54 protein-coding genes and 3 tRNA genes (2 of these 57 cut by a window edge) are annotated in these 57,671 nt (G+C 48.8%); 24 read left to right on the top strand and 33 right to left on the bottom strand.

The window, feature by feature from the left end:
* A protein-coding gene (gene bioB / locus ACXAGC_RS13735) for a biotin synthase BioB (protein WP_119500846.1) crosses the window boundary here: on the bottom strand, positions 1-322 show its beginning. Its footprint begins 779 nt before the window's first position; 322 of the gene's 1,101 nt are visible here — the first part of the coding sequence; the start codon lies at positions 320-322; its stop codon lies beyond the left edge, outside the window.
* Between the two features lie 98 nt (positions 323-420).
* Here bioB and bioA point away from each other — a divergent pair, with 98 nt between their 5' ends.
* The 4 genes from bioA (at position 421) to ACXAGC_RS13715 (ending at position 4,172) form a co-directional block, all read left to right on the top strand.
* On the top strand, positions 421-1,692 hold the full coding sequence (gene bioA / locus ACXAGC_RS13730; RefSeq protein ID WP_474844851.1) for an adenosylmethionine--8-amino-7-oxononanoate transaminase: 1,272 nt from the start codon (positions 421-423) through the stop codon (positions 1,690-1,692).
* Positions 1,693-1,707: 15 nt separating this feature from the next.
* Complete coding sequence (locus ACXAGC_RS13725; RefSeq protein WP_474844823.1) at positions 1,708-2,238, top strand: DUF2937 family protein; 531 nt, start codon at positions 1,708-1,710, stop codon at positions 2,236-2,238.
* A gap of 152 nt (positions 2,239-2,390) precedes the next feature.
* A complete protein-coding gene (locus tag ACXAGC_RS13720; RefSeq protein ID WP_474844822.1) occupies positions 2,391-3,746 on the top strand; it encodes a hypothetical protein in 1,356 nt (451 codons plus the stop codon).
* Positions 3,747-3,905: 159 nt separating this feature from the next.
* Positions 3,906-4,172: a hypothetical protein gene (locus ACXAGC_RS13715; protein WP_119500843.1), complete on the top strand. Its 267-nt coding sequence runs from the start codon at positions 3,906-3,908 to the stop codon at positions 4,170-4,172.
* Between the two features lie 53 nt (positions 4,173-4,225).
* Here ACXAGC_RS13715 and ACXAGC_RS13710 read toward each other — a convergent pair whose 3' ends face one another.
* Both ACXAGC_RS13710 and ACXAGC_RS13705 read right to left on the bottom strand, forming a co-directional pair.
* Positions 4,226-5,377, bottom strand: coding sequence for a GNAT family N-acetyltransferase/peptidase C39 family protein (locus tag ACXAGC_RS13710; protein WP_474844821.1), 1,152 nt, complete (start codon positions 5,375-5,377; stop codon positions 4,226-4,228).
* On the bottom strand, positions 5,374-6,822 hold the full coding sequence (locus tag ACXAGC_RS13705) for a RimK family protein (protein WP_474844820.1): 1,449 nt from the start codon (positions 6,820-6,822) through the stop codon (positions 5,374-5,376). The genes ACXAGC_RS13710 and ACXAGC_RS13705 overlap by 4 nt, the downstream gene beginning before the upstream one ends.
* A 315-nt stretch (positions 6,823-7,137) precedes the next feature.
* Between ACXAGC_RS13705 and ACXAGC_RS13700 the strand changes: the two genes are divergently transcribed.
* Positions 7,138-8,106: a calcium/sodium antiporter gene (locus tag ACXAGC_RS13700; RefSeq protein WP_474844819.1), complete on the top strand. Its 969-nt coding sequence runs from the start codon at positions 7,138-7,140 to the stop codon at positions 8,104-8,106.
* A gap of 77 nt (positions 8,107-8,183) precedes the next feature.
* Here ACXAGC_RS13700 and ACXAGC_RS13695 read toward each other — a convergent pair whose 3' ends face one another.
* Entirely contained in the window at positions 8,184-8,555 is a 372-nt protein-coding gene (locus tag ACXAGC_RS13695; RefSeq protein ID WP_474844818.1) for a hypothetical protein, read from the bottom strand.
* A 275-nt stretch (positions 8,556-8,830) separates the two neighbouring features.
* Between ACXAGC_RS13695 and asnS the strand changes: the two genes are divergently transcribed.
* The 8 genes from asnS (at position 8,831) to ACXAGC_RS13655 (ending at position 19,770) form a co-directional block, all read left to right on the top strand.
* Positions 8,831-10,228 (top strand): asparagine--tRNA ligase, encoded by a 1,398-nt coding sequence (gene asnS / locus ACXAGC_RS13690; RefSeq protein ID WP_474844817.1) that lies wholly within the window; start codon positions 8,831-8,833, stop codon positions 10,226-10,228.
* Positions 10,229-10,378: 150 nt separating this feature from the next.
* Positions 10,379-11,509: a paraquat-inducible protein A gene (locus ACXAGC_RS13685; protein ID WP_474844816.1), complete on the top strand. Its 1,131-nt coding sequence runs from the start codon at positions 10,379-10,381 to the stop codon at positions 11,507-11,509.
* A gap of 2 nt (positions 11,510-11,511) precedes the next feature.
* Entirely contained in the window at positions 11,512-13,161 is a 1,650-nt protein-coding gene (pqiB, locus tag ACXAGC_RS13680) for an intermembrane transport protein PqiB (protein ID WP_474844815.1), read from the top strand.
* Positions 13,151-13,714 (top strand): PqiC family protein, encoded by a 564-nt coding sequence (locus ACXAGC_RS13675; protein ID WP_474844814.1) that lies wholly within the window; start codon positions 13,151-13,153, stop codon positions 13,712-13,714. The genes pqiB and ACXAGC_RS13675 overlap by 11 nt, the downstream gene beginning before the upstream one ends.
* A gap of 18 nt (positions 13,715-13,732) precedes the next feature.
* A complete protein-coding gene (locus tag ACXAGC_RS13670; RefSeq protein WP_474844813.1) occupies positions 13,733-14,830 on the top strand; it encodes a GGDEF domain-containing protein in 1,098 nt (365 codons plus the stop codon).
* A gap of 111 nt (positions 14,831-14,941) precedes the next feature.
* Positions 14,942-16,099 (top strand): efflux RND transporter periplasmic adaptor subunit, encoded by a 1,158-nt coding sequence (locus tag ACXAGC_RS13665; protein ID WP_474844812.1) that lies wholly within the window; start codon positions 14,942-14,944, stop codon positions 16,097-16,099.
* Positions 16,100-16,108: 9 nt separating this feature from the next.
* Positions 16,109-19,270 carry an efflux RND transporter permease subunit gene (locus tag ACXAGC_RS13660; RefSeq protein ID WP_474844811.1) on the top strand — a complete coding sequence of 1,054 codons (3,162 nt, stop codon included), beginning with the start codon at positions 16,109-16,111 and terminating at the stop codon, positions 19,268-19,270.
* Between the two features lie 17 nt (positions 19,271-19,287).
* Positions 19,288-19,770 (top strand): N-acetyltransferase family protein, encoded by a 483-nt coding sequence (locus tag ACXAGC_RS13655; protein WP_474844810.1) that lies wholly within the window; start codon positions 19,288-19,290, stop codon positions 19,768-19,770.
* Here the strand turns inward: ACXAGC_RS13655 and ACXAGC_RS13650 are convergent.
* Complete coding sequence (locus ACXAGC_RS13650) at positions 19,767-20,192, bottom strand: CBS domain-containing protein (protein WP_474844809.1); 426 nt, start codon at positions 20,190-20,192, stop codon at positions 19,767-19,769. The two genes, ACXAGC_RS13655 and ACXAGC_RS13650, sit on opposite strands and share 4 nt — an antisense overlap.
* Before the next feature lie 165 nt (positions 20,193-20,357).
* On the opposite strand from ACXAGC_RS13650, the gene tpx reads away from it, so the two are divergent.
* Together tpx and sodC are read left to right on the top strand one after the other, a co-directional pair.
* A complete protein-coding gene (gene tpx / locus ACXAGC_RS13645; RefSeq protein WP_474844808.1) occupies positions 20,358-20,852 on the top strand; it encodes a thiol peroxidase in 495 nt (164 codons plus the stop codon).
* A 166-nt stretch (positions 20,853-21,018) separates the two neighbouring features.
* A complete protein-coding gene (gene sodC, locus ACXAGC_RS13640; protein WP_474844807.1) occupies positions 21,019-21,549 on the top strand; it encodes a superoxide dismutase [Cu-Zn] SodC in 531 nt (176 codons plus the stop codon).
* A 57-nt stretch (positions 21,550-21,606) separates the two neighbouring features.
* On the opposite strand, the gene ACXAGC_RS13635 is transcribed toward sodC, so the two are convergent.
* The 16 genes from ACXAGC_RS13635 to aspS all read right to left on the bottom strand — a co-directional run bounded on the left by ACXAGC_RS13635 (position 21,607) and on the right by aspS (position 33,970).
* Positions 21,607-21,697, bottom strand: a tRNA-Ser gene (locus ACXAGC_RS13635).
* Positions 21,698-21,796: 99 nt separating this feature from the next.
* On the bottom strand, positions 21,797-22,858 hold the full coding sequence (nadA, locus tag ACXAGC_RS13630) for a quinolinate synthase NadA (protein ID WP_474844806.1): 1,062 nt from the start codon (positions 22,856-22,858) through the stop codon (positions 21,797-21,799).
* A gap of 229 nt (positions 22,859-23,087) precedes the next feature.
* Positions 23,088-23,163: transfer RNA gene (locus tag ACXAGC_RS13625), tRNA-Lys, on the bottom strand.
* Positions 23,164-23,208: 45 nt separating this feature from the next.
* Positions 23,209-23,284 (bottom strand) — tRNA-Lys (locus tag ACXAGC_RS13620).
* A 506-nt stretch (positions 23,285-23,790) separates the two neighbouring features.
* On the bottom strand, positions 23,791-24,606 hold the full coding sequence (ybgF, locus tag ACXAGC_RS13615) for a tol-pal system protein YbgF (protein ID WP_119500821.1): 816 nt from the start codon (positions 24,604-24,606) through the stop codon (positions 23,791-23,793).
* 22 nt (positions 24,607-24,628) lie between these two features.
* Positions 24,629-25,195, bottom strand: coding sequence for a peptidoglycan-associated lipoprotein Pal (gene pal / locus ACXAGC_RS13610; RefSeq protein ID WP_303574978.1), 567 nt, complete (start codon positions 25,193-25,195; stop codon positions 24,629-24,631).
* Between the two features lie 36 nt (positions 25,196-25,231).
* Complete coding sequence (gene tolB, locus ACXAGC_RS13605; protein WP_119503354.1) at positions 25,232-26,587, bottom strand: Tol-Pal system beta propeller repeat protein TolB; 1,356 nt, start codon at positions 26,585-26,587, stop codon at positions 25,232-25,234.
* A 5-nt stretch (positions 26,588-26,592) separates the two neighbouring features.
* Positions 26,593-27,405, bottom strand: a complete 813-nt coding sequence (gene tolA, locus ACXAGC_RS13600; protein WP_474844805.1) for a cell envelope integrity protein TolA — start codon at positions 27,403-27,405, stop codon at positions 26,593-26,595.
* 6 nt (positions 27,406-27,411) lie between these two features.
* Entirely contained in the window at positions 27,412-27,837 is a 426-nt protein-coding gene (gene tolR, locus ACXAGC_RS13595; protein ID WP_119500818.1) for a protein TolR, read from the bottom strand.
* Positions 27,838-27,856: 19 nt separating this feature from the next.
* Complete coding sequence (gene tolQ, locus ACXAGC_RS13590; RefSeq protein ID WP_119500817.1) at positions 27,857-28,537, bottom strand: protein TolQ; 681 nt, start codon at positions 28,535-28,537, stop codon at positions 27,857-27,859.
* Positions 28,527-28,934: a tol-pal system-associated acyl-CoA thioesterase gene (gene ybgC / locus ACXAGC_RS13585; protein ID WP_119500816.1), complete on the bottom strand. Its 408-nt coding sequence runs from the start codon at positions 28,932-28,934 to the stop codon at positions 28,527-28,529. Before ybgC ends, tolQ begins: the two co-directional genes overlap by 11 nt.
* Positions 28,935-29,368: 434 nt before the next feature.
* Positions 29,369-30,373 (bottom strand): Holliday junction branch migration DNA helicase RuvB, encoded by a 1,005-nt coding sequence (gene ruvB, locus ACXAGC_RS13580; protein WP_119500815.1) that lies wholly within the window; start codon positions 30,371-30,373, stop codon positions 29,369-29,371.
* A gap of 12 nt (positions 30,374-30,385) precedes the next feature.
* Entirely contained in the window at positions 30,386-31,003 is a 618-nt protein-coding gene (gene ruvA / locus ACXAGC_RS13575; RefSeq protein WP_474844804.1) for a Holliday junction branch migration protein RuvA, read from the bottom strand.
* 244 nt (positions 31,004-31,247) lie between these two features.
* Positions 31,248-31,766, bottom strand: coding sequence for a crossover junction endodeoxyribonuclease RuvC (ruvC, locus tag ACXAGC_RS13570; protein WP_119500813.1), 519 nt, complete (start codon positions 31,764-31,766; stop codon positions 31,248-31,250).
* Positions 31,763-32,200 (bottom strand): dihydroneopterin triphosphate diphosphatase, encoded by a 438-nt coding sequence (nudB, locus tag ACXAGC_RS13565; protein ID WP_474844803.1) that lies wholly within the window; start codon positions 32,198-32,200, stop codon positions 31,763-31,765. Before nudB ends, ruvC begins: the two co-directional genes overlap by 4 nt.
* Positions 32,201-32,206: 6 nt before the next feature.
* Positions 32,207-33,970 carry an aspartate--tRNA ligase gene (gene aspS / locus ACXAGC_RS13560; RefSeq protein ID WP_474844802.1) on the bottom strand — a complete coding sequence of 588 codons (1,764 nt, stop codon included), beginning with the start codon at positions 33,968-33,970 and terminating at the stop codon, positions 32,207-32,209.
* On the opposite strand from aspS, the gene ACXAGC_RS13555 reads away from it, so the two are divergent.
* Complete coding sequence (locus tag ACXAGC_RS13555; RefSeq protein WP_161599126.1) at positions 33,969-34,124, top strand: hypothetical protein; 156 nt, start codon at positions 33,969-33,971, stop codon at positions 34,122-34,124. The two genes, aspS and ACXAGC_RS13555, sit on opposite strands and share 2 nt — an antisense overlap.
* A gap of 26 nt (positions 34,125-34,150) precedes the next feature.
* Positions 34,151-35,053 carry a DUF72 domain-containing protein gene (locus ACXAGC_RS13550; protein ID WP_474844801.1) on the top strand — a complete coding sequence of 301 codons (903 nt, stop codon included), beginning with the start codon at positions 34,151-34,153 and terminating at the stop codon, positions 35,051-35,053.
* Between the two features lie 108 nt (positions 35,054-35,161).
* On the opposite strand, the gene ACXAGC_RS13545 is transcribed toward ACXAGC_RS13550, so the two are convergent.
* From ACXAGC_RS13545 to ACXAGC_RS13510, 8 genes are all read right to left on the bottom strand, one after another.
* Complete coding sequence (locus ACXAGC_RS13545) at positions 35,162-36,502, bottom strand: sigma 54-interacting transcriptional regulator (RefSeq protein ID WP_119500809.1); 1,341 nt, start codon at positions 36,500-36,502, stop codon at positions 35,162-35,164.
* Positions 36,499-37,092 (bottom strand): hypothetical protein, encoded by a 594-nt coding sequence (locus ACXAGC_RS13540; protein ID WP_119500808.1) that lies wholly within the window; start codon positions 37,090-37,092, stop codon positions 36,499-36,501. Before ACXAGC_RS13540 ends, ACXAGC_RS13545 begins: the two co-directional genes overlap by 4 nt.
* On the bottom strand, positions 37,092-38,492 hold the full coding sequence (locus ACXAGC_RS13535) for a sensor histidine kinase (protein ID WP_349586212.1): 1,401 nt from the start codon (positions 38,490-38,492) through the stop codon (positions 37,092-37,094). The genes ACXAGC_RS13540 and ACXAGC_RS13535 overlap by 1 nt, the downstream gene beginning before the upstream one ends.
* A 98-nt stretch (positions 38,493-38,590) precedes the next feature.
* Positions 38,591-38,863: an EF-hand domain-containing protein gene (locus ACXAGC_RS13530; protein ID WP_474844800.1), complete on the bottom strand. Its 273-nt coding sequence runs from the start codon at positions 38,861-38,863 to the stop codon at positions 38,591-38,593.
* A gap of 200 nt (positions 38,864-39,063) precedes the next feature.
* Positions 39,064-41,136 carry a putative bifunctional diguanylate cyclase/phosphodiesterase gene (locus ACXAGC_RS13525; protein ID WP_474844799.1) on the bottom strand — a complete coding sequence of 691 codons (2,073 nt, stop codon included), beginning with the start codon at positions 41,134-41,136 and terminating at the stop codon, positions 39,064-39,066.
* Positions 41,137-41,189: 53 nt separating this feature from the next.
* Positions 41,190-41,636, bottom strand: coding sequence for a tellurite resistance TerB family protein (locus tag ACXAGC_RS13520; protein WP_474844798.1), 447 nt, complete (start codon positions 41,634-41,636; stop codon positions 41,190-41,192).
* Positions 41,637-41,729: 93 nt separating this feature from the next.
* On the bottom strand, positions 41,730-43,379 hold the full coding sequence (locus ACXAGC_RS13515; RefSeq protein ID WP_474844797.1) for an ATP-binding SpoIIE family protein phosphatase: 1,650 nt from the start codon (positions 43,377-43,379) through the stop codon (positions 41,730-41,732).
* A 21-nt stretch (positions 43,380-43,400) separates the two neighbouring features.
* On the bottom strand, positions 43,401-43,706 hold the full coding sequence (locus ACXAGC_RS13510; RefSeq protein ID WP_119500802.1) for an STAS domain-containing protein: 306 nt from the start codon (positions 43,704-43,706) through the stop codon (positions 43,401-43,403).
* A 238-nt stretch (positions 43,707-43,944) separates the two neighbouring features.
* Here ACXAGC_RS13510 and yciH point away from each other — a divergent pair, with 238 nt between their 5' ends.
* The 7 genes from yciH to ACXAGC_RS13475 all read left to right on the top strand — a co-directional run bounded on the left by yciH (position 43,945) and on the right by ACXAGC_RS13475 (position 51,998).
* Entirely contained in the window at positions 43,945-44,268 is a 324-nt protein-coding gene (yciH, locus tag ACXAGC_RS13505; RefSeq protein ID WP_474844796.1) for a stress response translation initiation inhibitor YciH, read from the top strand.
* Positions 44,269-44,322: 54 nt separating this feature from the next.
* Positions 44,323-45,123: a response regulator gene (locus ACXAGC_RS13500; protein WP_474844795.1), complete on the top strand. Its 801-nt coding sequence runs from the start codon at positions 44,323-44,325 to the stop codon at positions 45,121-45,123.
* A gap of 255 nt (positions 45,124-45,378) precedes the next feature.
* Positions 45,379-46,566: a prephenate dehydratase gene (pheA, locus tag ACXAGC_RS13495; protein WP_119500799.1), complete on the top strand. Its 1,188-nt coding sequence runs from the start codon at positions 45,379-45,381 to the stop codon at positions 46,564-46,566.
* Positions 46,567-46,889: 323 nt separating this feature from the next.
* On the top strand, positions 46,890-48,353 hold the full coding sequence (gene betB / locus ACXAGC_RS13490; protein ID WP_474844794.1) for a betaine-aldehyde dehydrogenase: 1,464 nt from the start codon (positions 46,890-46,892) through the stop codon (positions 48,351-48,353).
* Between the two features lie 9 nt (positions 48,354-48,362).
* A complete protein-coding gene (gene betA, locus ACXAGC_RS13485) occupies positions 48,363-50,066 on the top strand; it encodes a choline dehydrogenase (RefSeq protein ID WP_474844793.1) in 1,704 nt (567 codons plus the stop codon).
* Between the two features lie 3 nt (positions 50,067-50,069).
* A complete protein-coding gene (locus ACXAGC_RS13480) occupies positions 50,070-51,287 on the top strand; it encodes a BCCT family transporter (RefSeq protein WP_119500797.1) in 1,218 nt (405 codons plus the stop codon).
* A gap of 9 nt (positions 51,288-51,296) precedes the next feature.
* On the top strand, positions 51,297-51,998 hold the full coding sequence (locus ACXAGC_RS13475) for a TorF family putative porin (RefSeq protein WP_474844792.1): 702 nt from the start codon (positions 51,297-51,299) through the stop codon (positions 51,996-51,998).
* A gap of 105 nt (positions 51,999-52,103) precedes the next feature.
* On the opposite strand, the gene ACXAGC_RS13470 is transcribed toward ACXAGC_RS13475, so the two are convergent.
* From ACXAGC_RS13470 to ACXAGC_RS13455, 4 genes are all read right to left on the bottom strand, one after another.
* On the bottom strand, positions 52,104-54,758 hold the full coding sequence (locus ACXAGC_RS13470; RefSeq protein ID WP_232373511.1) for a TonB-dependent receptor plug domain-containing protein: 2,655 nt from the start codon (positions 54,756-54,758) through the stop codon (positions 52,104-52,106).
* A gap of 394 nt (positions 54,759-55,152) precedes the next feature.
* Positions 55,153-56,298: a bifunctional chorismate mutase/prephenate dehydrogenase gene (tyrA, locus tag ACXAGC_RS13465; protein WP_474844791.1), complete on the bottom strand. Its 1,146-nt coding sequence runs from the start codon at positions 56,296-56,298 to the stop codon at positions 55,153-55,155.
* Positions 56,299-56,328: 30 nt separating this feature from the next.
* Positions 56,329-57,420, bottom strand: coding sequence for a 3-deoxy-7-phosphoheptulonate synthase (locus tag ACXAGC_RS13460; RefSeq protein ID WP_474844790.1), 1,092 nt, complete (start codon positions 57,418-57,420; stop codon positions 56,329-56,331).
* A 236-nt stretch (positions 57,421-57,656) separates the two neighbouring features.
* Positions 57,657-57,671: the 3' end of a maltose acetyltransferase domain-containing protein gene (locus ACXAGC_RS13455; protein ID WP_474844789.1), read on the bottom strand. 501 nt of this gene lie beyond the right edge of the window; only the last 15 of its 516 coding nucleotides appear in the window; its start codon lies beyond the right edge, outside the window; its stop codon occupies positions 57,657-57,659.

Below are 57,671 nucleotides of genomic sequence, written 5' to 3'. Positions count from 1 at the left end.
AGAAACGGGTGGATCCGGTGGCTTTCGCTTCTTTAGCGCGCTGAATCACTTTTTCAATTTCCAGTAAGCGCTCTTTTTCTAATCCGGTATCATAGCGTGCGCTTTGCGGGCAGTATTTGCAGTCTTCCGGGCACGCGCCGGTTTTAATTGATAATAACGTGCTCACCTGCACTTCGTTCGGATCGAAATACTGACGGTGAACAGTTTGGGCTTTGAACAGTAAGTCATTAAATGGCAATGCGAAAAGTGCCTTAACTTCGGCTTTGGTCCAGTCATGGCGAATGTCTGCCTGATGTTGTGGTGCGTTGGACGCGATGGTCATGCCCTATCCTTTACTAATGAGAAATGCTGGCTTAGTCTATGCCTGGTTACAGAGTTGTCAACTCTGACCATTTCCAAACCTTTACCAATGGTTACATTTTGAGCAATATTGAGTTTGATCGCCAGCATATCTGGCACCCTTATACGTCTGCCGTCTCCCCCCTGCCCTGTTTTGAGGTGACCGGAGCTGACGGCGTAGAAATTACTCTGGCCACCGGTGAGAACCTGGTCGACGGTATGTCGAGCTGGTGGGCAGCCATCCATGGCTACAATCATCCGGTATTGAACAACGCAGCCAAACAGCAAATCGACAAGTTTTCCCATGTCATGTTTGGCGGTCTGACCCATGACCCGGCGGTATCACTTTGCCGCACGCTGCTTGATATGGCACCCGACGGCATGAACCGGGTCTTTCTGGCCGACTCCGGCTCAGTTTCCGTTGAAGTGGCACTGAAAATGGCCTTGCAGTACTGGGCCTGTCAGGGGCGTCAGGAAAAGCACCGGATTATCGCGCCCCGCAATGGTTATCACGGCGATACCTTCGCCGCCATGTCGGTATGCGATCCGGTAAACGGGATGCACAGCTTATTCTCCGGTGTACTCAGCAAACAGGTGTTTGCGCCGGCCCCGCAAACCCGGTTTGATCAGACCTTCAGTGAAGATGATATTTTGCCGCTGCAGGAATTATTTGAACGCCATCATCATGAATTAGCCGCTCTCATCATTGAGCCGGTGGTTCAGGGTGCCGGTGGCATGCGGATTTATCATCCGGAGTACCTGAAACGCTGCCGTCAATTGTGTGATGCCTACGATGTGCTGCTTATCTGTGATGAGATAGCCACGGGATTTGGCCGTACCGGAAAACTGTTCGGCTGTGACCATGCACATATCAGCCCGGATATCATGTGCGTAGGCAAAGCGCTCACCGGGGGTTATCTGACACTCGCTGCAACATTATGCTCAGAAGATGTGGCACAAGGTGTGTGCCAGGGAGAACCCGGCGTATTCATGCACGGCCCGACATACATGGGTAACCCGCTGGCCTGTGCTGTAGCGAATGCCAGTCTGTCACTGATTAATGAAGGGCACTGGCAAAAACAGGTAGCCGGCATTGAATCACAACTGAAAGCCAGCCTGCCAAATTGCAAAGCGCTTCCCGGTGTGGCTGACGTGCGGGTGCTGGGTGCAATCGGTGTGGTTGAAATGAAACAACCGGTCAATGTGGCCATACTGCAGAAGCATTTCGTCGAAAAAGGGATCTGGATCCGGCCTTTCGGTAAACTGGTTTATATCATGCCACCGTACATAATCACTGAAAGTCAACTTGAAAGACTGACAACGGGCATTTATGACACCTTAGCCAGTCTGTAAAACAAAGGATGAACAATGCAGTTGATGGCCCGGGTAATTGATAAAATTCTGTTCGCAGGACTCTTCATCGCTGCATTGCAGGTTCCCATTCTGGCGGATCATTACCGCCAGTATCTCTCAGGCTACTACGATGCCACCAGAGAACAGGTCATAGAGCTGGAAAATCTGGCCAGACAATTCAATTTCAGTTCTGTAGATGCGTTAATAGAAAGCCTGCGGAATAACGCCGATGGCGTGGTGCAGCAGGACGCTGAAAATAAAGCCGCGCTGCAAGCGAAACTGGAAGAAGCAGACAATGGCATAAAAACCCTCTCCACCGGCAACTACTTTGAGCAGGCCCGCTATATGTTTGCCCCCGCAAGGAAAGATACTTTATTCAGAGTGCTGGATAATTTTGCGCCGTCCATCCCCCTGACACCGGCGGCCATTGTATTCAGTCTGATTGTTGCCATTGCATTGAACATTCTTGTGGTCTCGCCTCTTTGGGCCGGTCGCCGGGTGTATCACTGGCGTCAGGCGAGAAAGGCGCGGGTCCGGTTCAGTTAAGATAAGCATCAGGGACCCCGTGAAAAGTTAAGCAGTTAGCACCGCTTCTGGCTGCTGTGTTTCATATTTGACAAAAAAATCAGGTATCCGTCGCGCAAAAGTAAGCACTGTGGTTTGCTTTCAGTTCAGCTAACCACAAAAAGAAAATTGCCATGACTGTTACCCCCTTTTGCCTGAACCCGCTTTACATTTTCGCATTATTGTTTGCCTGTCTGTTACAAAATCCGGCCAGCGCGGCCACCGGTGACACTTTTCCTTCGGAACGAAAAGTTATCCGCGATCCGGTTACCGGTGTAAAAATCGCCTTTCTAACTACGCAGTCAAAGGGTGACGCCAAAATTTACCCTACTCATCCTCAATGGACGGCTGACGGTGAGTGGCTGGTATTCAGGTCTGCACGGGTGCCGGGAGAGGCCATGGCCGTCAACGAAGAAACCGGCCTGTTAGTGCAGGTCAGTGAAGGTGGTTATTTTGGCATGCTGGTGAATGCACAGCGAAGCGGCAAGCTCTATTTGATGCGGGATCCTGCTGTTGCAGCAGATGCCCAACCCCGTTACGGCGATAACCCGAACGATAAAGCCATCATCGAAGTGAACATTGAAGCATTGCTCGAGGACGTAAAGAATAATGAAGTGAAGCAGTCAGGACACTATGAACGAACAGTGGGAGTTGTACCCGCCTCCATGGGGGCCGGTGGAGATATGGCGCTGGATGCCGCCGAAGATATCATTTATTTCCGTATTGGCCGGGAAGAAGCAGCCAGACACTTGAGTGATAAGGTTGCGCTCAAGGAAAATTTCGGTCCCCGGAATATGGGCGCGGGCCCGACAGGCATCGCCAGTATGAATATTCAAACCGGAAAGATAGACATGGTGGTGGCACTGCCCTTCCAGCTTGGTCACATACAGACTAACCCCTGGGTAAGCAGGGAACTGGTATTTTGTTGGGAAACCGGCGGCAAATCGCCACAACGAATGTGGACAATGAAAGTCGGTGGAGAAGTCAAAGCCCTATACCCTGAAGCAGATTATGAGTGGGTCACCCATGAAGCAGTGATCACCAGGGACGAAGTAGCCTTTGCTATCATGGGGCATCGCGACGTCGGTACTGATGATGAATGGGGCCCGTCAGCCAGCCGCCAGAAACCCACAGGACTGGGTATTGTGAACTTGCGTACAAATGAAATGCGAATTGCCGGGCAAACCCGCAGCGGCAGCGGACTTTGGCATGTACACGGTTCTCCGGACGGGCGCTGGGCTGTGGGTGATGACTTCGAACGTAATCTGTATCTGATTGACAGAACCACAGATGAAATGCAATTGCTCAGCGGTGGCCACAAAACTTCGGCCAGAGATCATACTCACCCGACGTTCAGCCGCGACGGTACAAAGATTCAAATACAGTCGGCAATGCTGGCAGAGGATGACCGGTCCCTGAACATTGCTATTATTTACCTGCCTGAATCCTTACTCAAACGTCAATACGATGAGGTAAAGCGCCGGGACTGACCGGCCTTTTTATTATACTAAAGGATAAACAGGCATCGATGTTGCAACAGTCTTAAGTGAATGCGCTCCTTTATTCAGGGTCAAACGGCAATAAGTTGGTGTCAGGACCCCATAAATAAAGGCTTTAGACTACTAACAACATTGAAATAGGTTTTAACCATGTTGAATGAAAATACGTTACTGATTGGGCAAGTGTTGCAAATTCGAGACAACATTCTGGCAAAACGCCACGCTATTCCGGGTTCTCTGCAAAGCGAATGGAAGCGTCTCACAGACCGCACTGCCGCCTTCGATATTAAACGTACGTTTAACACTGCCCGTAAAGGCACGACTTTCACTAAGCCTTCTCTTTTTCAGGGCTCAGCGGCAGAATTGTCTAATCTGGTAAAGGCACTGCGTAACTTCAACGCGCGTATCAGCCGTTGAAGACTGAAAACGAATAAGCGCGGAGTGATTTATTCTCACACCGCGCTTTAAATTCAGCGTTTTCTGATAATGACTATCGCCCGGACTTTTCGCCGGCCATAGCTGACCAGACGCACAAAATCTTCCCGCGCGACCGGAATGTGCTGATACTCGACGACCTGATCTTCAAAGATTTCAGGATCCGGATCGTGAATATAGAAACAACGCTGGTCTGAGGCTGTCACCGTGACCCAGTGCGGCGCTTTTTTCTTATCAAACGCATAGGTGCTGATCAAGCACAGTACCGCAGCGCCTTCTTCCAGCAAGGCATCCAAAGATTCCATTTTCCATTCGTGAATATCAACGGTAATGCCCTTTTGTCCGGCTTCATGCAGGAAACCCTGTTCCACCACCTCTACAATGTCTTTCTTATGAGCTGTTCTTACGCCGTCAGTGAAAAGCGGTAATGTACGGTTCAACCATACTTCACTCTTAAAGCCTTCGTCAGCCGCTGCCAGAGCCAGTCCTACCGGATGACAACCACCATGACCTGACGTCATAAAAATCGTAGTTGCACGTCGCCAGAGAGATAGCTCTTTTTCCTGCGACACCACGTACTCATTATTCAACTGTGCCATCGCCATCATCAGCGATGCAGGACCACAGGTAAATTCGGTGGTTTGCTGATACCACGGATACACATCAACTTCTGCAGTACTGGAAGGATAGTTCAGTACTTTCTGCATACGAATGGCGTCAGATTTATCTTCGTAGTATTCGTTATACATACCAAACTGACTAAAACCTAAACGTTGATACAGTGTTATTGCGCCCTTGTTGTCCTCAGACACTTCCAGGCGCATAAAGCGCTTTCCCCGCGACAATGCCCTGATTTCCAGTTCACCAATCAGCGATTGGGCAACCTGTTGTCCCCTCGCCTCCGGCAGCACTGCAATAGAGTACAGGCGCGTAAGCATGGTTCCGCGTCGTAATAACAACAATGCGTAACCGAGTATAATGCCGTCCCGTTCAGCCACCAGCAATTCAGCATGGGGCGCCGTCAAATAAAAGCGCATACGACGACGGCTTAATTTGTCATGAGAAAAGCAACGTTGCTCAACATCACACAAAGACGATAAATCCTCAGCCGCCGCAGACCGTACCGTCACCGGTGAAAGTGATAATACGGGCTCTGCGACTTCACGAGCTGCAAGTTTGGCGCTCATCGACCGCGTAACTCCAACCTGTTTGCAAATTCCTGCATAATTAACTGGTACAATTCTTTGCCCAGATATTTGTCTTCGACGCCCGAATCAATACTCGGGTTATCGTTAACTTCAATCACGTACACTTTGTTGCCTGAGTGTTTAATATCCACACCGTACAAGCCGTCACCCACCACTTTGGCCGCCTTGATCGCCGCCTGTAAGACTGCTTTTGGCACCTCAAAAGTCGGCATGGTTTTAAAGCCACCGGAACTGAAACGGTCACCTTCGTGATGGTAAATCTGCCAGTGGTTGCGTGCCATGAAGTACTGACAGGCATAGATAGGTTTGCCACCAAGCACACCAATCCGCCAGTCAAACTCGGTAAACACGTACTCCTGCACCAAAACCAGTGCTGACGCTTCAAGCATTTCTACCAGACGAGTTTTCAACGCTTCTGCACTTTCCACTTTATACACACCACGACTGAACGAACTCTCAGGCAACTTAAGCACCAGAGGTAACCCCAGGGTTGAAATCAACTCCTGACAGGTGTCATCAGTGCTGTCTGAAACCATCTCACTTCGCGGTGCAGGCACTTGCTGATAAGCAAACGCATCCTGCAGATACACCTTATTACAGCAACGCAATATCGACTGGGTGTCATCGATAACAATCAGGCCTTCACGCTCTGCCGCCCGGGCCAGACGATAGGTATGATGGTCTATCGCGGTAGTTTCGCGGATAAACAGGGCATCATAATGGCCCACGGCTTCCGGTGTTAAACTGGTTACCACTTCAGCATTGAAGCCCGCTTTTTCAGCCGCTTTTACAAAGTTCTTAATCGCTTTGTCGTCAGACGGAGGTGTCGGCTCATCAGGATTAACCAGAATTGCCATATCCCAACGCATCTTCTTGCCTTTGCGGTCACTGCGCCACTGTTGTTGTGTGAACTGCTGTAAACCATCAATACAGTCTTGTTTCAGTGAATCCGGCAAATCAGCAAAGCCACGAGCCTGCACTTCCATAAAGCCGATGTTGTCAGCAGCTATATGTAAAGTGACCTGTAAAATCGGACACGGAAATGCTTCAAACGCTGTGGCCGCAACCGGCAACAGAGCCTGATCTTTTGTTTTACCGAACAGTACAAAGAAAGATTCGATGCCTTCTGTCACCGGCCATTTAAATTTGTCCGGCAACGGTAAACGGGCACTGCCCTCATCGGCAATGCGCAAATCATTGATCGTTTTTACAGACGGTAACACACGGTGTTGACGCGCTTGCGCCAGCAACGAACAGTAATATCCCTGACTTAAATAGCGGGATGTGTCACACAAGTTGATAACACGGGTTTTGGGTTCATTCCGTTTCGGGAATTCATCCAGATAATCCTGAAAAGTCAGAATGGTCTGGTCCGGCAGAGTGAAACCGCTAATGTCGTCAACAACGATAAGAGTTTTATGCATGAAATGCTTCTTGATACCTGAATAAGTAAGAACTATTTGTTACCACAATGTTGATTTCATTGAAGGTAACCTTTTCTGTCCGGGCAGTGTAATTCAACTGCTGGCATTCACCAGTGTTTTCAGAACGGCTTTTTTTTGTCGTTACCATGAGTTTTTGTGATAGCGTTCCGCCTGTTATTTTTATGCACTAAATCGTTTTAATTTTTTTATCAGAGAACGTTTAAATAACGCAGCAGAAACGCTATATAGTGGTCACATGATCTGTCTATGTCCCGCCCGTATTCTTATCGCCGTTACGGGTACCAAGGAGTTGATATGCTTTTACCCAGTTTAGCGATAATTGCAGGCCTGCTGGTTCTGCTGTGGAGTGCAGAAAAATTTGTCGGTGGTGCCGCCGGTGTGGCACGGCATTTTGGTTTATCTCCGTTGCTCATTGGTATGCTAATCATCGGATTCGGTACCTCTGCACCGGAAATTATCGTGTCGGTATTTGCTGCGATGCAGGGCAATTCAGGCATTGCGTTAGGTAACGCATACGGCTCTAATATCGCTAACATCGCACTCATTCTTGGATTGACCGCGGTTATCAGCCCTATTGCCGTCCGCTCAGATATCATCCGCCGCGAACTGCCTATTCTGCTTGGCCTTACCTTTTTCGCCTGCTGGCAATTAATTGATTTTCATGTATCCAAAGATGATGCATTCTCCCTGCTTGGTTTATTCATACTGCTGATGGGCTGGAGTATCTGGACTGGCATGAAAGGCAGCAGTGATACCCTTGCCGCTGAATATGAAGGTGAAATTAATCCGGACGATGCCAGCGTTAAAACCAATGTGATCTGGCTGCTGGCCGGGTTAGCTTTGCTGGTCGCCAGCTCCCGTATTCTGGTATGGGGAGCAGTGGAAATTGCCACCCAGTTTGGTGTCAGCGATACCATTATCGGATTAACCATCATTGCGGTGGGCACGTCTCTACCTGAGCTGGCCTCATCACTGATGGCTATCCGTAAGGGTGAACATGACCTGGCACTGGGTAATGTTATCGGTTCGAACATGTTTAATACGCTGGCAGTGGTAGGACTCGCAGGAACGATTCAGCCTATGCAGGTTGAGCCAAGCTTTTTCTACCGCGACGTCATGATCATGTTAGGGCTGTCGGTGGCACTCTTTATCTTCTGTATCGGCATTAAAGGTCAGGGTCGTCTGAACAGACTGGAAGGTGGTGTATTTGTACTGGGATATGTGGCTTACACCTGGTATCTGGTGCAGTCAGCCTTCGTCTGATAACCCGTTGCAGGTAACATATGGTTTAAAAAGCGGCTCTACAGGCCGCTTTTTTGGTTGAGCTTGTTGCCGTTGTATCAGGCTACACTGACATTCAGGGTGAACAGGCTTAACATTGAAATACCCGCGAGAATAAATAAATTCACTCCGTAGTTGTCTTCCCGGCGACGGTTACGACGGGAACGCAGCAGCATGGTCAGCAACGTCATACCCAGACACAATTGCAAGAACATGATCAGCGCGTCCACATGCTCTTCAGACCAGGTAGTGCGCCCTTCAATGCCCCAATATGTTTGTAAGCCCGTGACCATTTCCGGACGGGCAAAATGAAATACCACCAGTGCTCCAATCAGCACCAGCCAGCAAACTGAGTTGACTGTCAGAACAAATTGGTAAAAACCGTCTTTATCTCTCGGCTTACGTCGTCTGTCCGGTTGTTGCGAATTCATGATATTTTAGTTCTCCGTGCAGAAAGTTCGCTGGTATCCCGTTTCTGAATGAGTATACTAGCGATTCGTTTATACGTACGAACCGACACTTTAGATACCCGCCATGCCTGACCGGTTGGCATGCCATAACAAGATTAATAGTTTTTTTCGTTGTTTATCAGCGTTTAGCTTTGTCATTTACTATCGGCAATTCTTCTGTGTCTTTTAGTTATTTACGGCATTTTTACGCCTGATAACACATAATTTTTTCAAACAGGTAAGATGGAGACATTCAAATGACGCATGCGCCCGTTGTCGACGTGCTTGATAGTAAGTACGCAGTTGGCGAAACGGTGACGGTAAAAGGTTGGGTGCGTACTCGCCGCGACTCAAAAGCCGGACTTTCTTTTATCGCTCTGCACGATGGCAGTTGCTTTAATCCCGTACAGGTAATCGCGTTAAATTCTCTGTCAAATTATGCTGATATTCAGCGCCTGACGGCAGGTTGCTCTTTATCTGTTGAAGGTGAAGTCAAACCATCTCAGGGCCAGGGCCAGGCGGTAGAACTGGAAGCCAAAAGTATCGAAATCTTAGGTTGGGTAGAAAACCCGGATACTTACCCGATGGCAGCCAAACGTCACTCAATCGAATATCTGCGTGAGTATGCGCATCTGCGTCCGCGCACAAACGTTATCGGTGCTGTTACCCGTATCCGCAACTGTCTGTCGCAGGCTATTCACCGCTTCTTCCACGAGCGCGGATACTTCTGGATCAGCACACCCATTTTGACCGCCAGTGATACAGAAGGTGCCGGTGAAATGTTCCGCGTGTCCACATTGGATATGATGAACCTGCCCCGCACTGATAAAGGTGAGATTGACTATAAGGAAGATTTCTTCGGTAAAGAAACTTACCTTACCGTATCCGGTCAGCTGAACGTGGAAACATACTGTGCAGCAATGTCAAAGGTATACACCTTTGGTCCCACATTCCGTGCAGAGAACAGCAACACCTCCCGTCACCTGGCGGAATTCTGGATGATTGAACCGGAAGTGGCATTCGCTGACTTAAGCGATGTGGCACAACTGGCGGAAGACATGCTGAAATATGTGTGTAAAGCCGTGCTTGAAGAACGTGCCGATGACATGGCCTTCTTTGCAGAGCGTATCAGCAAGGATGCCATTACACGTCTGGAAAAGCTGATCAGTTCTGATTTCGTACGTATGGATTACACCGATGCTATCGAAATCCTGAAAGCCAGTGGTAAAGAGTTCGAGTTCCCGGTTGAATGGGGTGTGGACTTGTCATCGGAGCATGAACGCTATCTGGCAGAAGAGCATGTTGGTGCGCCGATTATCATGCAGAACTACCCGAAAGATATTAAAGCGTTTTACATGCGTATTAACGATGACAACAAAACCGTTGCTGCAATGGATATCCTTGCGCCGGGTATTGGTGAAATCATTGGTGGTTCACAGCGTGAAGAGCGCCTGGATGTGTTCGACCGCCGCCTGGAAGAAATGGGCCTGAGCAAAGAAGATTACAGCTGGTATCGTGATCTGCGTCGCTACGGCACCGTCCCTCACTCCGGTTTCGGTCTGGGCTTCGAGCGCCTGGTTGCTTATGTAACAGGCATGCAGAACGTCCGGGACGTCATTCCGTTCCCCCGTACGCCGGGTAACGCTAACTACTGATATTTTTCAGTCAGAAAAAGGTGGCCTTTTGTGCCACCTTTTTTGCTTTTTACGGCGGGTGACATTCCGTTACAGATAAAGGCGCTGATGTTGAACAAATTCATGCTATTGTATAAGTTGGTTGTTTCTACAGGATAAATCTGGCCGGGCATGCAGGAAAACGCGCTGTCTACAATTCAATGTGACCAATGTCTGACGGTAGTGCATTTACCTTCGCTGGATCACCGGCAACGGGCTGTATGCCCCAAATGTGGCCATACCCTGCTGACTTATCGTTATCATCAAAATGATAAAGTACTGGCGTTTGCCATCAGTGCACTCATTTTTCTGGGCCTTTCCCTGCCCTTTAACTTCTTATCCTTCCGTGCCAGTGGCATTCAGCACCAGATTGCGCTGCCAGACAGTTTCAATGCGCTGCTAAACCAGGATTACCTGTCGCTGGCCATAATCACCGGCCTGGCCACCGTGGTTTTCCCCGGACTCGTGCTCACCGGGATGATGATTTTAAGCCACTGCCGTAAACACAATAAAAAACCTGTGTTTGTGAAGCATGTGTTTTTCTGGGTGAAAGCGCTGATGCCCTGGAGCATGGCGGAAATATTTCTGGTAGGCACACTGGTCAGCCTGATCAAAATATCTTCTATGGCAGACATTGCTATCGGCCTGTCATTTTATGCTTTCATTGCCTTTTCTGTCTGTATGACCGCCTGTATTATTCAGTTCGATATCAACCGCTATGCGTTCTGGATTTTCGGAGAAGTGCCGCCACCGAAACCACTGACACCGGCAGTCGCCTCAGTGAGTATTCAGCGCACCTGGGCATTACTGGTTACCGCTGCACTGCTTTATATCCCGGCGAATATGCTTCCCATTATGCATACCGAAATGTTCGGACGTGATGAGCCCAGTACCATCGTGGGCGGCGCTATCACACTGTGGCAATCCGGCGACTATCCGGTGGCCATTATTATTCTTATTGCCAGCGTTATTATTCCGGTGGCGAAAATCATCATACTCGCGTGGCTGAATTTAACCGTGCAGCGCGGTCTTGAGAAACGTACCCGCATCCGGACCCGGTTTTACCGCGTGACGGAAGGCATAGGGCGCTGGTCCATGATCGATGTCTTCGTTGTGGCAGTATTGGTAGCACTGGTGCAGTTGGGTAACACGCTTTCTATTTATCCCGGCCCGGCCGCCCTCGCATTTTGTGGCGTGGTTTTTGTTACTATGGTGGCAGCAATGACTTTTGATACCCGCCTGATTTGGCAAAACAGGAAGTAAGCATGACAGACGAAGCTAAAATAAAATCAACAACCCACGTTTCAAAGGTCTGGCTAATCCCGATTATTGCCATTATTACCGGCGGATGGATGGTGTGGTACCAGTGGAAAAACCAGGGGCCGTTAATCACCATAGAATTGAAATCAGCCAGTGGCATTGAAATTAACAAAACGCCGGTAAAGGTTCGGGATCTTGAAGTTGGTCAGGTGAAGAAAATTGAGCTGAAGCCGGACCTTGACGGTGTACTTGTCACCGCACGCATTGATGCCAGTGCTGAGCGGCTGCTGACAGAAAATACCGATTTCTGGGTGGTGGCACCACGGATCAGTTTTTCTGAAGTCTCCGGTTTAAATACCCTTCTGTCAGGTTCTTACATCGCCATGTCTGCCGATGACAGCGGTCGCAGTAAATTTGATTTTGTTGCTCTTGAACGCCCGCCGGCTACACCGCCCGGCACACCGGGCTTGCATCTGACTTTAAAAAGTAATGATAAGTTTGCCTATAAACCCGGCGACCCGATCATTTACAAGGGGTTTAAAGTCGGCGAATTTGAAGAAGCAGAATTTAATATTGAAGAACGTGTGGTGTATTACAGCGCCTTCATTCAGGCTCCCTATCATAAGCTGATCACCCAGAATACACGCTTCTGGAATGTCAGTGGCGTAAAGCTGCACCTTAAATCCAGTGGTGTAAAAGTTGAAACCGGTTCGCTGGAAACGTTGCTGGCTAACGGCGTCACTTTCGGTATTCCTAAAGGCGCGAGTTCAGGTGGACAGGTAGATGAAAATGCCAGTTTTATTATTTTCTCTGATGATGCAGCCGCCTCTAACGCCCGCTATAAACTGTACGCCAGTTACGTGCTGCTGATAGATGAAACCGTAAGGGGCCTTACCGAAGGTGCGCCGGTGGAATATCGTGGTATTGAAGTGGGTGAAGTGGCGCAAATTAATCCGGCCAATCTGATAGACGGTAATATTCTTGATCAGAATTACCCTATTCCTGTGCTTATCCGCATCTATCCGGGCAAAGTGCGCCAGCAGGATACACAGGAAAGTCTGCAAGCTGTTAAAGACACCATGCACGAGTGGATAGGCAAGGATTTACGCGCCACGCTGCGCATGGGAAATGTGCTTACCGGCGGACTTTATGTCGATTTACAACATGACATCAATGCCAGCCCTCTGACGGTAAAAACCATCAGCGATATTGAAGTCATTCCCACCGTGTCGAACGAGTTCACTCAGCTCACACAAAAAGCTGATGCAATTTTGGATAAGCTCAATAATTTACCTCTGGAAACCATGATTGTAGAGGTCACCAATGTGATCGACGACATTAAAGCCGCATCTAACCGGGTTGAACAGGCAAGCAGTGATTTTGATACTCTGATGGGCGATATTGACGCGAAAGCCCTGAATAAGAACCTGAATGAAATGCTGATCAACGTGTCTGCACTACTGGAAAACTATACCGAAGGCGGTTTGAGTAAAGGTGAAATTCAGGAAACCGTTGATACGATGCAGGAAACCCTGCGGAATATTCAGCCTCTGCTGCTGCAACTTAATCAGAAACCTAACGGGTTAATCTTCTCGGACAATAGCGAAGAAGATATTCAGCCGAAAGCCGGAAAAGGAATGTTTAATGAGAACTAAGTTATTCGCCGCTGCCTGTTTTACTGCGTTATTGAGCGGTTGCAGCAGTGCACCGGCATCCTTAACCTATTACGTTTTGCACTCTCCTCAGGCGACAACTGAAGAACAATCTGAGCCGGCAGCACGGGTTTATATTGAACAACTTAGTTTACCTGAGTATTTGAAGCAGCGTTCTCTGGCTATGCAAACCGGACCTGCTACGGTGTATTTTTCCCCCCGCCATGTATGGGCTGAGCCACTGGATAAAAGTCTCCATCAGGCTTTAACCGCCTCTCTGCAACATCACGGAGTGGCAGTTTTACCTGCTGCCGTGTATTCACCACAATACCCTGTGTCAGGATTACATATTAAAATCGACGATTTTATTCCCGCATTTGATGGCAACGTGCTGATTAAAGGTCAATACTGGAAAGAGGACGAAAACACACAGCCTCAAATACATCAGTTTGATTTCCGCCGCCCCATGCAGGGCGATGGCTTTGAAGAGGCTGTGGCAACTATGCGCCTGCTTGTCGATGACCTGGCTTCAGCGATAAGTGATAAGGCGCCGTAACGATTCAAAAGCAGGACAATGTTTAAGCCGGCCACATCGCTTTTTTTAAAACGCGGTTGTCACCCCGAATTTGACGAAGAAACTAATCGCCGGATACTGGTTGTCAATCTGTTCTCTCTGGTAGGGATCAGCATCACACTGGTATTGGGGATAAGCTCTCTGATGAACGGTGGATGGCCGCTCGGATTCAGCTTACTGTCCGCGTCGCTGTTGTTTTTTCTGGCCAGTCAGATTCAGGCTACCTACCCCAATAAAATCGGCCGGATGGTATCCGTTTATTTACTGACAGGTTGCCTGATGGGGCTGGAAACTTACCTGTTAGTTACCGGCGGGCATAACAATACCGGTCCGCTCTGGATTTACATATTACCCCCCGTTGCAATGTTTTTCGGCGGTTTCAAACGGGGTCTGATGGTGATGGCAGTATTTACGCTGCTCATTGTCATTATTCTGTTCACACCACATGATGCCCTGCTGTTAACCAGTTACTCCACGGATTTTAAAAGCCGGCTGATACTGTCGTTTGCCACTGTCACATTCTTATCTGCATTTTACGAATACAGTCGTGAGCGGACCTTTGAGCTGATGCAGAAACTCAGTGACAGATACGAACAACAGGCACTACACGATACCCTGACCTCACTGCCAAACCGCAGAGGCATGCAGCAACTGCTGGGGCAGGAAATAAAACGGCATCAGCGCACCCGTTCTGCATTCACACTCATATTGGTTGATGTAGATAAATTTAAGGAAATCAACGATACTTACGGGCACGGAAACGGTGATATTGTGTTGCAACGTACTGCAACCCTTCTCCGGCAAAATGTGCGCAGGCAAGATATTGTCTGCCGCTGGGGCGGAGAAGAGTTTTTAATGGTATTACCTGAAACCGGAGAACAAAGTGCTTCTGTTCTGGCAGAAAAAATTCGTAATACGCTGGCAAAAACCAGCATCTGGCTGGAACAAAAAGAAATAAAGGTCACCGCCTGTTTCGGTTTATGTGAAATAAATGAGGAAATTTCACTTAACCGTGGGTTATCTCTGGCCGATAAAGCACTATACAAAGCAAAACAAACTGGTCGTAATAAAGTTGTATGCGCCAGTGTTATGCAATAATAAAAAAAGCAGTCGCTGAAACAAAATAAATACGCTGTTACAAACAGACAATACAATCAGCAGATTCAACAAGTATCATAATAACAGAGATGGAAACTGGGGAAGCGTCACATGCAATGGAAAAAAATTGCCCTGCCAATCGTCATTCTTGCTGCAGGATTTGCAGGTATGACACTTATCGCCTCGGCGGGTGATAAAGAAGAAGAACCCGAAGTAGTAGATACCCGTCCGACAGTGACAATCAGCGAGCTTCAGGCCGAAGATTACGCGGTTACCCTTAATTCCTATGGCGAAATCACGCCGCTTGAAAGCACCATGCTGGCTGCTCAGGTATCGGGGGAGGTAACGTCCTGGAACCCGGATTTTGTGCCCGGCGGGCTTGTCCGTCGTGGTGAAATCCTGTTTTCCATCGAGAAAGATGCCTACGAAGCCGCATTGCTGCAGGCCGAAGCTAACCTGTCATCAGCACAGGCACAATTAATACAGGAGCAGGCTCAGGCGAACGTGGCGGAGCGGGAAGCGGCCGGCATGTCAAAGAGTCGTGTGACCGACCTGTATTTAAGAAAGCCTCAGTTACTCAGCGCACAGGCTGCCGTAAAATCTGCTGAAGCCATGTTACGCATTGCTAAGCGGGATCTGGACAATTGTGAAGTACGCGCCCCTTATGATGCTCTGATCATCAGTCGTGAAATCGGTACCGGTGACTACGTAACTCCCGGTACAGTGGCTGCCACTCTGAATAATGTGGAAACCGCTGAAATTACCTTCCCGGTTGCCGGCTTCGACCAGTCATTTTTGCCTGTCAGCGTCACCGGCCTCGACGCAACAGTAACCGTAGACAGGCGTACTATCCCGGCCAAACTCCACCGCGATCTGGGTATCGTGGATCAGTCCACCAGAATGAGTCATCTGGTTGCACGTATTGACGACCCTTACGGTGTACGCTCCGGCAAAGCCCTGATTAAATTCGGCAGTTTCGCCAACATCAGCTTTAACGGTAAAACACTGGAAAATGTGTTCCGTATTCCACAGGAACTGGTGAATAATAAACGGATCTGGCTGGTGAGTGAAGATGCCACATTGCAGTCGGAGATTGTTGAAATTGTCCGTGAGCAGGACGATTTCTATTTCGTTCGCGGGAATTTTGATGGTCTGCAACTTGTCACCTCCCCGCCGGAATATCCGCTTAACGGAATGGCAGTGAAAGTGATTGAGCAGAGCAACAAACTGGTTGCGGCTCATGCGAATAGCACTTCCGCCGGTATTTAAGGGGAAGTTATGCATCAGGAACACGATACGAACCGCGGCGTGATTGCCTGGTTCGCCAGAAACTCTGTTGCTGCAAACCTGTTGATGGGTTTTATTATCATCATGGGTTTGTCTGCCTATTCCTCTATCCAGAAACAAATGTTCCCCAACGTCGAGGTTAACTACATCCGTGTTGATGTGAGTTACCCGGGCGCGTCTCCGCAGGAAATTGAAGAAGGGATCCTGATAAAGATTGAAGAGGCGGTAAAAGACGTTTCTGAAATCAACAGTACGATCTCAAGAGCTTACCGCAACGGTGGCGAAGTCAATATGGAGATTGACGATAAGGAAGAACTGAGCGACGTTCTGGATAAAATTAAACTGAAAGTCGACAGCATTGCCACCTTCCCTGCAGACATGGAACCGGTGAATATCCGGCAACTGGCGTTCAGGCAACAAGTTATCGACATGCCCATTGTGGGCGATCTTCCTCTTAAAGATTTGAAAGTCCTTGCGAAAGAAGTCGAGGATGAATTATTACTGCTGGATAATGTTTCGCTGGTCGACGTGGGTTATCCCGAAGACGAAATTGCCATTGAAGTGAATCCTGATCAGTTACGTAAATACAATCTTTCGATCAGTGATATCAGCACCGCAATCAGGGCGTATTCCACCAACCTCTCTGCCGGACAACTGAAAACCCGCTCTGGCATTATCTCTGTGCGTGTTGAGAACCAGTACTACCGTGGCGAAGAATTTGCTGCCATTCCGGTTAAAGTCGGGCCCGGCGGTGCCAGAGTATTGCTCGGCGATGTGGCAGAGATCCGCGATGCCTTCACCGAGGGCGAATACTACTTCAAGTATTCCGGTAAAAACGCCATCTATATTGCGGTCAAAGCAACACCTTCTCAGAATATTGTGCCAGTGGCAGAAACAGTAAAAGCTTACATTGCACACAAAAATGAACAATTTCCTGAAGGTGTGTCGCTGGAAACCATGGTCGACATGACGTACTACCTCGACGGCCGTCTGGACATGATGCTGAAAAACCTGCTGCAGGGTGCCATTCTGGTTGCATTGTTGCTGACCATTTTCTTACGCTTCAGACTCGCCTTCTGGGTCATGCTCGGGCTGCCGGTCTGTTTTCTCGGCGCAGTGATGATGATGCCGCTTCTCGGTATCAGTCTGAACATTATTTCTCTGTTTGCCTTCATCATGGTGCTGGGTATTGTGGTGGATGACGCCATCGTCATCGGAGAAAGTGCCTACACAGAAATTGAAAGCAAAGGCAGCGGTATTGATAACGTGATCCGCGGTGCCAAGCGTGTCGCAACACCGGCAACCTTCGGGGTGCTGACCACCATCGCCGTGTTTGCTCCCTTCACATTAAGTGACGGTATGGACGGACCTTTCATGGTGAACATCGCCGTGGTGGTGATTTGTTGTCTGGTTTTCAGTCTCATTGAATCCAAACTTATTCTGCCGGCGCACATCGCTCACATCACATTTAAGCCGGTGAAGCCGGATAGCTGGCGCGCCAGTTTTAACAGCCGCTTTAATGGCTTTGTCAACGGTCCGTACAAGCGTACCGTCATTAAAGCCATTGAATGGCGATGGGCTGTGCTGATGGTGTTTGTGGCACTGCTGATGCTGGCACTGGGTTTAATTCAGGGCAATTTCATTCGCATGGTCCCTCAAGGCAAAGTGCCCCACGACTTCCCTTCAGTCCGCGTTGAAATGAACGAAAACGTACCGGACAGCGCCGTACTCGATGCGTTAAAAATCATTGAAAAAACCATCCTCGATGAAGATGAAAAAATCAAACAGGAGTTTGGTGGCGACGGCATGGTCCGGGATATTCTGGTGTTCAACGACGACCGTACTAACGGCGAAGTGTTTGCACCACTGGTAGATGAAAGTAAACGGGTAATTAATACCTTCGAACTTGCCAGACGCTGGCGTGAAGCCATGCCGGACATTCCGGCAATGAAATCACTGGTTGTCATAGATGATATCAACGGCGGCAGCGATGACGGCGAATTTGGTTTCCTGCTGTTCGGACCGGAGCTGGAAACCCTGAACGCGGCCGGACTGGCTTTCATTGAGATGCTACAGCGGGAAGAAGGCTTGTTTGACGTCAGCTCAACTATCGATCCCGCCAGCAAAGAAGTGCAGATGACACTGAAGCCGGTGGCCTACGATCTTGGTCTGACGCTGCAAAACATCGCCGGGCAGATTGGCAGCAGCTTTTATGGTGGCGAAGCCCAGCGGGTGATCCGTGACGGCGAGGAAGTTAAGGTCATGGTGCGGTACCCTGCCCTCCAGCGGGAACGGCTTGCCGATCTTAAATACAGTGTGATTACCACTCCTGCCGGTCAGGAAGTCATGCTGGGTGACATCGCGGAGCTGACCGAAGCCCCCGGCATCAGCTATATCCGCCGTGAAAGTGGCTATCGCAGTGTGTATATCTGGGGCAGCATCGACGAACAGAAAGTAGAACCGGGTGAGGCTATAAAAGCCATCTATGAAAACTTGCTACCAGAACTGCAAAAAACCTACCCCGGTGTCATGACAGAACTGGGCGGTGATATTGAAGAGCAACAGGCACAGCAGGATCAGCAAATGCTGTTTTTCACTGCCGCTATGATTATGGTGTACATACTGCTGGCCGTACCGTTAAAGAGCTACAGCCAGCCTCTCATCATTATGTCGGTTATCCCTTTCAGCTTCACCGGCGCAGCATTCGGACATTTCCTGCTCGGCTATGATCTCAGTACCATGTCGTTTTTCGGTCTGATTGCCGCCGCCGGGGTTGTGATTAATGACTCACTGGTGATGACAGATTTTGTTAACCAGCGCCGCCGTCAGGGGTACAGTACCCGGGATGCTGTGGAAGAAGCGGGCTCTGCCCGCTTCAGAGCCATTACGCTCACATCCATTACGACTTTTGCGGGCGTACTGCCTATTCTCTTTGAAACAAGCCTGCAGGCTGTTCTGGTGATTCCTATGGCTATCGCGCTGGGATTTGCTGTAATGTACGCCACACTGGTGACGCTTATTCTGGTGCCCTGTCTGTATCTCATTCTTATTGATTCAGGCAATGCCTTTAAATGGCTGTTTCATCACATTGTCCGGATTGCGAAGCATGTAACGCCCGGACGAAAATCCACCGGCCAGCCACGCACGGAATAATTTACGGAGTTTCTTTGATGAGCCAACTTACCATCCGTCCTGCAGTAGTGCAGGACAGCCAGCAAATACTCGATTTCATTACCGAACTGGCGGTATATGAAAAAGCAGAGCATGAAGTAAAAGCAACCATAGCGCATATTGAGGATACCCTGTTTTCAGATCAACCAAAGGCACACTGTGTGCTGTGTGAAAATGAAAACGGCCCGGTTGGCTTTGCCATCTATTTTTTCAGTTATTCCACCTGGCAGGGACAATACGGCATTTATCTGGAAGATTTGTATGTATCACCGGCATCCAGAGGCTGCGGTGCAGGCAAAGCTCTGCTGAAACATCTGGCAAAGATCGCAACAGAACAAAACTGCGGCCGTTTTGAATGGAGCGTACTGGACTGGAATCAACCCGCTATTGATTTTTACGAGTCTATTGGCGCCAAACCACAAGGTGAGTGGATAAGATACCGACTGGACGGCGACGCCCTCAAACAGTTCGCCGCAGATTAATTTTGTTGCCTGGCGGTTACCTTGTCTTCCATGTAGCGAAGAATATCCCGCCAGGATAATACCCCGACAGGTTCGTCTTTTGCATTGATGACCGGCAGGCATGACAAGCGGTGACGGTTAAAGGTGCTGATGGCGTTAAGAACGGAACTGTGTTCTTTAACGGTAATCACGTCACGGGTCATGATTTGATGTGCCCGCCGTTCCAGCGTCGCCCTGTCTTTCGCCCTTTCTGAAATCGTATCGATAAACGGGCTCAGAGCTTTCAGTAAGTCTCTGTCAGAAATAATCCCGGTGAGTTTGCGGCCCTCGACAACCAGTAAATGATGAAACCCGGTGGCTTCAAACAGCTCCTTAATGGTGTGCAGGCTGTCGTCCATTTTCACGCTCACCACCCGCTGACTCATAATACTATTAACGCTCACAACGCTCCCCCGCTTATCTCTTTACGTTCTGAGTATACGGCATATAACCGCTTTACAAAGCAGACAGAAAAATAATTAGATAAATTGCGGATTAAGCGGTTGAAATCCCGCCTGACTCCATCAATATAGATCATGAACATTCACTCCAATTATGAAGGAACTTCCATGGCAACAGTTACATTACAGGGCAATCCGTTAGAAACTCTGGGTGATTTACCCGCCGTTGGCACACCTGCACCGGCGTTTGAGCTGGTAAAATCCGATTTATCTACCGTAAGCTCTGCAGATTTGTCAGGTAAGAAAGTGGTACTGAACATCTTTCCGTCTGTAGATACCGGTACGTGTGCCATGTCTGTACGTAAATTCAATGAAAAAGCCGCTTCACTGGACAACACTGTGGTCATTTGTGTATCTGCGGACCTGCCATTCGCTGCCGGCCGTTTCTGTGGCGCAGAAGGGATTGAAAACGTTCTGACCGGTTCAACGTTCCGCTCAGATTTTGGTACAGACTACAAGGTGACTTTCACTACCGGTCCTCTGACAGGCCTGTTGTCACGCAGCGTTGTGGTAATTGATGAAGAAGGCAAAGTGGCCTACACCCAGCAAGTTGCTGAAACGGCTGATGAGCCGGATTACGAAGCAGCTATTGCCGCTCTGTAAGCATCATTTTTCTTAAGCGAAGCAGCCTCTGATGGCTGCTTTTTTGTATTTGTCACCGTTAAAATCTGATCTCCCTTCCGTGCTGACCGGGTAGAAACCTGACAGCCACTGCAAGAACCGCTTCTCCACTGCAACGGCCCTCAGATTTCATTTACACGGAGACTTCATGAAAAAATCAGCCCTCGTTTTATCTATGTCATTATTTTTCGCAGCCGGTAGCATTGCTGCAGAAGACGAAGAATTTTTCACTGTTACCTTGAAAGACCCTGCCACCGGTGAATCAGCCGGCACCGTAAAAATTGAAGAGAGCGAATACGGACTCGTGTTTACACCGGCATTATCCGGTCTTGAGGCAGGCGGACACGGCTTCCACGTGCATGAAAATCCGTCATGCGATTCTGCCATGAAAGACGGAAAGAATGTTCCCGCCGGTGCAGCAGGCAGTCATATGGACCCGGAAAAAACCGGTCAGCACGGTTATCCCTGGGCTGATAACAGCCACATGGGTGATTTACCCATACTGCTGGTTGATGATGAGGGCAATGCCAGCCATCCGTTACTGGCACCACGGTTATCACTGGAAGACGTAAAAGACAAAGCACTGATGGTTCACCAGGGCGGTGATAACTACTCGGACGCGCCGGAGAAACTTGGCGGCGGTGGCGCAAGAGCATTGTGCGGTGTGATTGGTGCCTGATATTCAGTTTTAAGCCTGAAAAGCAAAAACCCGCAGTGAATGCGGGTTTTTAGTATCTGGCGGAGAGAGAGGGATTCGAACCCTCGATACGCTATTAACGTATACACACTTTCCAGGCGTGCGCCTTCAGCCACTCAGCCATCTCTCCGGAATTGTCTGACGAAATTCGTCAAAGCGCGCGTATAGTAGGGAAAGTCTCCCGCTGAATCAAGTACTCACCGGGAAAAAATCCTCAACTGCGCTTTTATTAAGCAATTGCCAGCTTTTTCTGCTTCAGTTGTGCTGAAAAGTTGAGCATTCTGTCCAGCGGAATGAGGGCTTTGTGACGCAAAGCTTCATCCACATGGATTTCGTGATCATTCACACCCTCTGTCAGGCTGTTGTAGATGGCCTGTAAGCCGTTCATTGCCATCCACGGGCAGTGAGCACAACTTTTACAGGTTGCGCCGTTACCGGCCGTTGGAGCTTCAATAAACGTCTTCTCTGGCATCAGTTGTTGCATCTTATAGAAAATGCCTTTGTCTGTTGCCACAATAAACGTGTTGTTAGGCATATCCTGAGCGGCCTGAATCAGCTGACTTGTCGAACCGGCAGCATCCGCAAGATCAACAACACTGGCAGGTGATTCCGGATGCACAAGAATGGCTGCATCAGGGTACACTGCTTTCATATCACTCAGTTTCTGCGCTGAAAACTCGTCATGAACAATACACTCGCCCTGCCACATCAGCATATCAGCACCGGTTTTCTTCGCAATGTATGCACCCAGATGGCGATCAGGGCCCCAGATGATAGGTTTACCCTGCTCGTCCAGATGCTCAACAATTTCCAGTGCAATACTGGATGTCACCACCCAGTCGGCTCTTGCTTTTACAGCAGCAGACGTATTGGCGTAAACAACCACGGTGTGATCAGGGTGCGCGTCACAGAAAGCACTGAATTCTTCCACCGGGCAACCGATATCCAGCGAACAGGTTGCTTCCAGGTTTGGCATCAGTACGGTTTTTTCAGGACTGAGAATTTTTGCTGTTTCACCCATGAAGCGGACACCGGCAACGATTAACGTTTGCTCAGTGGCATCACGGCCAAAGCGTGCCATCTCCAGAGAGTCCGCAACGCAACCACCGGTTTCCTCGGCCAGCGCCTGAATCTCGGGGTCAGTGTAATAGTGAGCTACCAGAACAGCATTACGATCACGCAGCAGTTGCTTGATCTGTTCCTTCAGTTCGGCCTTGCGCACATCAGTAAGCGGCGCAGGCTTGGCCGGGAACGGATAATCAACTTGATCGACTCTGAAAGCAATAGTCATAACAAATAGCCTGAATAATCGACAATAGGGCGACGGATTATACCCGACTGTCATAAAAATTACATAGGGATACGCTATGAATAAAAGTGTTTGCCCGGATTAAAGCGCTATGACTTATAACAGTGCAATGCTTTTGCGGTTGATAAAGCTGATAACGGATCGGGATAATATCTAACAGGAAGTATTTAAGAATTTTAAGAGGTTCCGGATAACCGGAGCAAAGATAAGATGGTGGGTCGTGCTGGATTCGAACCAGCGACCAATTGATTAAAAGTCAACTGCTCTACCAACTGAGCTAACGACCCATCTTATGGTTGCGGTAAAAAGCGACATTCTCACAGAGGAGAAAGTGGTGGGTCGTGCTGGATTCGAACCAGCGACCAATTGATTAAAAGTCAACTGCTCTACCAACTGAGCTAACGACCCTTTCGCCTTTCTGCGTCACCACTCTGTGGCAACGGCGGCATATAATACTCAGATTCTGAGGCAGTGCAACCTTAAATCCGGATTTATTTTCACTTTTCTCGTTTTTCTTGTTCAAACGGTCAAAATGAAATCAAATCGTACAGTATTCCCCCGCTTTTCGGAGAGTTATTTTGAATTTAACCCTGCCCGACAGATAAAAATGTAGCATCCGGACGCGAAATTGCAGTGGGATTTGCCTGAATTTTTTCTCATCTTTAAAAAAAATTTTGTGCAACTGCCGGATTATTCACCAACTTTCTCAAAATAATTTTAATTATTTTTGAGACGCCGGCAACAGATGGTTATTTTACGTTCTCAACGTCACACTTCGCAGACAAATTTGTAGTGAGGAAATTGAGTACATCACCGCTAACTTTTGATTTTCCGTATAAAAAACAGGCAGGCGTATTTTACGCAGAATTTCGCGGGCAATAAAAAACCTCCCGGAGGAGGTTTTTTTAATCAGCTTATAATCCGGATAAACGGGACTGGGCAAGTTTGGTGGCTGATGAATCAGGATATTCATTGACCACTTGCTGAAACAGGCTTCTGGCCTGCCCTTTGTTGCCCTGTCTTTCTGCTATCACTCCAAGCTTAAGTAATGCGTCAGGTCGTTTGGGAGAGTCTGAGAAGCGATCAATAACAATATTGAACTGTTCAGATGCATCAGACCACTTTTGCTGATTAAACAGCAACTGCCCTAACCAATAATGCGCGTTGGGCGCGTATTCACTGTTTGGATAAGATGACAGGAAAGACTGAAAAGCCGGAATGGCTTTGTCGTATTCTCTGGATTTCAGGATCAGATTGACTGCAGCGTCATAGGCATCACTCTCGCTTTCTGCGCTGGCCGGTGCCGGTGACTGAGGTTTCGACGGTGCTGGCTGAGACGGCGCAGGTGATGAATAATCAGAAGCTGAACCGGATGCACTGCCCACACCAGCCTGCTTTAACGCTTCAACACGCTTGTCAATTTCCAGATACAACTCGCGTTGGCGCTCAAGCACTTTCTCAAGTTGATTGGTGTGCACTTCTACAGCCCCGCGCAACTCGTCAATTTCACCCTGCATGGTGTCGAGTTGTTGCTGTAAACGGTGCTGCATTTGCGTGCGACTGTCTACCATTCGCTCCAGTACAGTGATGCGTTGCTCTAAAGTGCTGGAGGAATTGCCTGAATTAGCCGTTTGCTGCGAGCTGCTGTTACCGACATCATAAACAGGTGCCTGAGCTTGCGCTGCGGCTGAAATACAAAGGGCGGCACACATGGTGACGCCCTGAATCATTGGTTTAACCAAAGCTTAACCCTTATTGGTAAACTACGATACCACGACGGTTTTGTGCCATCGCGTATTCAGTTGACCCCATAACTGCTGGCTTCTCTTCACCGTAAGAAACAGTAGAGATTTGGCTGCTGCTTACACCTGCGTTCATCAGGTAAGTTTCAACAGCTTGTGCACGACGTTCACCAAGAGCAATGTTGTACTCTGGTGTACCGCGCTGGTCAGTGTGGCCTTCGATAACCACGTTTTGATCCGGGTTGTTTACCAGGAACTCAGCGTGTTTATCCAGTAAAGCCTGGAATTCTGCTTTAATCGTTGCACGGTCGAAATCAAAGTAAACGGTTTGCTCTTTTTTCAGCGCCGCTTTCTGCTCTTCAACCATTTCCTGCTGACGTTGCATGCGGGTAGCAGCTTCTGCCTGTACACGCGCCTGTTCAGCTTCACGAGCCTGACGTTCCGCTTCTGCCTGCTCCTGGGCAACACGGTTACGTTCAGCGGCCAGTTCTTCTTCAGACGGGCCGGAAGAACAAGCCATCATAGTCACCACTGGCAAGGCAATAATGAAGCTTTTCATCACTTTATTCATTTGCATCCTCTTAATCCTTATATTTATTTGTGTATATCTGTTTTAAAACAAAAATGGTGACCAACTCGGCGACTTCACTTGTCCATTTGTGGCTGGTAACCTGGCCTTAAAGCGCCCGTCTAAAGACACCAGAGATAAAACCTGTGTGCCATTGTGAAGGGTACTGTAAATAATCATGCTTCCATTCGGCGCAATACTCGGAGACTCGTCCAGAAAGGTCTTCGTCAGTACTTGTATTCCGCCATTTTCCAATCCAAGTTTAGCGATACGGTAATCACCCCGTGTGCGATTTACCAATACCATTTGTTTACCGTCAGGTGTAATGGTACCGCCAAGATTCTGTTCGCCTTCAAATGTAAGGCGTCTAACCTTACGAGAAGATAAATTTACGCTATAAATCTGAGGTTTACCACCCCGTTCCGAGCTAAATGTTAAGCTCTTGCCATCCGGTGTCCAGGCCGGCTCCGTATCGATGGCACGATTTCGCGTAATGCGCTGTAAATTTTTCGTCGCAATATCCATCACATAGATTTCCGGATTGCCATCTTTTGACAACACCATTGCCAGACTTTTACCATCCGGCGAGAAAACCGGGCTGCTGTTGATGCCGGGGAAATCCGTCATCTTTGTGCGCGCCATGGTGTAAATATCCTGGATAAAAATCTGCGGACGTTTGTTCTCGAAACTGACATAAGCCAGTTTCTCACCGTCAGGAGACCATGATGGTGACATTAACGGCTCAGGTGAAGACAATAATCTCGTCTCATTTTCACCATCATAATCTGAAATAACCAGCTGGTACGGCAGCTTTTCTTTATTTCTGTCACGCACCACAACATACGCTAAACGGGTGAGGAACGCACCGCGTTCACCTGTCAATTTTTCGTAAACCACATCACTGATGCGGTGAGCGTACTGACGAAAATCCGCAGAGCCGATTACCGACTGGCGGGCATCAATCACATGATCAGCACTGTCAACCAGTTTGCCATTGCTCATACCCTGACTTTTGCCGCCGGTAACCTGACCACGCAACACATCAATCAGCTCAAACGATACTCTGTATCTGTCAGCCCCTTCCGGCGCCACGCTGCCCACGACAATGGTGTCCACACCGGTAGCCGCCCAGGCACTGTAATTAACCTGCTTATCGGTTGCCGGCTGCTGTGGCATTTTTGCAACGGCAATCGGGTTAAACTTACCACTGCGCATTAAATCTGCCATCACCACTTCGGAGATGTTCTCCGGCATCTGGCCGGCTCCTTCCCATTTAAACGGGACAACACCTATCGGGCGCGCACTGTCTACCCCTTCAGTGATCACTATTTCCAATGCTGCCTTTGCCATACCACTAGCGCTTAGTATGACAAGACCTAATAACATCCTGATTTTTTTCATCGTCACTACAGTCTCACCGTTATGTTTATATCTCTTATTTGTTCGTACACGGCCGGATCATCCGACATAGGCAACTTATCCGGCCGGCGCACGGCTGCTTCTGCTGCACGGCATAACGCATCATCACCACCCAGGCGTTTAACCTGAGTCACGTAACCTGACGTTGCAAGGCGAATGTTCAGACGACATTCTTTACCCTTAAAGCTGTCATCTGCATACAGGAAGCTTTGCACCTTAGAGGTTATCAACGCCCGGTAGCGATCAACTTCAGACATCACCTGTTTCCGGCGACGCTGAGCCTGAGCTGCGCGTTCAGCTTCGGCTTTCTCCTGCAAAATCCTTTCCTGTTCTGCTTTTTCACGGGCTTCTTTTGCTTTTCTTTCCGCGTCGGCTTTTTCTTGTGCCTCCCGCTGCTTACGTTCTTTCTCCTTTTGCGCAGCAATACGCTTAAGTTCCTGCTGCTTTTGACGCTCAGCTTCTTCGCGGCGCTTCTTATCTGCCGCTTTCTTTTCAGCTGCCTGTCTGGCCGCCTGCTCTTCTTTCCGCTTGCGCTCCTGAGCGGCTGCTTCTCTGGCTTTGCGCTGACGGGCATCGGCTTCCGCCTGAGCCTTCTCAGCTGCAGCCTCTTCAGCACGCTTCTTATCGGCAATGGCCTGCGCGTCGATGAATGTTGCCTGAATGACAGGCGCATCACTGTTGCTTACAGGCTCGAAAGGATCGGGCGAAAAACTGACGCTAATTAGCAACACTACAGCAATCGCCACGTGAACGCCAATGGCTTTAGCTAATGCCTGCTGATTAGAATTTAATTTACGCATACTTTTTTATGATTCGTCCACCGGGTCTGTCATTAATCCCACTGACGGCACCCCTGCTTTTTGCAGCAAGACCATCAACTGAATCACTTCGTTATATGCAACCTGTCCGTCCCCTTTCACCACCACCGGCGTTTGCGGTTCAGACTTTAATTTTTCGGCCACCAGTGCAGTAAGTTCCTGCGTACCCAGCGGGGTTTCCTGGTCGTTGCCAACGTTCAGGTAATAGTTACCCTGTACGTCCACCGAAGCGATGAGCGGCGGCGTATCTTCCTGCTCAATCGGCTGGGCGCTGGCTTTCGGCAATTCCACTTTCACGCCCTGGGAAATAAGCGGCGCGGTAACCATAAAAATGATCAGCAGTACCAGCATCACGTCGATATAAGGCACCACGTTAATTTCGGATACCGGACGACGCCGTTTACGAATGTACATAATCAGTCTCCGGACATCGTTACTGTGGCTGTGCCGTCATCGCCTGACGGTGCAATATGGCAGAAAACTCTTCCATGAAATTCCCGTAGCTGTTCTCCAGTTTCTCAACTTTATGGCTGAAGCGGTTGTAAGCGATAACTGCCGGAATAGCAGCAAAAAGACCGATAGCTGTTGCAATAAGGGCTTCTGCAATACCCGGCGCCACCATAGCCAGTGTGGCCTGCTGCACTTCACCCAGAGCAATAAATGCATTCATGATGCCCCATACCGTACCGAACAGACCGATGTAAGGACTGATAGAGCCGGCAGTAGCCAGAAAGGGCAAACGGCTTTCCAGCTCTTCCACCTGACGGGACATAGATACACGCATTGCACGGTAGGTACCGTCAACAATGCCGTTTACTGCGGTGTTACCTTTGCGCAGACGCACAAACTCTTTAAAACCGGCGCAGAAAATGTTGGCCATCCCTGTTACATCAGAACGGGCGGATAATTCCTGATAAAGACGGTTGAGATCTGCGCCTGACCAGAATTTGTCTTCAAACTGGCGCATTTCTTTATCTGCTGCATTCAATGCTTTGGTACGCTGAAAAATGAACGTCCATGAAGCCACTGACACACTGAGCAGCAACAACATAATAAGCTGAACAACAAAACTGGCCTGAAGGAACAGACCGATAAAGGTTAAATCAGATTCCACTAGCTAAATCCCCTGATAAAGTGGCTGGTAATTTCCGTGGCTTCATTGCCACAGGGTCTACACATGCAATTTTTATGTCCGCCGACACTAAACAGTTGTCTTGCGGATCTTTTATTTCTTGTCTGAAAGTCAAACTTGCGCCCTTCAATTCTACAATTTGCGATTCAATACTCAACAATTGATTAAATCTGGCCGGCGCATGGTTATGCATTTCAACCCGTTTGACGACAAAGGCTATGGATTGTTCCATCAACTTGTCCTGTTCGTAGCCCAGCGATCTCAACCACTCGGTTCTGGCCCGCTCCATGAACTTCAGATAATTCGCATAATACACAATACCGCCGGCATCTGTGTCTTCGTAATAAACCCGCACCGGCATGGTATGTTTTGCAGACATGCAATACTCCACTTTTAAAAATGTAATGAAAACGTCATAAAGAAAAACTTACCGAGGAACTCACCAAATGGTCCATTTATGCCGTTGAAACGCTTTATTCCTGCGGTAAAAACAAATTCCACGGCCAGTCATTAACAGCAACTTAACACATTAATTTTTCTAATGGTAAAAAATAATTTTCCTCAATTGTCAGGTTCATAAACTACTCTATAATGCGCCCATCTGTCGAACAGAGTGAAGCGGTTCTGGAACGGTTTCACACGAGTTTTCTCCTGATTGACATGAGTTCCCTGGATTTATTTCCTTCAACACTTGTTGTTTTAGCCCGTTCAATTTGAGCGGGCTTTTTTTATGCCCGAAAGAAAATATCATAAATAGCAGCAGAAAGAAGAAATGGCCGGCCAATGAATCACTGACCGGCAAGAAAGGATATTTTAGCTTTTTGGTTCAAATCCGAAATGCAGGTAAGCCCGCTGAGACACAATACGGCCTCTCGGGGTGCGCTGAAGGAACCCCTGCTGAATAAGAAACGGCTCAATGACGTCTTCGATGGTTTCCTTTTCTTCCCCGATTGCGGCTGCCAGATTATCGAGCCCCACCGGACCTCCGTCGAATTTATCGATAATAGCCGTCAGCAGTTTTCTGTCCATGTAATCAAAGCCTTCTTTATCCACATCCAGCATATCCAGCGCTTTCGCTGCAATGTCTGCATGTACTTTTCCGTCGGCTTTAATTTCTGCATAGTCTCTGACACGGCGAAGCAAACGGTTTGCGATCCGCGGCGTACCACGGGAGCGCCGCGCCACTTCCTCAGCACCGGCGGCATCCATATCCAGATTCAGATAACTGGCGCTGCGCTGAATAATGGTGGTGAGATCTTTGATATTGTAAAACTCAAGACGTTGCACAATACCGAAACGGTCACGCAGAGGCGAAGTCAGAGAGCCGGCACGGGTGGTCGCCCCCACCAGCGTGAACGGTGGTAAATCCAGTTTAATAGAGCGGGCAGCCGGGCCTTCACCTATCATGATATCAAGCTGATAGTCTTCCATAGCCGGATACAGGATTTCTTCCACCACAGGGCTCAGTCGATGGATTTCATCAATGAACAACACATCATTTTTTTCAAGATTGGTAAGCAGTGCTGCCAGATCACCGGCCTTTTCCAGCACCGGACCGGATGTGGTTTTAATATTCACGCCCATTTCATTAGCAACAATATTTGCCAGCGTGGTTTTTCCTAATCCCGGAGGACCGAAAATGAGCAGGTGATCAAGGGCATCATCACGATTGCGCGCCGCCTGAATAAAAATTTCCATCTGTTCACACACATGGGGCTGACCCGTATAGTCAGCCAGCATTTTCGGCCTTATGGCACGGTCGATAACTTCATCTTCGGTGGTGGCAGCCGGCGCTATAAGTCTGTCTGCTTCAATCATCACTTATTCCCGTTAAATCGCAGCTTTCAAAGCTTCGCGGATAAGACTTTCGCTACCCATACCGTCCTGATAAACAGATTCAACCAGCTTACTTGCCTGAGCAGGTTTATACCCTAAGGCAATCAGTGCACTTTGTGCTTCTTCTCTGGCATCGTTTACCGGCACAATAGTGTTCATGAATTTGGCGTCTACGTCTACGGGCATGGGAACAGCTTGTTGTTTACCGAATTTGGCCAGCCGGTCTTTCAGTTCAACCACCAGCCGTTCGGCAGTTTTCTTACCGATGCCCGGTAGGCTGACCAGTGCACTCACATCTTCATTCTGCACGCTAATCAGGAATTGTCCTGCAGACATGCCAGACAGAATGGTAAGGCCCAACTTCGGCCCCACACCATTGGCCTTAATCAGTTCGCGGAACAGCTCACGTTCCATTTTATCGGCAAAACCAAACAGCAATTGTGCGTCTTCGCGCACCACAAAGTGGGTATAAACCGCCACACTCTCACCTACTGCTGGTAGTTGATAAAAACTGGTCATCGGCATCTGAATTTCATAGCCAATACCGTTCACATCGATTAATACTTCCGGGGGCTGTTTTTCTAGTAATCGCCCTTCAATTCTTCCAATCATTTTTTTGATAACCAAATTAGGTGCCGGACTATAATGACCGCCTTCATTTCGCAGCCAATTCGTGCTCAATTGCAAAAATAGCCAAGCATCATTTTTTAGGTGCAAAAGGCTCGCAGAGACACTAGTCGGGGACGTTTAAAACCTTCTGCAGCATGGATGCTGCAGCAGAGCCCCCAGGGATGGGTTCACGGCGTGTTTTAAACGGCACCGGCATGTGTCTCCAGAAGAGCCTGCTAGCACCGATTCAGCGTAGGCGGCGACGGACGGTTTTACTGGCCTGTCCCGCCATGTTAATCAGACTTTGTTCCGTGTGTGCATGGCACAGCGCTACAGCAAGGGCATCGGCAGCATCGGCCTGAGGCGTTCCCGGCAAATTAAGCAAATGTTTAACCATATGCTGTACCTGGGTTTTCTCCGCACTACCCTTTCCGACAACAGCCTGTTTGATTTGTCTCGCCGAATATTCAGCCACCGGCAATTCAGACTGCGTTGCCGCCACAATGGCAGCCCCTCTTGCCTGCCCGAGCTTCAATGCAGAATCCGGGTTTTTCGCCATAAAAACCTGCTCTATGGCAAATTGCTGCGGCGTGAATTCACGTATTACTTCACCCACACCGGCAAAAATTTGTGCCAGCCGGTCAGCCATAACATCGCTTTTGACACGAATGCATCCACTGCCCAAATAAACAATTTTTCCCTGTTTTCTGGCAATCACACCATACCCTGTTACACGGGAACCTGGATCTATACCCAGTATAATCATCTTCGGCACTCCGGTACAAATGCTTCTACTGCATCACGGTTTGAAGGCGACCATAATTTAGCCAGGGCATCAGGTTTGTCCAGCCATTCAAACGCCAGATGCTCAGTTAGCACAAGCTCACTGGCCGAAGAGACACAGGCACTGAAGACATGCTCAGTATTAAAACGGGTACCCTGCGGGTAACGGTGCAGCCAGCGCCGGCGGATTTCGTAGCGGTTAATATGAGAGCAGTCATTAAGCTGCAAGGGAGTCAGAACGATGCCTGTTTCTTCGGCGACTTCTCTCACAGCAGTTTCTGCAGGAAGCTCACCGGCTTCGACAGTCCCTGTTACAGACTGCCAGAATGAAGGGTCATCGTTGCGTTGTAGTAACAATATACGGTGGTGCTCATCATAGAGCACCACCAGCACAGATTCCGGTCGCTTTAACGCCATCCGGAATTATTCAGCGTCTTTCTTAACAGTCGCAATGGCCAGTTCCGCCAGCGCTGCCGGATTCGCAGGGCCCGGTGCATCTGTCAGCGGGCATGCAGCCGTGGTGGTTTTCGGGAATGCCATTACGTCGCGAATTGACGTTGCACCGGTCATCAGCATCACCAGACGATCCAGACCGAAAGCGAGACCAGCATGGGGCGGCGCGCCAAACTGCAGAGCTTCTAACAGGAAGCCAAACTTGTTCTGCGCTTCTTCTTCGTCGATACCCAGAATACTGAATACCGCAGACTGCATGTCCTGATTGTGAATACGCACAGAACCACCGCCCAGTTCCACACCGTTCAGTACCATGTCGTAGGCATCAGAAATCGCTTCAACCGGGTTCGCTTTGAGCTCTTCAGCGGTCAGGCCGCGGGGTGCTGTGAACGGATGGTGACACGCAAACAGCGCGCCGTCCGCTTCTTCAAACATAGGGAAGTCAACAACCCACAGTGGTTTCCAGTCACCTTCCAGCAATTCGAAATCTTCACCCAGCTTCAGACGCAGTGCACCCATAGCTTCAGTTACTACGTTTTTGCTGTCCGCACCGAATAACAGTATGTCGCCAGCCTGTGCGCCGGTACGCTGTAACAGCGCATCAGTAATGTCTTCAGACAGGAATTTCAGGATGGGTGATTGCAGACCCTCCTGACCAGGCTTGTCTTCATTCACCTTCATCCATGCCAGACCTTTGGCGCCATAGATACCGACGAATTTAGTGTATTCGTCAATCTGTTTGCGGGAAAGACTGGCACCGCCGGGCACACGGATAACCGCCACACGGCCTTTCGGATCGTTGGCCGGACCGGAGAATACTTTAAACTCTACGTTAGCCAGCAAATCAGCCACATCTACCAGTTCCAACGGGTTACGTAAGTCAGGCTTATCACTACCGAAACGCTGCATCGCTTCTGCGTATGTCATACGGGGGAATTCACCCAGATCGACATTCAGCATTTTCTGGAACAAGTCACGGATCATGCCTTCGGTGATAGACATTACGCCATCAGCATCAAGGAAGGTGGTTTCCAAATCGATTTGAGTGAATTCTGGCTGACGATCAGCACGTAAGTCTTCGTCACGGAAACATTTTACGATTTGGTAATAGCGGTCCATACCCGACATCATCAGCAACTGTTTAAAAAGCTGAGGTGACTGTGGCAGCGCAAAGAATTCGCCTTTGTGAGTCCGGCTTGGAACCAGATAGTCACGGGCACCTTCCGGCGTAGCTTTCGTCAGAATCGGGGTTTCGATATCCAGGAAACCTTCTTCTTCCAGATAACGACGTACCGCACCGGTAACACGGGCACGAAACTTCAGGCGGTCGCTCATTACCGGACGGCGCAGGTCGAGGTAACGATAGCGCAGACGTTGTTCTTCAGAGTTTTCCTGATTCCAGTCCAGCGGCAACACCGCAGACTTGTTAATGATTTCCAGTCCAGTACCCAGAATTTCAATTTCACCGGTACGCATTTGTTTGTTGATCTGACCTTCAGGGCGGGCACGCACTTTACCGGTCAGCTTCACGCAGAATTCATTACGCAGTTTATTGGCTACGTCCAGTACTTCCGGTAAATCGGGATCGAATACCACCTGCACGATGCCTTCGCGGTCACGAAGATCGATGAAAATAACGCCGCCCAAATCACGACGCTTGTTAACCCAACCACAAAGTGTGACTTCCTGGCCGGCGTAAGATGAATCAATATTCCCACAGTAATCTGTGCGCATGGTCCCTGAACCTCTGGTAATGTGTTGTCTGCCTGGCGATGCTGACTTGCAAGGCATTGCGGTCAGTGCTTCAATGCAGCCGGACGGTGACTTGTCTCAGTCAGGCAACTATCCGGTTAAGCCTCAGACTTTAGATAAAAATAAGGTCGCATAGTATAAACAAATGCATCGTAAAGCCCAATGACTAAAAGCGATTTCCACAGCCAACTGAACAATTCTCTGCCACCTGTGTACATTGGTGTGCCTCAGTGGCAACACAGCCGCTGGCCGGGGGACTGGTTTAACGATACCGGAGCACGAAAAAATGCCCTCGGATATTATGCAAAGCAGATGAATTCAGTGGAAGGCAACACCACCTTCTATGCCCTGCCCTCACCGGACACTGTGGCCCGGTGGATTGAGCAAACCCCGCAGACCTTCCGCTTTACGTTTAAAGTCCACCAGACCATCACTCACAGCGGTGCACCGGACCCGAACCACCCTGATATTGAAAAGCAGTTGTTGCTGCTGGCCCCGCTGAAAGAGCGGCTGGGCATGCTGATGTTGCAACTGCCCGCCAGCACCGGCCCTGACAGTTTGCAGGCCATTTCCGCCATGTTGCAGCAATTTCCGGCAGACATACCTCTTGGCGTTGAAGTACGTCATCCGGCATTTTTTGATAAAGGTGGCGCGGAACAACAATTTAACCGCATGCTCATAGAACAGAAGGTAAACAGGGTCATTATGGATACGCGGGGATTATTCGCCGGTCCGTCTGACAGCGAACTGACCACAGAAGTACGGATGAAAAAGCCCAGACTGCCGGTGAATGTGATTGCGACATCCACGGCACCGGTTGTGCGCTTTGTGGGTGGTAATGACGATGCCGCCAATACCCGCTGCTTACAACCCTGGATAGGAAAATGCCATCAGTGGCGGCTTGAAGGCCGCACACCATACATGTTCTTCCACAAACCGGAAAATGGCGATGCGCCCTGGCTGGCAGCAAAATTTATCGACAGTTACAACGCCTGCTATCCTGATGCAGCATTGCCTGCTCTGACTTTCGCACCACCATCTGCTGAGCAAACTTCTTTGTTTTGAAAGATTAAGAACCGGGTTGTAGAGAGGAAATAAATATCCGCACTCTGCTCATTTAACAGAGTGCGGCGGGGCATTATCAGAAAATAATGTTGGTGAAGTTACCGGCTTCTAGCGGAAATCACCGGCATCAAGCTCATGTTTTTTCATCAGCTTGTGCATATCGGTACGGTTACGACCGGCCAGCTCGGCGGCACGGGTCACGTTGCCATCGGTCATTTTCAATAATTTGTGCAGATACTTCTGTTCAAATGCATCACGGGCTTCGGTCAGTGTTGGCCAGCTCTGGCGGGTAGCCGACAGAGCCTGTTGCACCAGATGCAGCGGGATCACCGGCGTTTGTGTCAGCGCCACACACTGCTCAACCACGTTAACCAGTTGCCGCACGTTACCGGGCCATTCTGATTTCACCAGTAGCTGCATGGCATCATCAGAAAACTGCGTCACATTCACACCGTGACGCTGACCGCTTTGCTGAAGCAATGTACGGGCAAGCAACGGAATGTCTTCACTGCGCTCTTTCAGGGAAGGTAGTTTCAGATTCACCACGTTAAGACGATAGTACAAATCTTCACGGAAGCTGCCCTCTTCCATTTCTTTATGCAAATCTTTGTGTGTTGCAGAAATAATACGTACGTCGATGTCTACGTGTTTAGCACTGCCCACAGGCCGGATTTGACGTTCCTGCAACGCACGGAGCAATTTGACCTGTAACGTCATTGGCATGTCGCCAATTTCATCAAGGAACAAGGTACCGCCATCCGCTTCACGGAACAAACCGGGATTTGCATGCACCGCACCGGTAAAGGCGCCTTTTGCATGACCAAACAATTCTGACTCCAGCAGGTTTTCCGGCAATGCACCACAGTTAATGGCAATAAACGGCTTGTCACGGCGGTTACTGGCACGGTGAATAGCATTCGCCAGCAGTTCTTTACCGGTACCGCTGGCACCACTGATAAGCACACTCACTTCACGCTGGGCAATACGGAAAGCCTGGTCCATCACACTGGTCATTTCCGGTGCACGGGTGATGATATCTTTGCACCACTCTTCCGGCTGAACAGATAACGACTGACTCAGGGCTTTTTGCAATAACTTGCGTAATTCATCGTGATCCACCGGCTTAGGCAAAAAGCCGAATACACCTCGCTGGGTTGCCGCAACGGCGTCAGAAATCGTACCGTGGGCTGTCATCAATATCACAGGAATATCCTTACGGACCCCCATGATTTCTTCAAATAAGCTCAGACCATCAAGGCCCGGCATACGTAAATCAGACAACACCACGTCGTAGTCATCACTACGAATTTTGCGTAATGCCGCCTGACCATCTTCTACCGCCGTGACCTGATACCCTTCACCTTCAAGGCGAATGGTCAGCAGGCGAAGTAAACTTTTATCGTCGTCAACGAGCAATAATCTGGCGTTTCGCGCTCCGGATTCATTCATCGCTGCGTACTCCTGTTTTTATCCATCAGCGTTGCTTCAACTTTAAGCAACTCTTCCATCTTCTTTGTTTGTGATTCCAGTTCTTTTTCAAGCATCTGCAACTGCTTTTCTTTATCGGTGTTCACGCGGTTTAAGATCACCATTGCCGATTCAAGCTCAAGCATTTCATCGTTAGGGGCATTAACAATAGTGGCCACCACGGTTTGCATATCCGGCGTCAGCTTATCCTTCACTTCAGTCAGCCAGTGCCGGGCACGAAGGCGACTCTGATAAGGGGTGTCTACAGGCAGTGATAAAATGATTTTTTTAATTTTATCCTCTGTGGAATCGGACAACCCGGCGATAGCATCTCTGCGCACAGGCCAGCGGGTATTGTCGGCCTGAACCCACAGGTTCACCCAATAGAGCAAATCGCACTGGTGCTCAAAAGATTCTGTGTCTTTTTCTACCAGACAAAGGGAATCACTCTCCACCAGTTGCGGTGCGACCGTATTTTCCTCGACCGGAATAACTGGTGCAGACTCATTCCCTTCTATCGCTGCACATCCACCCAGCATGGCGGCCAGTGGCAGCAATAATTTGATTTTCATTAACGTTTTTCCTTCTGCGGAATGCTTACTCTAAAACAGACATCGGCATAATCTACATCAACAACAGCCACATCGCCGTGCATCAAACGGGCACAGTCTGAAACAATGGACAGGCCCAAACCCGTACCAATGACATTGTCGTTTCTTGGATCGTCACCCCGGGTAAACGGTTCAAAAAGTTTACCCACTTTTTCCGGCGGAATCTTTTTCCCCCGGTTAGCTACATCAAGTACTGCTACCTCCTCCTGTTGATAAATTCTGACGGAAATAGGTCTGCCTATTGCACCGTGTGCCACAGCATTCGATACCAGATTATCAAGTATACGACGATACAACTCCTCGTCGACACTAATGGTTTCTACTGTTACATCCACAGTAACCTCACGGTCCTGCAGTGCCAGAGCGTAATCTTCGATACAATCTCTGACCGGATCCTGCGGATTGATGTCCGTAAATTTGGGTTCAGCCTGCTGCAGAAGCAGGTTGTAATCCAGCAGCTTTTCTACCAGCGTATTCAGGCGCTGGGTACTGGAACTGAGCAAAGACAGTACTTCAACCTGCTGGGGATTCAGCTCACCGACAACATTCTCAGAAAGCAAACTACACCCTTCTTTAATGCTTGCCAGCGGCGTTTTAAGTTCGTGGGCGGCATGTCGCAAAAGCGCAGTGCGTATATGTTCAAGCTGCTGTAAACGTTCCGCCAGCCAATGAAGATCTCTTTCTACCCCAATTAATTCGTAGGGCGCCTTCGTAGACAATGGCGGCAGCTCACCACGCTGATGGGCGAGGATCTGAATGATTTGCTTGAGCTTGCGCACCGGATTCACAATCAACTGGCTGCCGAGCAAAATCAGCAACAATGACACACTGACCAGCAGCGCCGTCGACCATGCCTGCTTGGCCTGCATATCAGTCATGTCTTCCTGCTGCACAGCCAGACGGGTTTGAATAGCCTTGTCCACGTCTTTACGGATGGCTGTAACACCGTTACTTAATGAAGCGAGATACGCATTCAGTAAAAGCTGATCGTTAATAGTGCGGAAATTTCGTAATTGCTCAATTTGCTTTTTCAGCAGCCCGCAATTTTCACTCGCCGGAACGATACCGCAGAGCTTGCTTTGCGCGCTGGCAAACTGAGCAATTGCATTGTCAGTTAAATCAGCGACGGTGGCGTTCTGGATAATGGCGTACTGACGGAGGGTACGTTCCAGATCTATGGCAGCACCGTCCAGATTTTGCAGGTAACCCACGACCGTCACGACGAAACGTGTCTCTTTGGTGGTCATCCTGCTGACTTTGGCAAGATCGCTCTGGCTTTGCCAAAGCAGTGCTATAAGGGGAACCAGCGCAAGTAAAAAACTACCTAACGTAAGTTGTCTGAGGGAACCAACTCGCAAAATTCGATCACTAAATAAAGTCCGGTTTTTCAGGATCGCATACCCCTTTCAATGCCGCAATAGATGATGGCACCAAATACCCTGTGCCATCGTTAAAAAGATTATTTAGCAGATGCGCGCATGCTGAGTAGTTCTACTTCCTCGCTGGCTTTCAGCTCGTCAATGCTCAACTGACCATCTGCATTATCGTCAATGCGACTGAAAAGACGTAACAAACGGGTATCAGCAACAGCCTCTTTAAGTGAGATATAACCGTCCTGATCTTCATCCAGTTCAGACATCCATGCTTCACCGGCATTGGCCTCTGCAACAGCGATAGCCTGAACAGCAATAATGGTAAATAACAATAAAAATACTTTCTCAATTCGCTTCATAACAACCTCCTGTGCTCGCGGGTTGTGAGCGGATGTAAAGGACTGAGACCCGTCCGGTTATACAGAAGCTCACGTTAAACAGGAGATTGCACAAGTAGTGCCAAAATACCATTAACCAACAAAATCAGTAACTTGCGGTTTAACACTACGAATAAGAAGTTGCAGGTGTTGCAAATTATCTACACTGGCGGCGCAAATTTTTATCCCTGCGCCGCATCCGGAGCATTTAATAAATGCAGATAATTTTGGTCAATAGTCAGCAGTTTGGAGAGGGGTACAGGCTTGCTGAACAAGTATCCCTGAACATGATCACAGCCATGCTCAATCAGATACGCCCATTGACCGGGGTGCTCTATACCTTCGGCACATACGGTTAGTGCCAGTCGTTTAGCCAGATCAATGATGGTACCGGTTACCAGCCGTGAGCGCTCAGAGGTGTCCAGTTCACGGATAAACTGACGATCAACCTTAAGCGTATCGATGGTGATTTGCGTGAGGTAACTTAACGATGAATAACCGGTACCAAAATCATCCAGAGAAATAGCACAACCGAGATTGCTGAGACGCTTGAAGAACTTATCAGCAAAAGCAAAGTTTTCCAGATAGGCGGATTCGGTGACTTCAAATTCGAAATACTCAGGATTCACCTGATAACGTTCAAATAACCCGTAGATATCGTCGAACAAGCCGGTGTGGCGTAAATCGTGGCCGGACAGATTGATTGCGACTTTAAATTTACGGGAGATCAGCATTTGCAGATCGGGCAGTTCCATACATACCCGTTCAATCATCCACTGGGTGATGGCCGATATTTTACCGCCCTGCTCTGCAATGGGAATAAACTCTGACGGCATCACCAGACCAAATTCAGGGTGCTGCCAGCGTATGAGCGCTTCAAGGCCGATAATTTCACCCTGCTGACTAATTTTGGGCTGATAGTAAACCAGAAATTCATCCTGCCGGATGGCACCGTCAATGCTGTTAGCAATAGACATTTTACGCTTGTACGATTCAACCATATCAATGGTGAATAATGTGTAAGTCCCGCGTCCTTTCGCTTTAGATCGGTACATGGCAAGGTCAGCATTACTCATTAACTGACTGAGCTCGTACTCCGCATCACTGGCTCTGGCAATCCCTACACTGACACCAACGGTCAACGCCAGACCTCTCAGCATGAAGGGGTCGGTGAATGCGCTGACCAGTTTATCTGCCAGGTTTTTCAGGCTTGCATCCGACACGTCCCTGTCAGGCACAATAATAAATTCATCACCGCCCAGCCGTGCAATTAAATCGCCTTCCCGCAACAGGTTCACGACACGGTCCGCCACTTCTATCAGGATCAGATCACCGGTTTCATGTCCCAGCGAGTCATTAATCCCTTTGAATCCGTCGAGATCAAAGAAAACCAGTGCCAAATCATCTTTGGTGCGTCTTACACGGGCCAGCTCAAGCCTGAGGTTATCCACCACGAATTGCCGGTTAGGGAGTCCTGTGAGGCTGTCGTAATTCGCCAGCCGCATCATTGTTTGCTGCTGTTCCACCAGCGTATCGTTCTGTTCTTTATTGATGATCAGTTCGACTTCGATTGTATCGAGAAAACTGTTGATACTGGTGCCCAGCCTGGCGACCTCGTGATTATGTTTATCAGAAAATCGCTTTGAGTAGTCTTTGTCTCTGGCGATATCACGGGTAAATTCGATCAGGGCCTGCAGGGGTCTGAGCAATCTGCGGCTTACCAGCAGCGCGACAATCACGGTGAGAAAGATGGTGCCGGCAAGCCAGGGAATGACAGAGAAAAATAATGTCTTCTGCGACTGCGCCAGCAGCCCGTTCATATCACTGACCATCACCACTTTGCCAGTCAGATAAGGCTCTTTACCGATATTGGCTACGGCATACATAAGTCCGTCAGCCGCCTGAATGCCGGCTGGCAATGTGGCAGCAAAGGAGTCACTGGCCAGGTTATTCTGTTTAACCGAAGAGGTGATGAGGTTTTTTCTTAAATCAAATACGAAAGCCGCAGTGACCTGACGGTGTGATAACTGCAGAGCAAGTTCCTTTCGTGCTACTTCGCCATCGATGTCACGGTTATCCTGCGCCGGCTCCAGGCGGGCCGCAACATTCTGCACGAGTGCTGACAACTGCTCCTGCTGCATGGAGGTAACACGGGCTTGCTGCGCGTTCAGCGACACGATGTAGACAACGATTACTGACGCCGCTACCGCTGTGGATATCAGCAACGTCAACGGCAACTTCATGGACCGGAACAAACTAACCTGCCTGATTGTTTACACCAGTCGGACGACTCAGCTATGCAAACTGCTCAACCGGCAGACTGTTCCGTAACGGAAAGCTTTGTTTTAATAAACTGGCTGTGAGGTAAATGTAATAAGTCGGCTATACGTCTGATGGTATGCTCTTCAACAGGAGCAATATCTTTATCGGCATAGGCCACTTCCCATAAGCCCGTTAGAATAGCCTGCTTTTCATCAATATTACACTTTTGATTAATAACATGTGTGAACTGCACCATATCGACCGCTTCTTCTGCCGACGTCTGACCTTCGTTCATTAATGCGTTCAGCTCATCAGTATCCAGAGAAAACTGCCTTTCCAGCAAGGCGCGGTATGCCTCAAGTTCTCTCGGGTCTGCTTCGCGATCTGCGCGAATAATTTCACTCAGCAACACGGCGGTGGCCAGTTCTGTTGTATGGGTTTGCGGTTTGTCTGACGGGTTATCCCTGAACAAATCAAGTACGGCTTTTAACATGTGATATTCCGGTTTGGACGTTTAACTGTTTATACGCGTTTTCAACCAGAATGTTTCACCCCGTGAGATAAGCAATCAAGCGCCGGCGATAAATTACCGGTCAACAGACAACCGGACCTTCAGTGTGTTGCCGTTACCTGAGTAAGTCACCTGCTCACAAAGCTCGTTGAGTAGTGTCAGTCCCCGGCCAAAACTGTTGTCTTCACCAGTATTTGCCGGCGCTGTATAATCAAAACCCTCTCCGGAATCGCTGATTGTGATATCCAGTGCAGCATCTTTGGGCAGAAACTGAATTAAAAAGCTGACCGAGCCTTCCTGCAGTTGTTTAAGCCTGATTTCCCGCGCCTGATAATATTCCAGAAAGCCGTCCGGTGAGGACTTTAACGCAGAGTCCAGTTTCAGAATGCCATGCTCGAGTGCGTTATTAAACATCTCCGAAAGTACAGTGTATAGATCTGATCGCAGTAACGTCATACCGGGTTGTGAATTAATCATTTCGATAAGCGACGGTACGATATGCTGATTTTTAAGCTCTGCCCCGCTGAGAGACAGACTGATGCTGTAAGGCAGCTCATTGAGGGTAAAATCATTTTTCACTGTTGCCAGTGACTGACAGGTATACAACACAATGGTCATGTCGTCGGCCTGCTGCAGGTCGCCACGGTAATTCACTGCCCTGTCGTGCAAATATTGTGAAGTTACCTTTGCCTGTTCGGAAAACCACTTAATAACGCCCTGTTCGTCAGCCATTTCTCCGGCAGCATTCATAACCTCCATCAATCCGTCGGTGTAGACCAGTAGCTGGTCTCCCTCTGCCGCTTCGAACACCTCGCAGTCATCTTCAAATTCATCAGACTCCAGGATACCCAAAGCCATATGCCTTGGCGGTAAGGAGCGTACCCGGCGTGTGCCTGCTTCCTTCAGCAATAACTGAGGCATGCCGCCATTCCAGACGGAAAACCGCTTGCCGCTGGCATCTATTTCCACAATGACAGCGGCACAAAACATATCTGCCGGAAGTAAAGATAATAGGGTGGTATTCAGTTTTGCCGCCATTTCCCCGGCAGAGAGACCACGTCTGGCCATAGAACGGAAAGACCGGCTGACAGGCAGCACGCCGATAGCAGATGCAAGACCATGACCGGTGAAGTCACCCACCATGAAATACACGCCGCCGGCAGGACTGGCCTCACACAGAAACACATCTCCGTTAAACACCGCCGCCGGTGACAAATCGAAATCGAAGAAAGCGGTGATGTCAGACTTGTTTACAATGGCATTATTAAAGATATGCTCAACAATGGTATGTTCGCGGTCAACATTCTGCTGAAAATACCGTAAGGCACGGTTCTGCATTTCAATTTTGTTGCTGAGTTGCCTGATACGCCCGTGAGCACGGATTTTCGCTGCCAGAATGACTTTATCAAAAGGCTTGGCGACAAAGTCATCACCACCCACTTCAAGACAACGGGCCAGACTCTCTTTATCATCCAGTGAAGTGATGAAAATCACCGGCAGATAGCTGTCACCATACATTTCCTTTAAATGGGGAGCGACCTCGTAGCCGTTCATCTGGGGCATGATCACATCAAGCAAAATGAGATCAGGCTTAAGCCGTGAGGCCATCTCCAGTGCTTCTGCACCATTTTTCGCTTCGTAGCAGTCGGTATACCCCTCCTCTTCCAGCATGTGCAGAAGCAAAAAGCGGTTCAGCGACTCGTCATCGACAATCAGAATTTTCATGGCTGTGAGCCTTTCTGTTTATCAGGAAATGGCAAATTTCTTGTCGAACCGGGAGATAGTTAAGATGCGCCCGACCTGAGGACGACAATGGGTAATTTTGTATTTCAGCGATTTGTCTGCCAGAGTTTTCTGCATGTTAAGCAACATGCCAAGAGCCGAGCTGTCCATGTATTCTGTTTTGCCCAAATCGACTTCTACGGTTTCAACAGTTTGAGGTAGCGACATGTACGCATCTCTGAATTCCTGCACCTTGCCGAAATCAAATTTATCGTCCAGTTCGATTACCCAGGTGACGCCATCATCAGATAAACCAGCTGCAATTGTCATTCATTCTTCCTTTGATTAAATCTTGTTTAAGCGTAGTCCGTTATTAACCGTTTATAAAACATAAACAACGGAAAAAGCCGGAATCCATTGGGATTTCCCTGTAATATTTCTTATCATTACCTTAGCAGGCACACTAACGTACTGAGATGCATGCGGAAATAGCGAAAAGCGCACTGATATTAGACTAAAGACTAAATCACCCGTACGGTGCCATACAAACGTAATCAGAGACATACATATGCAAGACTCAAAATTAGTATACAGTACCGACGGTGGACGTATTCAGGAATCGAAACCACAAATGACCCGCTCATCTTCCAAAGATGGTGTAGTCAGAATTCACCGTGAAACAAAAGGACGCAAAGGTAAAGGTGTGTCTGTTATCCACGGTCTGGACCTGGATGCAAAAGCCCTGAAGGCCTTGTGTACCGAGTTGAAGAAGAAATGCGGCTGCGGTGGCGCAGTAAAAGAAGGCCTGATAGAAGTACAAACAGATGACCGCGAAAAACTGCGGACTTTACTTCAGGACAAACAATATACCGTTAAACTGGCCGGTGGATAAACCGAATCCTTACTACAATTAGTCTCATTCAATAGTGACGTCAGGTGAGAAAAAATGGAAAAGCTTTCAATCTCTGACTTGCACATAGTGCTGGTCGAACCTTCAGATACACAACGAAAAATAATTACAAACCTGTTTCTCAAGGAAAACGTCAGAGAAATTGACGCTGTCAGTTCAATTAAGGAAGCCCGCGAGGCTATCGAATCCCACAGTGCAGATTTAGTTGTCAGTGCCATGTATTTTGAAGACGGCACCGCCATTGAGTTATTAAAATTCATTAAAAGTCATCAGGAATATGCATCCATTCCTTTCATGCTGGTGTCCAGCGAAAGCCGTACTGTGAAACTGGAAGAATTTAAACAGGCAGGGGTGGCCGCGATTTTGCCTAAGCCTTTCGAACCCATTCACCTGTCCCGGGCACTGAACGCAAGTTTAGATTTAATTAATCACGATGAGCTTGAACTGGAATTGTTCGACGTGCATGAAGTCCGCGTGCTGCTGGTTGATGACAGCCGTCTGGCCCGTAATCATATCCGCCGGGTGCTGGAAGGAATGGGTCTGAAGAAGATCACTGAAGCAGAAAACGGTGCCATGGCCCTGACGCATATAAAAGATGCCGAATTTGATTTGGTAGTGACAGACTACAACATGCCGGAAATGGACGGCCGTGAATTATCTGAATTTATTCGCTTTAATCCGGAAACTGCGCATATTCCAATTATCATGGTGACATCTGAGTCTCAGGACAGTATGCACATGGCTAACATTCAGCAAACCGGGGTTAATGCCCTGTGTGATAAACCCTTCGAACCTACCGAAGTGCGGGCTATGCTGGCGGCACTTTTAGGCGAGTAACAGGTAAACCCCGGTGCTGTTAGCACAACCGGCACTAAGATTGAAGATGAACGGTGATAACGACCGGTGCAAAACTGTATAAAACTATTGACACTCACCGGTCATCGTCATAAAGTCGGGCATATGAAAACGAATATAAAGCACACTAACGCATTCTTTTTTGGTTTTATCACCTTCATTTGAGGGAGGATACGCTGTGTGTATAAACCTCCCGCACGGGAGGTTTTTTTTTGCCACGAATACGAGTGTAGAACTATGTCAGAACCCGCTTTAGACGCAATACGAAAACGCATTACCGAACTGGACAGCCAGTTGTTAACCCTGCTGGCCGAGCGGCGTCAGCTGACCAATGAAGTAGCAGAAACTAAAATCCGCCACCACATTCCGGTGAGAGACGTTAAACGGGAAGAACAACTGCTTATCCGTTTAATCAAAGAAGGCCGGAACGCTGGCCTGGATCCCCACTACGTCACCCAGATTTTTCACGTTATCATTGAAGACAGTGTACTGAATCAGCAAGCCATGCTGGCCGAACGTGCAAATCCCGGCAGCAGCCTGCCGCTTAACCGTGTTGCTTTTCTTGGCGACAAAGGGTCGTACAGCTATCTGGCAACACAAAAATATTTCTCCCGCCGGCCCGGTGAACTGATGGAAATGGGCTGCCAGAGCTTTGCTGAAATTGTTCAGAAAGTAGAAAGTAATGAAGCTGATTACGCTGTACTCCCCATTGAAAACACCAGCTCAGGCAGCATCAATGAAGTTTATGACCAGCTGCAACACACTCACCTGAGTATCATTGGTGAACTTACCCACCCTGTCCGCCACAGCTTGCTGGTAGCTAAAGACACCAGTCTCAGCAAAATTAAAACCTTGTATGCCCACCCTCAGGTATTTACTCAGTGCAGCCATTTCCTCGCGGAACTGGGCAATGTTGAAGTGAAAACCATGGATGCCACCTCTTCAGCGATGCTGACTGTTAGTGAGTTACAACGTGACGATGTGGCTGCTATCGGCAGTGAAGCCGGCGGAAATCTTTACGGATTAATGGCTATTAAGTCTAATCTGGCAAATCAGAAAGAGAACCACAGCCGCTTCTTTGTTGTATCAAGAGATCCGGTAAAAGTACCGCTACAGGTTCCGGCTAAGACCACGATTATTATGTCTACTGTACAAAAGCCGGGGGCTCTCGTTGAAGCTCTGACGGTGCTCAAAGACAACCAGCTTAATATGACCAAACTGGAATCACGGCCGATTACGGGTAATCCCTGGGAAGAGATGTTTTACATCGACTTCGAAGGAAATCTGGAAGACGGACCGGTACAGAATGCCATTGAGAGCCTGAAAAAGATGACCCGCTACCTGAAGGTGCTGGGTTGTTACCCCACTGAAGAAGTCAGTCCGACGAAAGTAGCCGCCGCCAGCGCGCTCATCGACAGCGAGTAATCGCCAGCCTTTAATTCAGCCCCGTGCAGGGGCTGATTTGCCTTTTCCTCTCATTTCTGCGACCATGCGCCGCGATTTTTACTGCGTTTTTTTCTGCTGAAGTTCAGCATGCTATCTATATGATACAGAAAGCTTTCAAATTCACTAAATAATAATTAAGCGTCATCACACCCGTTTGACTTCAAACGAAAGTGAGCCAAAACACCCTCTCAGAAAGTATATAACGCGATTTCGAACTGAATGATACCTGCACTGCGGGGGTATTTTGCTACCCGTATTTTGGCCGGTGTCATCGTCATTTTTTATTTTTACTGAGGTATCTAATGTCTGAAAAAAGACTTCTGAATTTTATCCACGGCAAACCTGTCAGTAACCAGTCCGGGGAAACCTTCTCTGTTACTAACCCGGCCACCGGAGAAGTCATTTACGATGTTGAAGTTGCTGATGATTCAATCCGTCAGGCAGCAATAGAGAGTGCCAGAGAAGGTTTTAAGCAGTGGTCCTCTATGACTGCAATGGCACGTTCACGAATACTGCTTAAAGCCGTCGCTATTCTACGTGAGCGCAACGACGAACTGGCCCGTTGCGAAGTACTGGATACCGGAAAGCCTATTCAGGAAGCAGATTGTGTGGATGTGGTCACCGGTGCTGATGCCATCGAATACTTCGCCAATCTTGCCCCTGTTCAGGTTGGTCAGCAACAGGATCTGGGCGGGGATTTCTACTACACCCGAAAAGAACCTCTGGGCATTTGTGCCGGGATTGGTGCGTGGAATTATCCAATCCAGATCGCCTGCTGGAAATCCGCGCCGGCACTGGCCGCCGGTAATGCCATGCTGTTCAAGCCATCAGAAGAAACGCCACGGGGAGCTGTTGAGCTGGCTAAAGTCTACATTGAAGCCGGCGTACCAGCCGGTGTGTTTAATGTGGTTCATGGTGATGGCGACACAGGTAACTGGCTGACCACTCACCCGGACATTGAAAAAGTGTCGTTTACCGGCGAAGTAGGCACGGGCCGTAAAGTAATGGAAGCCGCTGCCGCCAATTTAAAAGATGTCACCATGGAGTTAGGTGGCAAGTCCCCCCTTATCGTTTTTGACGATGCGGATATTTCTCAGGCTGTGAGTGCAGCCATGCTGGGGAATTTCTATACCCAGGGTGAAGTATGCACAAACTGCACACGGGTATTTGTTCATGAAAGTGTTTATGACGCTTTTGTCGGTGAACTGAAAACCCGCACGGAAAACAATATCAAAGCCGGCGACCCGATGAACCCGGACGTCAATTTCGGCGCCTTGATTTCAAAAAAACATCAGGACCTTGTGATGGGATACATCGAAAAAGGGAAAGCTGAAGGCGCGACACTGCTCACCGGCGGCACGACGTTGCAACCGGACGATGCCCCCAACGGCTATTTCGTGGCCCCAACCATTTTCACTGACTGTTCGGACGACATGACTATCTGCAGGGAAGAAATCTTCGGCCCTGTCATGAGTATTCTGACCTTCAATGATGAAGACGAAGTAATAGGCCGTGCTAATAACACCCCTCTGGGCCTGGCAGCAGGCATCATGACCAAAGATGTACAGCGGGCTCACCGTGTCATCCACCAGCTGAAAGCCGGAATTTGCTGGGTCAATAACTACGGCGCTTCTCCTGCTGAAATGCCTGTGGGCGGCTACAAGCTATCCGGCATCGGCCGTGAGAACGGTATCGAAACCCTTGATCAGTATACCCAGACAAAATCGGTATACATGGGCATGACACCACTTGAAGCACCGTTTTAAGGGGTCACTATGAAACAGTATGACTACATTATCGTCGGTGCGGGCTCTGCAGGCTGTGTGCTGGCAAATCGCCTGTCTGCCAATACGCAGCATAAGGTATTACTGGTAGAAACCGGCGGCAGTGATAAAAGCATTTTCATTCAGATGCCCACTGCCCTGTCGATTCCGATGAATACCGACAAATACGCCTGGCAGTTTCACACGGAACCGGAGCCTTATCTTGATGACCGTGAAATGCACTGCCCGAGAGGAAAGGTGCTGGGTGGCTCATCATCAATAAACGGTATGGTGTACGTACGGGGCCACGTCCGTGACTTTGACGAATGGGCAGAGCACGGTGCTGAGCAATGGGATTATCAACATTGTTTGCCCTATTTTAAACGTGCTGAAGACTGGTACGAAGGTGCCAACGCCTACCGCGGAGAAGACGGACCGCTGGGAACAAATAACGGCAACCAGATGCAGAACCCCCTTTATACTGCTTTCATTGAAGCGGGCAAACAGGCGGGTTATGCAGAAACGCTCGATTACAACGGCGCACAGCAGGAAGGTTTTGGCCCGATGCACATGACCGTGCAAGGCGGAAAACGCTGCTCTGCCGCAAGAGCTTATCTGGATCCGGTTAAGCACCGTGATAACCTGACCATTGTGACCCTGGCGACTGTTGAAAAAGTCCTGCTGGAAGGCAAAGTCGCAAAAGGTATTCAGTTCACCGGCAAAGACGGCACTGAAAAAGCGTTTGCAAGCAAAGCTGTTATTCTCAGTGCCGGTTCCATCGGATCTCCTCATTTGTTGCAACTATCCGGTATCGGTAACCGTGAAGTACTCGAAAAAGCCGGTATTGATTGTCAGCATCACTTACCCGGTGTGGGAGAAAACTTGCAGGACCATCTGGAGTTTTATTTCCAGTTCTACTGCAAAGAACCAGTCACACTGAACAGCAAACTGGACTGGTTTTCAAAAGGACTGATCGGAGCCCGCTGGCTGCTGTTTAAAGACGGCCTGGGTGCCACCAATCACTTTGAGTCCTGCGGTTTTATCCGTTCGAAAGAAGGTGTGGAATGGCCTGATCTGCAATACCACTTTTTACCCGCCGCCATGCGTTACGATGGAAAAAGCGCAGTGAAAGGTGACGGGTTCCAGGTGCACATTGGCCACAACAAACCAAAGAGTCGCGGGTTCGTGCATGTAAAATCAGCGGATCCGTCACAGGCTCCGGCAATACAGTTTAATTACCTGCAACATCAGGATGACATAGAAGGCTTCCGCGCCTGTGTCAGACTGACCCGCGAAATCATCAATCAGTCTGCGTTCGACAAGTACCGTGGCGAAGAAATCCAGCCCGGCAAACAGGTGCAGACTGATGAGGAAATCGATGCATTTGTCCGCCGGGCGGTGGAAAGTGCCTACCACCCCTCCTGCTCATGCAAAATGGGTGAAGATGATATGGCCGTCGTCGACTCGCAAACCAGGGTACACGGTATCGCTAATCTGCACGTGGTTGACTCGTCCATCTTCCCCACCATTCCTAACGGCAACCTGAATGCACCGACCATCATGGTGGCTGAGCGGGCAGCCGATCTGATCCTGGGTAATGAACCACTCGCCTCAGAGAACCGGGATGTGCTGGGCGATCTTAAGTGGAAGCAACGTCAGCGCAGCAGAGATATGGGTGTAATGGGCGTTGAATCGCCGGTGAACAATCAGGAGTAACCTATGAATTTATGGTTAAGCGCCGGTATCGCGCTAACCCTTATCGCCATTGTTTTCATTTTGTGGAAGTGGGGCAACTTAACCATGATCGGTGTGACGCCGGTGAAAACACTGACCTTCATTTCCATTCTGTTTACTTCAGGACTGGATGTAGGACTTATCATGTTTCCATTGACGGAGTTCAGCACCTATGCCGATACCCCGGCAAACCCGGAGTATGCCTTTACCAACCCTCTCGCCATTGAGTTCGGGTTCTGGGGCTTCTTCATCTGGGCTTTTTACTTTGTTACCTGTTTTTACTTTTGTGTCATCGAGCCGAAGGTAAAATTCTTTGAAATCAGCTGGGTAAAGTTCATCAATAACGTGGTGATCATCGGTACCTGTGCATTTACGGCGTTCCTCCTTCTTAAAAACCTGCCATGGTATTTGCCGTCCCTCGGAGATGGCGAGTCCATAGTACCTGTGTTTTATCTTATCGTGTTCGCAGCCATCGCTTTTTCGGTGTACAGCAGCACAGATATTAAATACGTCAGAATTTTAAGTGTTTCTACGACCTGGTTGTTTATCTCGCTCATCGCATTCATGTGGGGCGGTGCTTTCTTGTGGGGTAAAAGTGACATTTCAGAATACTTCGCTGCCACATCCCTGCTGGGCGGCTATTTCGCAAATATTGAGCACTTTCTGTTCCCGCTGAATAACTATCACGCGTTTTATCTGTTCTGGTGGTTTGCCTGGAGCATCATGATTGGTCAGTTTACTTCCCGCTTCGTCGGCGGCTTAAAAACCTGGCAGGTGCTGTCAGCGATGTTGATCTTCCCCTCGATTCCCATCGCACTGTGGTTTGGTGTGCTGTATCACTATCACGAGGCCGGTTTAGACACCACCGGGATCCGCAACATCGCCATGGTGTTTGTGGGTATTGTGTTCGTGATCAACTCGCTGGATTCCCTCATTCGTTTATATACCGACAACCTGAATCTGTCGTCAGGACGACTGGGTAAGTGGAAGTACTTCTTCCTGAACTTCATCGCACTGGCAGCACTGACCATGCTGTTCAAAATCGACTTCCTGAAAATTCAGTGGGTCGGCGCCCTGGTGATTGCCCTGTTCTATTGCTGTCTGGGCTATATTCTGTACAAGAAATTCACACCGGTCAGAAAAATAGACAGCTCACCGAAAGAAAATGAACTCGATTTTGAAAAAATCGAAACCATGCAATAAGGAGAATATATGCAGTTTACATATTCAAAAATGGTAGCGATTTGCTCACTTGCCGTTGCACCGGCCGCGCTGGCGGACTGGTCAGCCACGGTAACCGGCGCCTCTGATTACATGTTTAACGGGGTAAGTCAGACGCAAAATGATCCGGCCCTTCAGGGCAGTATCGACTATGCGGCTGACAACGGCTGGTATGCGGGCAGCTGGACATCCAATGTGGATTACGGCGATGCAGCAAACCGCGAACTGGATTTTTACACCGGTTATTATCAGTCACTGAATGATTCAACAGATGCTGATTTCGGTATTGCTTACTACAGCTACTATGGCAGCTCTGCAGCCAGCGAATATAACTACCCGGAGATGTACGGAAAACTGATTTTTACCCACCGTCTGGGTATAACAGAAACCACACTGTGGTATTCGTGGGATTATTTCGGTACCGGCGCAGACCATGTCATCGGGAAAGTCGCCCATACCTTCAGTATTGCAGACAACCATGCAATACAGCTGACGGTTGATAACTCTCATTCACTGGATGAAGATAAATATCAGTGGGATACCGGCGACAGCAGTTACGTGCATTACAAAGTGGCATATCAGACGCAGTTTCATGGTTTTGACATCGAGATTGCAGCAGAGGATACAACACTGAGTTACGATACGGCGGATGCTAGATTGTTTGCCAGTGTCAGCCGCACATTCAGCTTTTAACTAAAAAAAAGCGCAACACGGTACCAGGGAGACGACCAGTTGCGCAGTTCAATCAGAGTAAAGCAAGCATGTTTGAGGACTTGCTTTACTCATATTGCACAAAGCTTAGAAGCGTGCAGTGATGCGGGCGTGTAAATAACGGCCCAGCACGTCGTAAACTTCCGGTACGGTGTTCATATCGTTGTACGAATACAGGTACGGAGGCGTTTTATCAAACAGGTTGTCAATACCGGCAGACACTGACCACTGATCATTGATGTAGTATTCACCTGAAACATCGTGGTACACCACAGTACCCACATCTGTCATCAGACCGTACGATTCCAGATAGTAATCGTCTGTCATGCCACCGATGTAACGCATCTTCCAGCGCAGCTTCCAGTCATCGGTACCGGCTTTAATCGCAAAGTTAGACTTCCACTCTGCAAATCCACCGTTGTTACCGTCGATTTTACCTGTGTATTCCACATTGTCTTCAGTATACTCAAGCAGACGGGTGGTATCCCAGTTAACGTTCCAGTTGAGACCCAGTGCGTCGAAGTTATAGGTCACATTGGCATCAACACCACGGGTTTTCAGGGTACCCACGTTAGTTAGCGGTGATTCCATGTAATCAATGTTACCGGTGATATCGTCACGGACGATGCTCAGGACACTACAAGCTTCTTCATCCCCACCGTAACAGCTGTCCAGATAAGACTGTGTATCGATACGGGAAATTGCATTGCTCAATTCAATGGTGAAATAATCCAGTGTCATTGATAAGCCTTCCACAAAAGACGGGCTGTACACCACACCTAATGTATAAGTATCAGCCTCTTCCGGGCTCAGGTTATCAATGGTCACGTAGGTATTCTCAATCTGAGAATCCGTGTACGCATAAGAGGTGTTACCAATCTGCGCATTACAAGCCTGATATACGTTTGACGCGGTATCCAGGCTGCCATAGCCTGAGCACGGATCAACCAGGTAATCGAAAGAACCCACGTTACCGCCGTACAGTTCATCGACGGTGGGGGCACGGAATGCAGTAGACGCCACACCACGGAACATCAGATCTTCGTTCACTCGCCAGGTCAGACCCAGCTTCCAGGTGATATCAGAATCAAACGTGCTGTAATCAAACCAGCGGATAGCGGCATCAAGAGACAGCTCTTCTGCTCCGGGGACGTCAGCCAGTAAAGGCACAGCAAATTCTGCGTAAACCTGCGTGGTGTCGTAGCCGCCGGATGTAGGATCCTGCGCCGAGGCGCTGCCATCACCTGCAACAGTTACCGCATCAGGCTGATACCAACCTTTCTCTTTACGGTATTCCGCACCACCGGCAAAGCCGACGAAACCGGCTGGCAGTTCAAAAAGCTCTCCCGACAGGTTTACATTCCAGGAAGTAAACTGGTTACCTCCGGATGCCTGGTCGGTATAAGTGATGTAATCCAGAGTTTCCTGAGTAATATTGCCTTCAGTGGCGAACCAGTCCTGACAAGGAATCGTGACATCGTCACACACATCAGTGTCCATGGTCTGATAAATTTTAGTCAGGTTGATGTAATTGGAAGAACGGTCTGTGGCATCGTTACGGCCGTAGGTGTAAGACACATCCCAGTCAAAACCGTTACCGATATCCAGATAGCCCTGGAATCCGACGACTGAACGGATGGTATCTGTGGTCTGATCGAAAACCCGGTCACCCACTTCTGTCATACGACGACGCATGGAGGTTGCGACACCGAAAGGGTTACCTGTCGCATCAGCGGTCAGGGTTGCACTGATCGGAGACGGTGCCATTTGTTGCGTGGATGTACGCTTGGTATACAAAAATTCCATGTATGCCTGTGCATCATCAGTCAGGTTGTAATTACCGTTCGCGAATAAGCCGATACGTTCCTGCGGCGTGTACAGATAAGAACGCTCAGAGTAGTTGTAAGGCGTGTAACCTTCAGAGAAGTTCTTATCACTGTCCAGTGTTCCCCAGCCGTCGCCCGCATTGTATGCACCACCCGGTACATAGGAACTGCCTGACTGGCAGTTACCTTCTGCATCATAATCGTTGTCAGGACAGGCAGAGAAACCACGGTCGCCCTGCATGGCAGAGCCACGGTCAACATAGCTGATACCCAGAACGATATTGCCTTTATCACCGCCTGCACCGGTTACAATACTGATGTTACCTGTGTTGGCATCACCCTCATCACTGCCTGCATAACCGACATCAATCTGAAAACCTTCAAAGTCGTCTTTTGTAATGATGTTAACCACACCGGCAACAGCGTCTGAGCCGTATACCGCAGAAGCACCGTCTTTCAGTACTTCAATACGCTTGATTGCCGCCAGCGGAATAGTGTTAAGGTCAACCGAAGAGTCTGCGCCGGTACCGGAATTTACCATTCTGCGGCCATTAACCAGTACCAGTGTACGGTTGGCGCCTAAACCACGCAGGTTAATGCGGGCAGCCCCCACACCGCCGTTGTTCGATGCGGCACCTGTTGCCATACCACTGGCAGCAGGACTTTGTTGTAAAACCTGTTCAACCGACGTGTAGCTGCCTAAAGAAATGTCTTCAGCGCTGATGATTGCAACGGGACTGGCCGTTTCCATGTCGGTACGCTTAATGCGTGAGCCGGTGACCTGCACTTTTTCAACCTGCTGTTCAGCTGTGGCTGTATCCTGTGCGAAGGCGTGTGTTGTCGTTAGAAGGGTTGAAGCTGCTCCCATTGCAAATGCAATTTTAATCGATTGGGCGATTTTAGGATTGATGTTCACTTTTTAGTTCCCCTGAACTATTTGCATTATCTGAAATCAGACAATTACGAAGTTCTGATTATTGATGGTTATATTTGTGCGACTGAAATCGCGGCGGGGAATAAACCATAATCCAGCTGTGTAAATCAATTTACAAAAGGGGAAATAGCGACAAAAATTCCATTTTTTACTTTTAATTACATTTTAAAGACAGTGGGTGAATAAGTTTTACACACATCAGTGAAACCTAAATAAAGCCCAACTAAACAATCACTTTATTGATAGTGAATACTAACCTTGAATTAATTGTAAAATGACCTTTTAATTCGACGAATTTGAGTTAAATATCATACAAAACAAAAAAGGCAGACAAACGTCCACCTTTCTCTATTAATTAAATATCAAATAAAGATAATTAATTTTTCCTCAACATCTCATCATCGTCGGCTTTTAATAAAAGCTGTTTACTGTCGACAAGACATTTTTTCGCGTAATCTCCGAACCAGCTGCCAATGCGGTTAAACTCATCGATAAATGCCTGTTTATCGCCTTTTTCTAATAACGATAATGCATGTCCGAAACGCTCATGAAAACGCTTCAGCAACGCAAAGTTATCAGGATTATTGAAGATAATGTCTGCGTAGAGTTGCGGCGACTGAGCGAACAGGCGGCCTACCATTGCCAGTTCAAGACGATAAATCGGTGAGCTGAATACTGTCAGAGTTTCCAGATCCGGGTTTTCACCCTGCAAATGTGCGCCATAAACAAATGTATTGAAGTGGCGCATTACCTGAATAAAGGCCATTGCCCGGTCGTGTTCTTCTGCCGTGCTGTGATGAACAGTGGCACCCCAGGTGCGCATTTGCTCAATCAACCACTGATAGCTGGCTTCTCCCCTGCCATCACATACCACCACAACCTGCTTTATCATACCGGGCGCATCGGGTCCGAACATGGGGTGTAAACCCACCACCGGACCTTTGTGGCACGACAGCATGGTGGTCAGAGGCTTCACTTTAATACTGGTGATGTCAGCCAGCACACAATGTTCAGGCAATGCATCCAGTTGTCTGATCACCGCTTCAGTCAGTGTAATAGGTACGGCAACGATCACCACATCTGCCCGCGCAAAAAGCTGTTCCGTTTCCGGTTTTGACCAGTCGTCTTTTTCTACCACTGCCACCGGATAACCGGACTTTTCAAACAGACTGACGATGACTTTACCCAGCGCACCGGCACCACCGACAATAACAACCTGCTGAATATCAGGATTAATACAGCGGTAGCGGTTATTCTGGGTGTGATAAGACTCACGCATGATCCTGCGCAGTAAATCTTCGGTTAAATCAGGCGATACACCGGCAGCTTCTGCATCGGCACGTCTTGAGGCAATGAGTTCTTTTTCCCGCTCGGGCACATACACAGGCATGCCTGTTTCCGCTTTGATTTGACCAACCTGAGTGGTCAGTTTTGCCCGCCGGGATAATAAAGAAACGAGCTCAGCATCGAGCTCGTCAATACCTGACCGCAACGCGGCCAGTTTACTGGAATGATCCATCATGTTGCGACTCTGAAGAGAGGCGCTGCAGCTTCAGGCTACAGCAGACCGTTTATTTTGGCGCAATGGTAACACAGTTATCAGCTTATCTCTGGTTTGGGTAATAAGCGTATCTGTGGTTTCCCAGTCAATACATCCGTCAGTGATTGACACACCGTACTCCAGCTCGTCAACAGGCACACCATCACCTTTCTGGTTACCGGCATTAATATGACTTTCAAGCATGATACCGATAATCGACTGGTTACCTTCCAGAATCTGGTTAACCACGTTCTGTGCAACCAGCGGCTGACGACGGTAATCTTTGGAGGAGTTAGCATGACTGCAATCCACCATCAATCCTGCAGTCAGACCGGCTTTTTCCAAATCAACTTCGCAGTCAGATACACAAACGGAGTCGTAGTTTGGTTGTTTACCGCCACGCAGAATGATATGGCCGTCAGGGTTACCACTGGTAGAAATCACCGCTACCTGCCCCTGTTTGTTAATACCCATAAAGCTGTGACCGGAAGCAGCTGATTTCAGAGCATTTACTGCAATATCCAGGCTGCCGTCTGTGCCGTTTTTGAATCCGACTGGCATAGACAGACCTGATGCCATTTCACGGTGGGTCTGAGACTCAGAAGTACGGGCACCGATAGCACTCCAGCTGAACAGCTCTGCCAGATATTGCGGGCTGATTGGATCCAGCGCTTCTGTCGCAACAGGGATTTCCAGCTCTGCTAACCAGATCAGTAACTCACGGGCTTTACGCAGGCCGGTTTCAATATCAAACGTACCGTCCAGGTGCGGGTCATTTATCAGCCCTTTCCAGCCTGTGGTTGTACGTGGTTTTTCAAAATACACACGCATAACAATGAAAAGGGTATCTTTGCACGACTCATGAAGTTCTTTCAGGCGCAGCGCATAATCTTTCGCAGCGTCGATGTCGTGAATGGAACAGGGACCACAGATCACCAGTAAACGGTGGTCACGGCCATGAATAATATCGGAAATAATTTTTCTGGATTCAGAGATAGCCGAAAGGGCTTCATCAGAAACCGGCAATTCTTTAGCTAAATCATCCGGAGTGATCAGTACCTGTTCAGCACTGACGTGTACGTTGTTAACGGTGTCCTTAATCATGAGACTCTCTTCATAAAATAAAATTGGTTGGCCTGCCTGCAGTGACCTTTTGCAAAATTGCCGCCGGCGCTACACGGTATTTTAACTGCCCGCTCACGATGTAAATCTAAGTTTACAGAATATAAAAATCTTTATTGGCGTAGCTCGTTGACTTTTTATCAATTTTTGATAGAGGCCGCAACCGCCACCGGAGACTTTTTTGACACTACGCCGGCAAAATCGTTCTAAAGACCAGGTTATCGCCGGCCTGC

This window comes from Alteromonas sp. AWJ4_197 (assembly GCF_056160285.1).
Note: the sequence above shows the minus strand (reverse complement) of the source record. Positions and strands in the feature narration are given on the sequence as shown.

Bases quoted from the DNA above. Each gene is read 5' to 3' on its own strand.
- tyrA (WP_474844791.1), bottom strand. From the start codon at position 56,298: ATGATGGATCATTCCAGTAAACTGGCCGCGTTGCGGTCAGGTATTGAC.
- ACXAGC_RS13500 (WP_474844795.1), top strand. From the start codon at position 44,323: ATGGAAAAGCTTTCAATCTCTGACTTGCACATAGTGCTGGTCGAACCT.
- ACXAGC_RS13700 (WP_474844819.1), top strand. From the start codon at position 7,138: ATGCTTTTACCCAGTTTAGCGATAATTGCAGGCCTGCTGGTTCTGCTG.
- ACXAGC_RS13510 (WP_119500802.1), bottom strand. From the start codon at position 43,706: ATGACAATTGCAGCTGGTTTATCTGATGATGGCGTCACCTGGGTAATC.
- pqiB (WP_474844815.1), top strand. From the start codon at position 11,512: ATGACAGACGAAGCTAAAATAAAATCAACAACCCACGTTTCAAAGGTC.
- ybgF (WP_119500821.1), bottom strand. From the start codon at position 24,606: ATGATTCAGGGCGTCACCATGTGTGCCGCCCTTTGTATTTCAGCCGCA.
- ACXAGC_RS13530 (WP_474844800.1), bottom strand. From the start codon at position 38,863: ATGAAGCGAATTGAGAAAGTATTTTTATTGTTATTTACCATTATTGCT.
- ACXAGC_RS13545 (WP_119500809.1), bottom strand. From the start codon at position 36,502: ATGAATGAATCCGGAGCGCGAAACGCCAGATTATTGCTCGTTGACGAC.
- nudB (WP_474844803.1), bottom strand. From the start codon at position 32,200: ATGGCGTTAAAGCGACCGGAATCTGTGCTGGTGGTGCTCTATGATGAG.
- ACXAGC_RS13550 (WP_474844801.1), top strand. From the start codon at position 34,151: ATGACTAAAAGCGATTTCCACAGCCAACTGAACAATTCTCTGCCACCT.
- ACXAGC_RS13685 (WP_474844816.1), top strand. From the start codon at position 10,379: ATGCAGGAAAACGCGCTGTCTACAATTCAATGTGACCAATGTCTGACG.
- ACXAGC_RS13725 (WP_474844823.1), top strand. From the start codon at position 1,708: ATGCAGTTGATGGCCCGGGTAATTGATAAAATTCTGTTCGCAGGACTC.
- ACXAGC_RS13665 (WP_474844812.1), top strand. From the start codon at position 14,942: ATGCAATGGAAAAAAATTGCCCTGCCAATCGTCATTCTTGCTGCAGGA.
- ACXAGC_RS13540 (WP_119500808.1), bottom strand. From the start codon at position 37,092: ATGAAAATCAAATTATTGCTGCCACTGGCCGCCATGCTGGGTGGATGT.
- ruvC (WP_119500813.1), bottom strand. From the start codon at position 31,766: ATGATTATACTGGGTATAGATCCAGGTTCCCGTGTAACAGGGTATGGT.
- asnS (WP_474844817.1), top strand. From the start codon at position 8,831: ATGACGCATGCGCCCGTTGTCGACGTGCTTGATAGTAAGTACGCAGTT.
- ACXAGC_RS13710 (WP_474844821.1), bottom strand. From the start codon at position 5,377: ATGAGCGCCAAACTTGCAGCTCGTGAAGTCGCAGAGCCCGTATTATCA.
- ybgC (WP_119500816.1), bottom strand. From the start codon at position 28,934: ATGTCTGCAAAACATACCATGCCGGTGCGGGTTTATTACGAAGACACA.
- ruvB (WP_119500815.1), bottom strand. From the start codon at position 30,373: ATGATTGAAGCAGACAGACTTATAGCGCCGGCTGCCACCACCGAAGAT.
- ACXAGC_RS13695 (WP_474844818.1), bottom strand. From the start codon at position 8,555: ATGAATTCGCAACAACCGGACAGACGACGTAAGCCGAGAGATAAAGAC.
- ACXAGC_RS13475 (WP_474844792.1), top strand. From the start codon at position 51,297: ATGCAGTTTACATATTCAAAAATGGTAGCGATTTGCTCACTTGCCGTT.
- ACXAGC_RS13460 (WP_474844790.1), bottom strand. From the start codon at position 57,420: ATGATTAAGGACACCGTTAACAACGTACACGTCAGTGCTGAACAGGTA.
- ACXAGC_RS13555 (WP_161599126.1), top strand. From the start codon at position 33,969: ATGGTCCCTGAACCTCTGGTAATGTGTTGTCTGCCTGGCGATGCTGAC.
- tpx (WP_474844808.1), top strand. From the start codon at position 20,358: ATGGCAACAGTTACATTACAGGGCAATCCGTTAGAAACTCTGGGTGAT.
- sodC (WP_474844807.1), top strand. From the start codon at position 21,019: ATGAAAAAATCAGCCCTCGTTTTATCTATGTCATTATTTTTCGCAGCC.
- nadA (WP_474844806.1), bottom strand. From the start codon at position 22,858: ATGACTATTGCTTTCAGAGTCGATCAAGTTGATTATCCGTTCCCGGCC.
- yciH (WP_474844796.1), top strand. From the start codon at position 43,945: ATGCAAGACTCAAAATTAGTATACAGTACCGACGGTGGACGTATTCAG.
- pheA (WP_119500799.1), top strand. From the start codon at position 45,379: ATGTCAGAACCCGCTTTAGACGCAATACGAAAACGCATTACCGAACTG.
- pal (WP_303574978.1), bottom strand. From the start codon at position 25,195: ATGCAAATGAATAAAGTGATGAAAAGCTTCATTATTGCCTTGCCAGTG.
- aspS (WP_474844802.1), bottom strand. From the start codon at position 33,970: ATGCGCACAGATTACTGTGGGAATATTGATTCATCTTACGCCGGCCAG.
- ACXAGC_RS13715 (WP_119500843.1), top strand. From the start codon at position 3,906: ATGTTGAATGAAAATACGTTACTGATTGGGCAAGTGTTGCAAATTCGA.
- ACXAGC_RS13660 (WP_474844811.1), top strand. From the start codon at position 16,109: ATGCATCAGGAACACGATACGAACCGCGGCGTGATTGCCTGGTTCGCC.
- tolA (WP_474844805.1), bottom strand. From the start codon at position 27,405: ATGCGTAAATTAAATTCTAATCAGCAGGCATTAGCTAAAGCCATTGGC.
- tolR (WP_119500818.1), bottom strand. From the start codon at position 27,837: ATGTACATTCGTAAACGGCGTCGTCCGGTATCCGAAATTAACGTGGTG.
- ACXAGC_RS13655 (WP_474844810.1), top strand. From the start codon at position 19,288: ATGAGCCAACTTACCATCCGTCCTGCAGTAGTGCAGGACAGCCAGCAA.
- ACXAGC_RS13675 (WP_474844814.1), top strand. From the start codon at position 13,151: ATGAGAACTAAGTTATTCGCCGCTGCCTGTTTTACTGCGTTATTGAGC.
- ACXAGC_RS13520 (WP_474844798.1), bottom strand. From the start codon at position 41,636: ATGTTAAAAGCCGTACTTGATTTGTTCAGGGATAACCCGTCAGACAAA.
- ACXAGC_RS13705 (WP_474844820.1), bottom strand. From the start codon at position 6,822: ATGCATAAAACTCTTATCGTTGTTGACGACATTAGCGGTTTCACTCTG.
- betA (WP_474844793.1), top strand. From the start codon at position 48,363: ATGAAACAGTATGACTACATTATCGTCGGTGCGGGCTCTGCAGGCTGT.
- ruvA (WP_474844804.1), bottom strand. From the start codon at position 31,003: ATGATTGGAAGAATTGAAGGGCGATTACTAGAAAAACAGCCCCCGGAA.
- tolB (WP_119503354.1), bottom strand. From the start codon at position 26,587: ATGAAAAAAATCAGGATGTTATTAGGTCTTGTCATACTAAGCGCTAGT.
- betB (WP_474844794.1), top strand. From the start codon at position 46,890: ATGTCTGAAAAAAGACTTCTGAATTTTATCCACGGCAAACCTGTCAGT.
- ACXAGC_RS13480 (WP_119500797.1), top strand. From the start codon at position 50,070: ATGAATTTATGGTTAAGCGCCGGTATCGCGCTAACCCTTATCGCCATT.
- ACXAGC_RS13670 (WP_474844813.1), top strand. From the start codon at position 13,733: ATGTTTAAGCCGGCCACATCGCTTTTTTTAAAACGCGGTTGTCACCCC.
- ACXAGC_RS13515 (WP_474844797.1), bottom strand. From the start codon at position 43,379: ATGAAAATTCTGATTGTCGATGACGAGTCGCTGAACCGCTTTTTGCTT.
- ACXAGC_RS13720 (WP_474844822.1), top strand. From the start codon at position 2,391: ATGACTGTTACCCCCTTTTGCCTGAACCCGCTTTACATTTTCGCATTA.